The organism is Fimbriimonadia bacterium (assembly GCA_039961735.1).
Classification (GTDB): Bacteria; Armatimonadota; Fimbriimonadia; order Fimbriimonadales; family JABRVX01; genus JABRVX01.
The window spans coordinates 1-47,718 of the sequence record JABRVX010000001.1 but is presented as its reverse complement, the minus strand read 5'-3'; the positions used below and the strand labels follow the sequence as shown (position 1 = coordinate 47,718).

Annotated in this window: 40 protein-coding genes and 2 tRNA genes; 25 read left to right on the top strand and 17 right to left on the bottom strand. The window is 62.2% G+C overall.

Features of this window, described 5'->3' with window-relative positions; all coding sequences use genetic code 11:
- Positions 1-305: 305 nt before the first annotated feature.
- A complete protein-coding gene (locus HRF45_00210) occupies positions 306-1,043 on the bottom strand; it encodes a hypothetical protein (GenBank protein MEP0764952.1) in 738 nt (245 codons plus the stop codon).
- Positions 1,044-1,148: 105 nt separating this feature from the next.
- On the opposite strand from HRF45_00210, the gene HRF45_00205 reads away from it, so the two are divergent.
- Positions 1,149-3,257 carry a DPP IV N-terminal domain-containing protein gene (locus HRF45_00205; GenBank protein ID MEP0764951.1) on the top strand — a complete coding sequence of 703 codons (2,109 nt, stop codon included), beginning with the start codon at positions 1,149-1,151 and terminating at the stop codon, positions 3,255-3,257.
- Between the two features lie 228 nt (positions 3,258-3,485).
- Complete coding sequence (locus HRF45_00200) at positions 3,486-4,169, top strand: PEP-CTERM sorting domain-containing protein (protein ID MEP0764950.1); 684 nt, start codon at positions 3,486-3,488, stop codon at positions 4,167-4,169.
- Positions 4,170-4,641: 472 nt separating this feature from the next.
- Here the strand turns inward: HRF45_00200 and HRF45_00195 are convergent, their stop codons facing one another.
- Positions 4,642-5,319 carry a sulfite exporter TauE/SafE family protein gene (locus HRF45_00195; GenBank protein ID MEP0764949.1) on the bottom strand — a complete coding sequence of 226 codons (678 nt, stop codon included), beginning with the start codon at positions 5,317-5,319 and terminating at the stop codon, positions 4,642-4,644.
- 163 nt (positions 5,320-5,482) lie between these two features.
- Here HRF45_00195 and HRF45_00190 point away from each other — a divergent pair, with 163 nt between their 5' ends.
- On the top strand, positions 5,483-5,809 hold the full coding sequence (locus tag HRF45_00190; GenBank protein ID MEP0764948.1) for a hypothetical protein: 327 nt from the start codon (positions 5,483-5,485) through the stop codon (positions 5,807-5,809).
- 728 nt (positions 5,810-6,537) lie between these two features.
- Here the strand turns inward: HRF45_00190 and HRF45_00185 are convergent.
- The 5 genes from HRF45_00185 to rpsU form a co-directional block, all read right to left on the bottom strand.
- Positions 6,538-7,968, bottom strand: coding sequence for an HlyC/CorC family transporter (locus HRF45_00185; protein ID MEP0764947.1), 1,431 nt, complete (start codon positions 7,966-7,968; stop codon positions 6,538-6,540).
- Between the two features lie 87 nt (positions 7,969-8,055).
- On the bottom strand, positions 8,056-8,775 hold the full coding sequence (locus tag HRF45_00180; protein MEP0764946.1) for a diacylglycerol kinase: 720 nt from the start codon (positions 8,773-8,775) through the stop codon (positions 8,056-8,058).
- On the bottom strand, positions 8,772-9,224 hold the full coding sequence (ybeY, locus tag HRF45_00175) for an rRNA maturation RNase YbeY (GenBank protein MEP0764945.1): 453 nt from the start codon (positions 9,222-9,224) through the stop codon (positions 8,772-8,774). Before ybeY ends, HRF45_00180 begins: the two co-directional genes overlap by 4 nt.
- Entirely contained in the window at positions 9,181-10,686 is a 1,506-nt protein-coding gene (locus HRF45_00170; GenBank protein MEP0764944.1) for an HDIG domain-containing protein, read from the bottom strand. The genes ybeY and HRF45_00170 overlap by 44 nt, the downstream gene beginning before the upstream one ends.
- Before the next feature lie 85 nt (positions 10,687-10,771).
- Positions 10,772-10,936 (bottom strand): 30S ribosomal protein S21, encoded by a 165-nt coding sequence (rpsU, locus tag HRF45_00165; GenBank protein MEP0764943.1) that lies wholly within the window; start codon positions 10,934-10,936, stop codon positions 10,772-10,774.
- A gap of 235 nt (positions 10,937-11,171) precedes the next feature.
- Here rpsU and HRF45_00160 point away from each other — a divergent pair, with 235 nt between their 5' ends.
- Positions 11,172-14,597: a glycosyltransferase gene (locus HRF45_00160; GenBank protein ID MEP0764942.1), complete on the top strand. Its 3,426-nt coding sequence runs from the start codon at positions 11,172-11,174 to the stop codon at positions 14,595-14,597.
- 178 nt (positions 14,598-14,775) lie between these two features.
- Here the strand turns inward: HRF45_00160 and HRF45_00155 are convergent.
- A tRNA-Pro gene (locus tag HRF45_00155) sits at positions 14,776-14,852 on the bottom strand.
- A 654-nt stretch (positions 14,853-15,506) separates the two neighbouring features.
- Between HRF45_00155 and HRF45_00150 the strand changes: the two genes are divergently transcribed.
- Genes HRF45_00150 through hslV form a run of 4 tightly spaced genes read left to right on the top strand, consistent with a single transcriptional unit; the run spans position 15,507 to position 19,932 of the window.
- A complete protein-coding gene (locus tag HRF45_00150) occupies positions 15,507-17,156 on the top strand; it encodes a DUF885 domain-containing protein (protein ID MEP0764941.1) in 1,650 nt (549 codons plus the stop codon).
- A gap of 28 nt (positions 17,157-17,184) precedes the next feature.
- Positions 17,185-18,504, top strand: coding sequence for a methylenetetrahydrofolate--tRNA-(uracil(54)-C(5))-methyltransferase (FADH(2)-oxidizing) TrmFO (trmFO, locus tag HRF45_00145; GenBank protein MEP0764940.1), 1,320 nt, complete (start codon positions 17,185-17,187; stop codon positions 18,502-18,504).
- A 1-nt stretch (position 18,505) separates the two neighbouring features.
- Complete coding sequence (locus tag HRF45_00140; protein ID MEP0764939.1) at positions 18,506-19,390, top strand: tyrosine recombinase XerC; 885 nt, start codon at positions 18,506-18,508, stop codon at positions 19,388-19,390.
- Complete coding sequence (gene hslV / locus HRF45_00135) at positions 19,387-19,932, top strand: ATP-dependent protease subunit HslV (protein MEP0764938.1); 546 nt, start codon at positions 19,387-19,389, stop codon at positions 19,930-19,932. Before HRF45_00140 ends, hslV begins: the two co-directional genes overlap by 4 nt.
- Before the next feature lie 5 nt (positions 19,933-19,937).
- On the opposite strand, the gene HRF45_00130 is transcribed toward hslV, so the two are convergent.
- The 5 genes from HRF45_00130 to HRF45_00110 all read right to left on the bottom strand — a co-directional run bounded on the left by HRF45_00130 (position 19,938) and on the right by HRF45_00110 (position 25,768).
- Entirely contained in the window at positions 19,938-22,265 is a 2,328-nt protein-coding gene (locus HRF45_00130) for a hypothetical protein (GenBank protein ID MEP0764937.1), read from the bottom strand.
- A 77-nt stretch (positions 22,266-22,342) separates the two neighbouring features.
- Positions 22,343-22,915 (bottom strand): MarR family transcriptional regulator, encoded by a 573-nt coding sequence (locus tag HRF45_00125; protein MEP0764936.1) that lies wholly within the window; start codon positions 22,913-22,915, stop codon positions 22,343-22,345.
- Positions 22,916-23,015: 100 nt separating this feature from the next.
- Positions 23,016-24,278 carry a pre-peptidase C-terminal domain-containing protein gene (locus HRF45_00120; protein ID MEP0764935.1) on the bottom strand — a complete coding sequence of 421 codons (1,263 nt, stop codon included), beginning with the start codon at positions 24,276-24,278 and terminating at the stop codon, positions 23,016-23,018.
- A gap of 169 nt (positions 24,279-24,447) precedes the next feature.
- The gene (ndk, locus tag HRF45_00115) at positions 24,448-24,864 is read right to left on the bottom strand and encodes a nucleoside-diphosphate kinase (protein MEP0764934.1); all 417 of its coding nucleotides are present in this window, start codon (positions 24,862-24,864) and stop codon (positions 24,448-24,450) included.
- Positions 24,865-24,925: 61 nt separating this feature from the next.
- The gene (locus HRF45_00110) at positions 24,926-25,768 is read right to left on the bottom strand and encodes a deoxyribonuclease IV (GenBank protein ID MEP0764933.1); all 843 of its coding nucleotides are present in this window, start codon (positions 25,766-25,768) and stop codon (positions 24,926-24,928) included.
- 68 nt (positions 25,769-25,836) lie between these two features.
- Between HRF45_00110 and HRF45_00105 the strand changes: the two genes are divergently transcribed.
- The 10 genes from HRF45_00105 to HRF45_00060 all read left to right on the top strand — a co-directional run bounded on the left by HRF45_00105 (position 25,837) and on the right by HRF45_00060 (position 33,790).
- Positions 25,837-27,435 (top strand): hypothetical protein, encoded by a 1,599-nt coding sequence (locus HRF45_00105; GenBank protein MEP0764932.1) that lies wholly within the window; start codon positions 25,837-25,839, stop codon positions 27,433-27,435.
- Complete coding sequence (locus HRF45_00100; protein ID MEP0764931.1) at positions 27,432-28,454, top strand: hypothetical protein; 1,023 nt, start codon at positions 27,432-27,434, stop codon at positions 28,452-28,454. Before HRF45_00105 ends, HRF45_00100 begins: the two co-directional genes overlap by 4 nt.
- 107 nt (positions 28,455-28,561) lie before the next feature.
- Positions 28,562-28,636, top strand: a tRNA-Thr gene (locus HRF45_00095).
- 53 nt (positions 28,637-28,689) lie between these two features.
- The gene (locus HRF45_00090; GenBank protein ID MEP0764930.1) at positions 28,690-29,232 is read left to right on the top strand and encodes a GNAT family N-acetyltransferase; all 543 of its coding nucleotides are present in this window, start codon (positions 28,690-28,692) and stop codon (positions 29,230-29,232) included.
- Positions 29,222-29,401 carry a hypothetical protein gene (locus HRF45_00085; protein ID MEP0764929.1) on the top strand — a complete coding sequence of 60 codons (180 nt, stop codon included), beginning with the start codon at positions 29,222-29,224 and terminating at the stop codon, positions 29,399-29,401. The genes HRF45_00090 and HRF45_00085 overlap by 11 nt, the downstream gene beginning before the upstream one ends.
- 9 nt (positions 29,402-29,410) lie before the next feature.
- Positions 29,411-29,758 carry a hypothetical protein gene (locus HRF45_00080; protein MEP0764928.1) on the top strand — a complete coding sequence of 116 codons (348 nt, stop codon included), beginning with the start codon at positions 29,411-29,413 and terminating at the stop codon, positions 29,756-29,758.
- A 125-nt stretch (positions 29,759-29,883) separates the two neighbouring features.
- A complete protein-coding gene (locus tag HRF45_00075; GenBank protein ID MEP0764927.1) occupies positions 29,884-31,536 on the top strand; it encodes a hypothetical protein in 1,653 nt (550 codons plus the stop codon).
- 46 nt (positions 31,537-31,582) lie between these two features.
- A complete protein-coding gene (locus tag HRF45_00070; protein ID MEP0764926.1) occupies positions 31,583-31,906 on the top strand; it encodes a hypothetical protein in 324 nt (107 codons plus the stop codon).
- A gap of 35 nt (positions 31,907-31,941) precedes the next feature.
- On the top strand, positions 31,942-32,565 hold the full coding sequence (locus HRF45_00065) for a thymidine kinase (GenBank protein MEP0764925.1): 624 nt from the start codon (positions 31,942-31,944) through the stop codon (positions 32,563-32,565).
- Positions 32,546-33,790 carry a hypothetical protein gene (locus tag HRF45_00060; protein ID MEP0764924.1) on the top strand — a complete coding sequence of 415 codons (1,245 nt, stop codon included), beginning with the start codon at positions 32,546-32,548 and terminating at the stop codon, positions 33,788-33,790. Before HRF45_00065 ends, HRF45_00060 begins: the two co-directional genes overlap by 20 nt.
- Before the next feature lie 3 nt (positions 33,791-33,793).
- Here HRF45_00060 and HRF45_00055 read toward each other — a convergent pair whose 3' ends face one another.
- The 3 genes from HRF45_00055 to HRF45_00045 all read right to left on the bottom strand — a co-directional run bounded on the left by HRF45_00055 (position 33,794) and on the right by HRF45_00045 (position 38,496).
- Entirely contained in the window at positions 33,794-35,308 is a 1,515-nt protein-coding gene (locus HRF45_00055) for an L-serine ammonia-lyase, iron-sulfur-dependent, subunit alpha (protein ID MEP0764923.1), read from the bottom strand.
- A gap of 2 nt (positions 35,309-35,310) precedes the next feature.
- Positions 35,311-36,300: an ornithine cyclodeaminase family protein gene (locus HRF45_00050; GenBank protein ID MEP0764922.1), complete on the bottom strand. Its 990-nt coding sequence runs from the start codon at positions 36,298-36,300 to the stop codon at positions 35,311-35,313.
- Positions 36,301-36,414: 114 nt separating this feature from the next.
- Positions 36,415-38,496: a fibronectin type III domain-containing protein gene (locus tag HRF45_00045; GenBank protein MEP0764921.1), complete on the bottom strand. Its 2,082-nt coding sequence runs from the start codon at positions 38,494-38,496 to the stop codon at positions 36,415-36,417.
- Positions 38,497-38,626: 130 nt separating this feature from the next.
- Between HRF45_00045 and HRF45_00040 the strand changes: the two genes are divergently transcribed.
- On the top strand, positions 38,627-40,564 hold the full coding sequence (locus HRF45_00040; GenBank protein ID MEP0764920.1) for an NPCBM/NEW2 domain-containing protein: 1,938 nt from the start codon (positions 38,627-38,629) through the stop codon (positions 40,562-40,564).
- Between the two features lie 211 nt (positions 40,565-40,775).
- Here the strand turns inward: HRF45_00040 and HRF45_00035 are convergent, their stop codons facing one another.
- Positions 40,776-41,933: a 6-phosphofructokinase gene (locus tag HRF45_00035; protein ID MEP0764919.1), complete on the bottom strand. Its 1,158-nt coding sequence runs from the start codon at positions 41,931-41,933 to the stop codon at positions 40,776-40,778.
- Between the two features lie 95 nt (positions 41,934-42,028).
- Here HRF45_00035 and HRF45_00030 point away from each other — a divergent pair, with 95 nt between their 5' ends.
- From HRF45_00030 to fsa, 6 genes are all read left to right on the top strand, one after another.
- Positions 42,029-42,379 carry an MGMT family protein gene (locus HRF45_00030; GenBank protein ID MEP0764918.1) on the top strand — a complete coding sequence of 117 codons (351 nt, stop codon included), beginning with the start codon at positions 42,029-42,031 and terminating at the stop codon, positions 42,377-42,379.
- A gap of 14 nt (positions 42,380-42,393) precedes the next feature.
- Positions 42,394-44,562, top strand: a complete 2,169-nt coding sequence (locus tag HRF45_00025) for an ABC transporter ATP-binding protein (GenBank protein ID MEP0764917.1) — start codon at positions 42,394-42,396, stop codon at positions 44,560-44,562.
- Between the two features lie 34 nt (positions 44,563-44,596).
- The gene (locus tag HRF45_00020; GenBank protein ID MEP0764916.1) at positions 44,597-44,947 is read left to right on the top strand and encodes a DUF1844 domain-containing protein; all 351 of its coding nucleotides are present in this window, start codon (positions 44,597-44,599) and stop codon (positions 44,945-44,947) included.
- 459 nt (positions 44,948-45,406) lie between these two features.
- Positions 45,407-45,958 carry a hypothetical protein gene (locus tag HRF45_00015; GenBank protein ID MEP0764915.1) on the top strand — a complete coding sequence of 184 codons (552 nt, stop codon included), beginning with the start codon at positions 45,407-45,409 and terminating at the stop codon, positions 45,956-45,958.
- Positions 45,955-46,878 carry a GNAT family N-acetyltransferase gene (locus HRF45_00010; protein MEP0764914.1) on the top strand — a complete coding sequence of 308 codons (924 nt, stop codon included), beginning with the start codon at positions 45,955-45,957 and terminating at the stop codon, positions 46,876-46,878. Before HRF45_00015 ends, HRF45_00010 begins: the two co-directional genes overlap by 4 nt.
- Positions 46,879-46,928: 50 nt before the next feature.
- A complete protein-coding gene (gene fsa, locus HRF45_00005; protein MEP0764913.1) occupies positions 46,929-47,588 on the top strand; it encodes a fructose-6-phosphate aldolase in 660 nt (219 codons plus the stop codon).
- Positions 47,589-47,718: the final 130 nt, after the last annotated feature.

Genomic DNA, 47,718 nt, shown 5'->3' with positions numbered 1-47,718 from the left:
CCCCCCGAAAGCTCAGCCATGCTAACCCCCTTTGTGCCCTTCGGCTGATAGTGGGCACGCTACCAAGATAGCAAAACCCCCGGCCCTTGTCAAGCCTTGTGCCGAGGATTACGTCAGATCATTCGCGCGGTGCAGGAGTCGAACAGCATAACCGGTCACGGTGGATTTCATGCCTTTGCCGCCCGGGGCACCGACCCGTCCCTATCCTGTCATCCCTCGGTCACGGGCGGGAGGGTGTGCCGACAGGTCGGATTGGTGCCGACTCCCTCGGCATGACGGGGTGGTGACGCGTGCCTCTGTGCCGCCTACCGCCTCGGCGCATCACCCTGCGGCTTCATGTCCACCGCCGCGCCCATGCGCACCAGCTCGTCGTGCAACATTTTGGCCTTCCGCATCGGAATGCCGTGTAGCAGCGTGACGGGCAAGCTGACCAGCATGTCCTTTACCTGGTTTCTCGGCAGCGCAAGCACCTGCTGCAGCCTGCCGATAAGCGGCTCCACCTGCGGACCCGGCGCGACGAGGATGAGGTCATAGGGCCGCGGGTCCTCCTCCAGTGCGATGCCCTTGGCCAGATGTTTCATGTGACCGGTCTCGGACGAGGCCAGCGGGATTTCGTGATCGCACTCTTCGCACAGCGCAACCTCGGTGCGCTCCGAGAACCGCTGGAGCGAGCCGCAGAAGCCGCACTTGACCTCTATCACCCGCAACGGCTTCCCGTCCTCCACGGCGACCCGGCGATGGCAGTTATCACACGTGAAGTCGCCAGCCGGCGGGGCTAAGAAATAGGTCTTCGAGTGGCAATAGGGGCACAACACTGGGACCCCGGGCACGTTCTTCGCCGCATAGAACTTCGTGCCGGAGACGATGAGTCCGATCGGCGTGACAGCCAGGATGATCCAACCCACCGTCGACACGGGACCTCCGCCGCCGTACCGACCGAACAGGAATCCGAGGAGAGCGACCACCAGACTGCCGATCAGCCAGTAGATGCCGGCCTCGATGTCCTTCTCCGCCACGTCAGAGCGTCGAATCGGTTCTGCCATAGCACACCGCCTCGTGAAGGTACAGCACAGATTCGACGGGATGAGGATTCCTCCCTTCGGCCCAACGCGGAAGGAGCAGAGCGGATTTTGCGGAACACTCTCTCGATGACCGGCTCAACGAAACGCTTCACCCTCCACGACTGCTTCACCAAGGACCTGTTCAAGCACCCGCTCCCAACGCATCCGCACTGGATGAAGGATGGAAAAACCCTTTGCTATATCCACACGGCGCCTGGGCGGGACTGCACCACGCTGTGGCAGTTGGACACTGGGAACGGCAAGCGCGAGCCGCTGATTGACGTGCAGAAGGTGCGCGTGCGGCCGAAGCGGCAGATGGGCATTGACAACTTTGTGTGGTCGCCGGACGAAAGGCTGCTGCTCCTGTGTTCGCAGGGTCCCGCGCGCATCTCAATGCCCGGGGTGTACTACCTGTACGAGCCCTCGAGCCAGACGCTTCGACGCCTGTGCGCTATGGGCAAGCCACAGCGGAACGGTAAGTTCTCGCCGGACGGCAAGAGCGTGGGATTTGTGCGCGGCGACGATCTGTGGTCGGTGGACCTGGCAACCGGTGAAGAGACACGGCTGACCGAACTCGCCAAACCCTCAGTGTACGTGGGTCGCTTCGGATGGGTGTACGAGGAGGAGCTGGGGCAGGTGGATGGTTGGAGCTACTCGCCCGATGGGAAGTGGATCGCCTTCTTCTTGGTTGACGAACGGAAGGTGCCAGAGTTTCAGTTCACGGACTTCACCCCGAAGCACCCTAAGCACGAGCGCATGCGATATCCGAAGGCAGGCGACCCGAACCCGGTCGTTCGCATCGGAGTGATCCCGGCGAAGGGTGGGTCGGTGCGGTGGATGGACACCGAGCACGAAGAAGACGGCTATCTGATCCATATGCAGTGGACTGAGGATGGGAAGCTCGTCGTACAGCGCATGCCACGGCTGCAGAACCGAATCGACGTACTGGTCTGCAACCCGAAGACGGGACGGTGTCGCGTGGCCTTCAGCGCTGCCGATGACCGATGGGTCGACAGCCCCGGCAAGTTACGCTTCCTGCGCGATAACGAGCACTTTCTCTGGATCGGAGAGGAGACCGGCTGGAGGCAAGTTTCGCTCTGTAGCCTACGAGATGGTGGTCGGCAGCCCATCACGCAGGGCAAATTCGACGTAGCCAAAGTAGAGGCAGTGGATGAGGACGAGGGCCTGGTGTACTTCACCGCTCAGTCGCCCTCGCCAATGCACATGAACCTCTTCTCGGTTCCGCTGAGCGGCGGCAAGGCCAAGCGACTGACCAAGGAGGATGGGTGGAACACCGTCTCGTTCTCCGATGACTCGCGAACCTATCTGCTGATGCACAGCACCATCAACAGCCCGCACTCGGTTACGGTCCGGAGCGCGTGGGGTCGGGAACTCGCGAGGCTCGTGGAGCCGCGCATCGAAACGCTGAGAGGCTACCGGTTGCAGGAGTGGGAGTTCGTGTCCTTTCGGACCAGCGACGGGGTGAAGCTCAACGGTCGTATTCTGCTACCCAAGGGCTTTCGAGAGGACAGAACGTATCCTGCCCTCATCTCGACCTACGGCGGGCCGCGCTCGCAGGTGTGCACGGATCAGTGGACGGGCGACTGGTTGTGCCAGTACCTGGCGCAAAGGGGATACGTGTGCTTCCTGTGCGACGGGCGCGGCTCCGGTGGGCGAGGGTCCGAGTTCGCGAAGTGCACGTACATGGACCTGGGGCGCTGGGAGGCGCACGATCAGATCGAAGGGGCGAAGTACCTCGCCTCATTGGGCTTCGTAGACCCGAAGCGAATCGCCATCTGGGGCTGGAGCTATGGCGGCTACCTCTCGTCTTTGAGTGCGCTGTTGGGAGGAGACGTTTTCGCAGCGTGCATGTGCGTGGCTTCGGTGACGCACTGGGAGTTGTACGACAGCGTGTACACGGAGAAGTTCATGCGGACGCCTGCGCAGAACCCCGAAGGCTATGCACGTAGCGGGCCGGAGGCTCACGCGGATAAGCTGCAGGGCGCGATGCTTATAGTGCACGGGATGGCGGACGACAACGTGCACTTTCAGAACTCGGTCCGTCTGGTCGAGGCGCTGCAGAAGGCCGGCAAGCAGTTCGAGACGATGTTCTATCCGGGGAAGAAGCACGGCATCGAAGGCATGCGTGAGCACATCTTCACCATGCTGGAACGGTTCCTTGCGCGCTCGATGTAGGTCTCCGGCCGAACCGACGACCCTGCACACCTAGCGATCTATCCGGGAGTCCAGAGTTTCTTCGATCTTTTCGGCCCGTTGCCCTTGACATCGGGAGAAAAGTGTTGGAGAATAGAGGGCGACGGAGACGAGGCCGCCGCTCACGGGTGGTTGGCCCACGGATGTTGTTTCTTGGCTTTGATTGAACCTGACACCAGTTGAGGTGTCGGTGTTTGAAGGAGAACCTGGATGAGAAGGTACTTGATCGCCGCCTTGGCGGCGGTGGCCCTGTGTCTGCCTTTCGCCGCGCGGGCAGCCGACTTTACGGTCACTTGGAATTGCTATGTGCTGGATGGGTCCCTCAGCGAAGACGCCTACGATACGTTCTCTGGCGTTATTCAGATCGGCCCCGATCGCATCTTCGACACCACAGTCAACTTCGTGTTGCCGAATGCTTTCGTCGGGAATGGGACTGGTCGATCCATCGGGTCCATCGTGATGGTGTGCGACGTATTCGCAGATCCTCGCGGCCCAGCCATCCACGACATTCGAGTCGACCTGTTGGGGCAGCTCGTTCCGGGTGAGAAGGCACTCAACCCGTATATCGCATGGACCGAACTGATCAAGGATATCTCGGATGCGAACAATCCGACGATCCTTGTGTCCGACTCGGGCGTTGATTACGTACAGCCCACATCGCGCCACTACGTATTCGACCGACCCACTCACGCAATCAGGATCAAGGAAACCTTTGTTCTGAGCGGCGTGACGTACACAGACGAGAACGGCAGAACCCTAATCGACGAGACCGCGCTCGCTGCGCTGACCCTGGTGGAGAAGGAACTGTCCTTCGTGCCAGAGCCGAGCCAGATCGCGGGTCTCGGCATGGCGTTGGCCACGCTAACCGCCGTGCTGAGACGACGTCGCAAGTGACCTCCTAATGGCATAAGTGTCCGAAAAGAGTGGTTTCGTGTGCAGTTGGCCGGGCGCCTAGCCCGGCCTTCATTCTTTTCGTGGGTTTGCGGTCTCAGCGTGGTTGTCCGACAGCCCTCTGCCGCTGCCGGCCGAGCCCGCCCTGACAACCTCGGGACCAAACCGAGGAATCCCTTTCTGAACCCGCCGCCCACCGTGCACGCGTGCGACCCAACTACCCAGACTCCGGACCACAGGTCGGCAAGAAGGGGATCCCTCACTGCGGTCGGAATGACAATCGGGGAAGAGAACTCCTTAGGCGTCGGACGCGCGAAGTAGGATGCCTCGCCGCTCGACTGCTGGGATCGGCCGGAGGAACATGGCAACGTCACCCGGCAGCCGCTGCACCAGCGCGATGACCCTTTCCGCGAGGGCGGGGGCCGCAGCGGACGGCAGATTCTCGAGGGAGCGGGCGCGCGAGCGCCATAACCGCTCAGTGCGCCGGGCCGCCAAAAAGCATCTGTGCGATCACGTAGGCCAGGTTCCCCAGGCCGGCAAGCAGAATTGCCGCGCCGGAGACGTGTCCGGCGTAGCGGAACAGCCGGTCCATGCGTTCGCGCAAGACCTTTGCCAGAGCTTCGGACATCAGGGCTGCCACGAGCAGCGTTACTCCCAGTCCGAGAGCGAACGCGAGGACCAACGGAACGGCAGCACCGAAGTGCCCCGTACCTGCCGCTGCCATAACAAGGGCCAAAGACCCGTAACAAGGGATCAATCCACCGGCCACTCCTAGGCCCAACGCCTCATTCCCCTTTTCCGCGTGCATCGGGCAGTGGCAGTCGGCGCCCTCCTCACTGGCATGCTTCAGCATCCGGCCGCCCAAATAGATGGTCAGTAGGGAACCGAGCGCGCGGACGGCGTCGGCCGTGCTGCCGGGCTCCAAGGCCGACCCGAGCAGTGCGACCGCAACGGCGATCAGAAAGGTCGCGGCGGCATGAGCGACCGTCACCGTCAGCGCGTACCGGAGCACGGAAGCCCGACTTCCCGTTAGGCCTACGGCGACAGCCGTGATGATGCTCCGCCCGTGTGCCGGCTCCAGCACATGCAACGCTCCCAAGAGGAACGCAGCAACCAGAGACATGCCGAGACGCAATTCGTGATGTGCATCCATCGTAGAAGTCCTCGCGGGGGCCGGTTCCTGCGGTAAAGCACCAATATACTCGAAACCGTACTTGGCGACGGCCTTGCCCGGCATAGGGAAAAACCGGATGGCGATGGGGGAGACAAGTGGATTCGGGGGCCCTAGCGTGCGCCTGACGCCGCGAAGGGCCCGGATGGTTACGGAGTATCTCCGGCGGCAGCTTCGGCTATCTCACCAGGTACGGCTGGAGCGCATCAGTCGCTGGCAGGTGACGGGGGAGCATGGTCGGCCCGGTGCACCGTTGGTCGGCGTGGCGCACGAGGAGGACGGCCCCTGCATTTTTCACACGCGCGCGCTGACCGTGGAGGACTTAGTGCACGAGATGCTGCACGTGCGCCATCCCGAGCTGAGCGAGGACGAGGTGAACGCGCGGACTGCCGTGATGCTGGAGCACATGGCGCACTGCGCCGAGTTCCGCACGACGCTACGGCGCCGACGGCTCGCCGACAAGCATACTTAGCCTCTAACGTCCTGCACAGGCTCCTACGGGCCATCGGGGCCCCTGCACGCTGACACCCTGCTCGCCGTAGCAGCCTGTCCCCATCCGGTGATAATGAACCATCTGCCCGGGGTCCCGCGCACTACGTCGTGGGGACCGGGGGCGCCAGCCGCCGAAGCGACACACGCTAGAACTTCTCCGTACTGCTACCAGGTCGTGGGGGCTTGCGCTCGTCCCCCGTCATTCCGAGCGAAGCGAGGAATCGCTTTCTCTCCCCCCTGCATCTGTTTGTGCGCTACGGGCCGCGGGCGGGAGGGTTCAGAGATATTCCTCTCTTCGCTCGGAATGACAAAACGGCCGTGCGAGGAGCGCAATTCGCTCGGAATGACAGGAGAGTCAACGCCAGGAGGAGGGTCATGGATCATCATAGACCGAGTGGGGAGCGTACCGTACAGCTCGTTGTACGACTATTTCGAACAGCGTCTGAGTTCCGGTGCCTGACAGCCCATCGCCACTGAGACAGCATTGGACCGATTGGCTTCCCAACTCCCAGCCCCTCGCCGTCAACAACGCGGGGCAGGTGCTGTGGATGGTCAACCCCCTGGACGGCAGGTGGTCCATTTGCCTCTACACCTCCGTCCCAGAGCCGGGGGGTGTGCCCCTGGTGGCCCCTTGCGCTGCTGCTCATCTCCATCGGATGGCGCAAGCGATCGAAGGGAGGAGGCGGCCTAGCAGCGTGAGCCTCGGGCCTAGCTCTCGGCCCGCTCCAGTTCTTCTTCGTCCGTCAACACGGGCAGTCGCTTCACACGCACCTTCGTGATGCGGCGGCCGTCGGTCTCTTTCACCTCGAACTGCCAGCCGGCGTCCTCGACCACTTCTCCTTGTGCCGGCTGGTGGCCCAGCAAACCGAAAACGTAACCGCCGATCGAGTCGAACTCCTCGGACTGCAGTTCCGAGTCCAGGTGGTCATTCACGTCGTCCAGGTTCATCCGCCCGTCCACGATGAAGGTGCCGTCGTCCAGCTGCACCACCATCGGCTCTTCTTCGTCGTATTCGTCCACGATTTCGCCGACGATCTCCTCGACGATGTCCTCGATGGTTGCGAGGCCGGCGGTACCACCGTACTCGTCCTGTACGATAGCGATCTGCGTCCTGCCGGTCCGGAACTCGCTCAGCAACTCGCCGATCTTTTTGTTCTCCGGTATCAGATAGACGGGGCGCATGATGTCGCGCAGGTTAACGTTTTGCGCTGCCTGCATGTGTTTCAGCAGGTCTTTGGCGTGAATGGTGCCGATGATCCGATCCACGGTCTCTTCGTAGATGGGGATACGACTGTGGCCGGTCGAGGAAACCAGTTCGGCGACTTCTGCGAGCGAAGCGTCAACGGAGATGGCGTCCATATCCGTTCTGGGTGTCATCACTTCACGGACCACGGTGTCTGTGAAGTCGAACACCGAGTGGATCATGTGCTTTTCTTCTTCTTCGAGGCCGCCTTCCGGGGTAGCGTCTAGCATGTCCCGGAGCTGCTCCTCCGTGACGACCTGGATAGGTGTGTACAGTTTGACACGGTACAGCGAGCAGAGCTTTCCGGCTAGCCACGCGCTGAGGGCTACTGGCAGTCCGAGAAGGACTCGAACGGCACGCAGGAGCCACGCACGGCGAAGAGCGCATCGCTCTGGGTTGGCGGCTCCGAGGCTGCGGGGTAGCATTTCGCCGAACACCATCATGAGCCCTGCAACCACTACGAACACCGCTAGATGCGCGAGACCGAGTGCATCTTGCTGCTGCAGTGTCGGCACGGCTTTGCGCAGCGCTTCGGCAATCCCTCCTCCAACGTACAGCACTCCCACTACCAAGCCTAGTGCGAGGAGCAGTAGCGATCCGAGGCGGACCGTACGGATGGAATGGTCCAGATGGTCGGTCAGGTCCTGAAGCGCCTTGGCTCCTCTTTGCCGCCGTTCACGAAGCTGTGCCGCGCGTGCCGGGCTAATCGAAGCCAGCGCTGTCTCCCCTTGCTCCAGTGCGAAGCGAAGAACCACCGATAGGATGACGAAGACGACCGCCAGCCAGAATTGGCTGCTTCGGCTCTCCGGGGTGCTGCTCTGGATACCGACCGAAAGCGGCAGCCATTCGGGTCGCAGTACGAGATACAGCGCGACAAGAACGACGAGTGCACCCACCGAGGATCCGAGTAATGATGATGGAGGTCGGTCCCCATTACTTCCGGCGGGCGTTTCGTTACTATTTGTTTCGTTCATAGATAAGATTTATCGAGCGCTCAGCCCGTAAATGATTGCTGCAAGCACGCTGCCGACGGTCGCTCCCAAGCCTACTTCGAAGAGCGAGTGAATGCCGGCCTCCCACCGGCTCTGCGCCACCAACAAGCCCAGCATTACGGCCAAGAGCTGAACGAGAATGTTGCCTTGGGCCAGGATCACGATGCCAATCGCGAAGAAGAAGCCCAGGGCAGAGTGACCGCTGATTAGACCGCCATGCCACAGGGACCCTCGCCTACCGAGCGCCTTGCCTATCACCACGAGAGCAAACACGACGAACACGCCGACCAGTGATTTGAGCGTGATCGCTTGGGGAATCTCGTTCGGCCGGAACAGCCTGCTGAGATCCACGAGGCGTGTGTCTCCGATGAAGAGCAGGGACCCTACCACGATGGCATTCACGGTCGTTATCAAGACGGCTCCCGCGGCGATGTCCTTGGCAAACTTCGCCATGGGATGGTATGTCGGTTGGACCAAATCCACTACGGCTTCGATGGCAGAGTTGAACATCTCGGCCATCAGAACCATGGAAATCGTAAACAACAGGATCAGGATCTCGCGGTAGTGCAGGTTGTAGAACATGCCGAGAACCAGCACGACCACGACGGTGTAGAAGTGAAAGCGCATGTGGCGCTGCGTGCGGAAGGTGTGGATAACACCCTCCAACGCTACGCGGAACGGCTCGAATGGGTTGTGACGCCGTCCTTTCACTCTGCGTCTCCCCTTGCCTCGACGGCGAACGAGTGCCCGAGGCGCATGGCAATCCGTTCGGCACGTACGATCATGTCCGCCGCCTCTTCCTCCGTGTGATCGTCGTGCCCGAGCAGGTGCAGCGTTCCGTGTAGGCCGAGCAAGACGGATTCGGTGACCAGCGAATGGCCACGGCTTTCCGCCTGTCGCTTGGCAGTATCCAGCGATATGACCACGTCACCGAGGAGGCGCGTTCCATCGGGGAGCGTAGCATCACGATCCTGCGGGAATGCCAACACGTCGGTCGGCGCATCCACGCCTCGGAACTGCTTATTCAATCTGTGCATCTCATCGTCGTCACAGATGAGGACACTCACCTCCGATCCCTCGACCCCTTCTTCGTGAAGCAACTCCAGCAGGGCGTGCCTAATCGGCGCCGACGGCAGGCGCCTCGGGAACCGGGACGTCATGGTCACCTTGTTCGCCACTACCTTCTTCCTCGATGGCCTGTCCATAGTCTATCCGGTTATGCCTCACAGCGGTCAGCGATTGCACGAACGCCGCCACGATCCTGCGCACATCTTTGAACGTGAGTTCGCACTCGTCCAGTTGTCCGTCTTCCACTCTGTCGGTCACCAAACTGCTGACCAGGTGCTCCAGACGTGACGGGCTGGTCTTCTCTTGAGATCGCGTTGCGGCCTCCACGATGTCGGCAAGCATCAGGATGCCGATCTCTCTACGCTGCGGCTTCGGCCCTTCGTAGCGGAAGTGCTGTTTCAACACGGGGTCTTCCTGACCGGCTGCGGCGCGATGATAGAAGTAGCTAATGAGGGTCGTGCCGTGGTGCTGAGCGATAGCCTCTCGGATTGCCTGTGGCAGGCGATGCTCTTCGGCCATCTGGAGCCCATCTTTCACGTGCGCGGCAATCACCCTTGCCGAGAGGTTGGGGGAAAGCGTCTCGTGTATGTTCCCTCCCGCTTGGTTCTCGACGAAGAACTCCGGGCGGTTCATCTTGCCGATGTCGTGATAGTACGCGCAAGCGCGTGCGAGCAGGGCGTTCGCGCCGATCGCCTTGGCCGCGGCTTCGGCCAAGTTTCCGACCATCACGCTGTGCGCCCATGTTCCGGGGGCGCGAACCATTAGCTCGTGCAGCAAGGCGTTCTCGGGTGAGCACAGCTCGAGGAGTCCCCAATCACTCGTGATGTCGAAGGCGCGCTCGAACACGGCGACAGATAGCCAGAAGAGCGCCATCGCCCCCACTCCGCCGATCACACCCCACGGTCCGACCTGCAGGGCATCCACGACGCTCGTTGCACTGATTGCCGCCGCGCCGATGCCGAGTGCGGTAAACGTGAGTGCGACAACGACCCCGGAGCGCAAGAGGTCCGACCGCTGCTTGAGCGGGTTGACCGCATAGGCCCCGGCGATCCCGGAGAGCGCAGCGGCTGCGAGGAAAGTGCTTTCCGCGACGCCGCCGATCCACACCAGCACCGTGAGCAAGGCGAGGCAGACCGCGGCGGTGCCCGGGCTCATCAGCGCACCGAGCAGCATTCCCGTCGCGACGAGCGGCGCCGTAGTAAGAAGTTGAAGCCCGTCGTCCGGGCGACCGGCAATGGCATACCGCGCGAGTTGCAGGCCGATGAGCGACAGCACCGTGACCGCGAAGATGACCCCCAAGCGCTTGCGCAGGCGCCGCGAGCTGAGGCGCTGATGGAACAGGTGGCTGAGCACCGCTCCCATTCCTACGAGCGAGAAGAGCGCGACGGCGACGGCTCGACCCACGGTCAGCTCGTACGGGAATGGTGCGAGGATCAACCCGCCGATCAGGACCCACGCGCCGATGGCCAAGATGACGTGTCTGGAGCTTCCCCGCATTGCTACGGGGTTGGATCGGGGTCGGGCAGGCGAAGGAGTGGGCTTACGGCGAATCATGAGTAGCTCCGCCTAACCTGCGATAGGGCGATGCGCAAAGGCGCAGTCAGAGAGGGTGAATGTGGGAACCAGTGAGGGGCGCGCGCTATCGGCGACGGCGACGACGCAGCCGTCTCTTCTTCTCGCTCGGCTTCTCGTAATGAGCATGCTCTTTGAGTTCCTTTAGAATGCCGCTCTGCTGCAGCTTCTGGTTGAACCGCTTCAGAGCCGCGTCAATGGACTCGTTTTGCTGCACCTGAACTTGAATCAAACTGCGCACTCCCTCCTAAGACGCCAAAAAGGGTGACCGAGGCAGCCTTGCTCGGTCGCCGTTTTCCACCTCTTGTTATGGGCATTGTACCGATTCGAAGGCACCATGTCAAGCAACTCCCATTATGGCAATCCTTAGGCCAAAGCTGGACCGTGCCCGACAACCGAGGCTTCCTGCAACCGATGATTCCAGTTAGATCGTGCGGTCCTGTGCGCTTCGGTCGAGAGGGGGTCTCATGGCGGATTGGAACGGCAGCATGCGGGTGGAGATGTTCGGGCACTCGGACGAGGTGCCGCTCACGAACGCGTGGGGACGGAACTATCCGAGCTTCTTGGACGAGCCGATGGCGGGCCTACTCGGCATCGAGCCCGGCCATCGAGTGCTGGACGTTGGCGGCGGCCAATACCCGTTCGCACCGGCATCGCTAAACCTGGACGCATTCGTGGACGATGACATCCACCGTCAGGGCAAGGCCGCCGTACGCACCGTGCCGTTGGTTGCAGGCTACGCGGAGCGCATGCCGCTGCAGGATGGTTCGTTCGACTTCGTGATCAGCAGGCACACTCTCGAGCACGTCCTGGACCCCGAGGCGGTGGCACGAGAGATGAGTCGCGTGGCTAGGGCCGGGTTCGTGGACACCCCCGGACCCGTCTTCGAAAGCGTCCTCGGCTTCCCGCCTCACCTCTGGATCATCTCCGTGGAGGATGACACGCTGGTCTTTCGTAGGCGCAAGTGGCTACGGAATCCGCTGTTGAACGCGATGCGCCCCTTCTGGTGGTTCGACGCCGCCTCCCGGTTCGACTTCGAACTGAAGTACCGAAATGTGACGATGACCCAGCATCGGTGGGAGGGATCTCTGCGCGTCCGGGTCGAGGATGATGGCAGCGCACCAGACTACGGAGTGCCCGAGAACGCCGCTCTGGCGCACCTGGACTTCGCACTGAATGCGCTGATGATGTGCTCGCCGCCCGTTCACGAAGTGAAGCAAGACATCGCCATGGCTCTTCGCTTCCGACCCGATTGGGCCTTGGCGCACAACGCCCTCGGTGTCGTGCTTTGGGCGGAGAACCGGCGGGACGAGGCATTGGAGCGGTTCCGGCTGGCGGCCACGTTGGAGCCGGGACAGAGGGAGTTCGCGGAGAATGCACGGCTCACACCATCGTCGGACGGACGGCCCATGCTGGTGCCATTGCCCGACGAGGACCTTCCCCACTACCCCGACGTTGCTCGGCTGGCTCGCGACCTGAAGATCGGCTCGAAGACGAGCGTACTGGAGGTCACCTCCTCCGCACCTTGGTTCCCGCAGTCAGAGGTCCGACAGTTCCAGCCGGACGGCTCGCTAACAACAGAGAAGTCACGATACGACGTGTTGATTGTCCGCGAGGGGCTCGGAGAGGTTCAGGACCTGGCGGCCACCTTTGCACGACTGGAGTCTTTGGCGGTCCGGGGCTACGTGGAGTTACCAACCAAGACCGCGGCAGTCCTGGTCGCTCACCCGGCGATGCAGTGGTATGCCGAGCCATGGGGGTCGGGGCTCGCGGCGTTTCGGCGGCCCGACGGACAAAGCGCCTGCCACCACCTGCTCGCCGTGTTGGAGCGTGTGCATCAGGACGTCGCGAAGAGGCTGGCTGCGAACCCGTACGGCGTGATGCGGGCCGGCAAGACTTGGGAAGGGAGCATCGGCATCGAGATCCGTCGGACGCAAGGCTACGACGCCGCGGATCCAGCGCAGAGGGCGCAGGCAGAGGCCGCATACCGGGCATCGCTGAGCCGAGTTGGGGTGGTGGAGCCTACGCGTGTAACAGCCGACACGAGTCCAAAACCTCGAGGTCTGGGGGCACCAGAGCCGCCGAGTTGGCTGCTCCCGCTGGCGGAGATGCTCTCCGACCCCCGCAGCAAGCGACGCGGCCACTTCCTGGACTGCCCGCCGCTTTGCGAAGCGGCTCGGGCGCGGGGCTGGAACTTACCGACAGGCAAGAACGCGATGCGGAAGGCCGACACGCTGGTCGTGTGGCGGTGCGAAACAACCTCGCCCGGTATGCTCGTGAAGCTGGCCACCGAGGCGCGGCAGGGGGGGCTCGTGATTCTCGGTTTTCCGCCAACCGAGAGCTTCGAGGATTTGCGGGGCAAGCTGGAGACGCTGTTCCAGGCGACCGTGCATTTCGTGGACCCGGATTCCGACTGCTCGCGTCTGGTGGCGGTGCTGTGGAACCGCGAACGCATCTCGGTGGCTCGGAAGACCCTGGTCACCCTGCACCGGAACGCCTTCCGCATGATGGGCGGCGGCGAGGCCGTGGTGTTTCAGACGCTGTTGAAGGCCGAGAGGGAAGCCGGTGTACGGGCGGACGTGACCGCGGCTTTACGGCTGCGGCCCGACGCACACGATGTCGTTCACGTGGTATCGCTGTATCAGCCCGACCATGTGGAGACCATCCGGGGCTGGACCAAGCCCAAGGTAGTGATGCCCATTCACTGGGACGGCCCTCGGGTCCGTTGGGTCACCGCGGTTCTGCCCTATGTCCTCGCGCCCGACCGGCCCGAAGAGGAGCGGCGCCAACTGCTCCGACTTTACGCGGACCGCACGCTGGCGGCCAACGGCGTAACGCTGGAGCAGGCCCGCGAATCAGGCGACGTGATCCGCGCGTTGCGTTCCGTGCGAGACCTAGGAGACCGCGTGATCGCAACCGGGCCGCAAGAGTTGCTGGCAATGGACCAGATGCTAGGTCCGACTTCCGCGGGAACGGGCAGCGTGCATCTGGGTGTGGACACGGAGTTGTTCCGGAACGCCGATGCGGAGGACTTCGAGAAAGCGTTCGGCCTGCGCGGTTTCGTGCTATGTGTCGGACGCGTCGAGCCGATGAAGAACCAGCTCATGACCGCCTATGCGCTCCGTGAGACGGACCGGCAGATCGTCCTACTGGGGGGTTCGTCAGACCCCGAATACCTCGAGCTGTGCAAGCACTGGGGAGGCGAGCGTCTGGTGCATCTCTCCAATCAGCCGCCGTGGATGGTGGCCTCCGCATACAAAGCCGCCGCGTGCCATGTGTTGGCCAGTTGGTGGGAGGTGCCGGGCCTCGTAAGTGTGGAAGCTGCCGTCGCGGGCTGCCCTGTGGTCGCCACCGAGTGCGGGACCATTCGACACTACTTGGGCGACGATGCATGGTACTGCGATCCGGCGGACCCCGAGTCGATTCGCGCGGCGGTGGACCAGGCTTGCGAGGCGAAGGGCTCCGAGCGCGTGCGCCGACTGCAGGAGCGGTGCATCGCCGAGTTCTCGCATCAGCGATGCGCCCAGGCCTATCGCGCCATCTATGACGAGTTGGCCGGAGCGGGGCGTCGCCGCTTCCTGCTCACTCCGGACTGGCAGCGGCGAGAGACTTGGGAGCCATTCGTGCGGCAATACGTTCATACTTACTCCCAAACGGACAGTGTGACCCTGTGCCTTCTGGTCGAGGAGCCGACCGGCGCAGGAGCCGAGGAAGCGAGTAGCATGGTAGGGGATATGCTTGCCCGCGAGAAGGTGGAGACGCAGTCGTGCGCGGACATCGAGCTGGTGGACCTGGCCTCCATTGGCGAGATCGCGGGGTTTATCGAGTGCGGGTCGGAGGCGGAGGCGCGGCTACGAACGGCGCTAGGGCTGACTGCAGAAAAGGTAGCCTAGCCCGCCCTCCGAGGGCTGCTGTCACCCGATATTCTTCTGCACGGGGGGATTGGTCACTCGAAGAGCGCGAAGGACTGCAGAGAGCGCTGAGACGTACAAGAGGACGGCGTCCGGGGGCGACCCGAAATATGGTACGGAGACGAGGTAAACGAGCATCTGTGCCGAGGGAAGTTCGAACTGGTCGGGGCGGGCGGATTTGAACCGCCGACCTCACCCACCCGAAAGGTGCGCTCTACCAAGCTGAGCCACGCCCCGCCGACCGAACGAAGCATACCACATCGCCGAAGCGCACGCCGCCGGTAGATGGACGATGGACCGGCCCGGCTCGCGAAAGCCGGGCCGGCACGTGCCCCAAGGGTGCCTTTAGTTGCCCTAGGGGTTCTCTCTCTCCCTTCGCAGTGTTGATGCGTGAGGTCGTAATACGAAGCGCCCAGGCTTCGAAGCCCGGGCGCAACTTGGGCGAAGCGGGCGAATGGCGGACCGAGGTGGATGAGGTCTGGCGACGTGGACAAGTGAGATGCAAGGAAAACACGGCAGCAATGCGGCTCTCCGCGCGGGAAGCGGGAGCGGAACGAGAACTCGGAACCGGCACGGCCGGCCCGAACCGGGCAACATCGCACACGATCATCTCGTCGGTCCGCCTTACGCTGTGGAGACCGACCGGTTTCCGCAGCCACTCTCGATTAGCCGTCGGGAGCATGCACCCCGACAAGCAAAGAGATTATACAGCAATAGCGCGGATCGCGCCACTTTTCATGCCCGATAACCCACCAAGACTAGATGTTTCTGTTGATATCACAAAGGAATGCATTCTGCACACGGAAGCCCCTCGAAGGCAGGTTGCCACGCCTGGACCACGAACATTGGGAGAAATGGGCCGGCACTGAGCCCGGCCGTTCAAGGAGCCCTATGATGAACGACGCCACCGTCGTTGATAGATTGTGCGATGAAGTCGTTGACAGCGAGCTTCGCCGAAGCCCCGAGTTTGCAACCTATGCGGGCGTTCACGACTACGATGACGAAGTGACCGACCATTCCCCCGCCGCGGTGCAGGCCGCGATTCGCGAGCGTGCCGGGCAGGCGCGCCGACTGGAGGCGATAGAGCCCACGGGTCTGGACGAGCACGGTGCGCTCGACCGAGACCTAACACTGGCATTCCTTCGCGGACAACTCGTGTACGAAGAGGAAGTGCGCCTGAGCGCGCGCACGCCCGACGAGATCCTAGGTAGCTTCTGCTGGGGTCTGTTCACGCCTTCGAAGCGAACCTTCGCACCGGCCGAGGTGCGAATGGGAAACGTCACCTCTCGCCTCGAGAAGTTCCCCGCTGTGGCCGAGGCTGCGCGGGCGCGCCTAACCGACCCATCGCGCATTCCGATGGACATCGCTGTCAACTCGATTCGAGACACGATTCCCTTCTTGGAAAACTCACTCCCAGCGGCATTCGCGGGGGTGCAGGATGCTGCGATGCAAGTGCGGCTGCGAAGTGCGATCGAGGCCGCGGCCAGCGAGTATCGCCGGCTGGCAGCGTGGTGCGAAGAGAAGAAGGCTGTCGCCACACCCGAGTTCGCCATCGGGGAAAAGGCTTACGAGTCTTACATGCGGCAGGCCGAGCTGATTGACATGCCACTCGGTGACGTGTTCGAGATCGGACGGCGAGAGTTGGATCGGCTCAGCGAAGTCTTCGTCGCCACATGCAGCGAGATCGATGCTTCGGCAACACCTGCCGAGGTGTTCGAGACTCTCTCGAAAGACCATCCGTCCGCCGATGATCTGCTGACATACACGTCCAGTCTGCTGGAGGACCTTCGAGCTTTCTGCGTGGAGAGAGAGATACTAACATTCCCGAGCGAGGTGCGGTGTACGGTAGAACCCACACCGGAGTTCTTTCGCGAGCTGACCTTTGCCAGCATGGACACGCCGGGCCCGTTCGAGCAGAACTCGACGGAGGCATACTACAACGTTACGACCGCGCTGCCGGAGTGGGACGCCGACACCATCGAGCAGCATATGCGCTCGTATAATCGCTACACACTAACATCCACGAGCGTGCACGAAGCCTATCCCGGCCACTACACACAATTCCTACACCAACACCTATGGGGGTCGAGAGCACGCAAGTTATTCGGATCCTACTCCGCGGTAGAGGGGTGGGCGCACTATGTGGAGGAGATGGTGATCGAGCAGGGGCTGAACGGGGGTGATGCTAGGTTTCACCTCGGGCAGATTCAGGAGGCGCTGCTGCGAGCCTGTAGGCTGGTGGTAGGCATCGGCATGCACACAGGTGAAATGAGCTATGAGGAGGCAGTGAGCGTATTCCAGAAGAAAGGCTACCTGGAACCCGTGAACGCGGTGCGAGAGGCGCGACGCGGCACCGTGGACCCGTTCTACAGCAGCTACACGCTCGGCAAGCTGATGATGTTGAAGCTGCGAGAAGACTTCATGGCGCAGAATCGTGGCGCATCCCTGAAGGAGTTCCACGATAGGTTCCTGCGTATCGGCACTCCTCCCATCCCTCTGGTTCGCAAGAAGATGCTGGGCGAGGTAGGCCGGCCACTGTAACCTGTGCCGCGCCGGTAGAATCCAGCCGATGGAAGAAAGGATCACGATCCTAGGCGGCGGGTTCGCCGGAGTGGAGGCAGCATGGGCGGCTGCGCAGCGTGGCGTGTGCGTGCGCCTGATCGAAATGCGTCCCGAGACCATGACCCCGGCGCACAAGAGCGGGCTTCTGTGCGAACTCGTGTGCAGCAACTCGTTCAAGTCCGCGCTTCCGGACAGTCCTTCCGGCGAGCTGAAGGCCGAGATGGAGATGCTGGGCTCGCTGGTGATCCCGGTCGCCCGCCAGTTCGCTGTACCTGCCGGCGAGGCGCTCGCGGTGGATCGCGAGCAGTTTGCATCCGAGATCACGCGCCGCATCGAGGCCCATCCTCTGATCGAAGTTTTGCGAACGGAGGCCGCCGAGATCCCAGCCGATCGCCCATTGGTGATTGCGACGGGCCCACTCACCTCCGACCGGCTCTGCCAAGCCATCGGGCGACTCACGGGACGGCAGCACCTGTACTTCTATGATGCGGTGTCACCAACCGTGGAGGCATCCAGCCTCGACCACTCGGTCGTCTTCCCACAGTCGCGCTACGACAAGAGCGGTGGCGACTATCTGAACTGCCCAATGACCGAGGACCAATACGAGGCGTTCGTAGACGCCCTTCTGACAGCCGAGCAGGTTCCGCTGCACGATTTCGAGCAGCCGCAGTACTTCGAGGGCTGCCTACCCATCGAAGAGATAGCGCGCCGTGGTCGGCGTTCGCTGGCATTCGGCAACTTCAAGCCTGTTGGTCTGACCAACCCGGGGTCGAGCGACAGACTGTACGCCGTTGTGCAACTTAGACCAGAGAACTTAGACAAAACACTCTATAGCTTGGTCGGGTGTCAGACCCGGATGAAGTGGGGGGAGCAACGCCGCGTGTTCCGGATGATTCCTGGGCTGGAGCAGGCGGAGTTCGTGCGCTACGGCGTCATCCACCGCAACACATATCTGGACTCACCCAGGCTGCTGTTCCCGACGCTACAGTTTCGTAGGGACGACGGGCTATTCTTCGCCGGGCAGTTGGTGGGCGTAGAGGGCTACATCGAGTCTGCGGCTGCCGGCATCGTCGCAGGCATAAACGCAGCACGTATGGTTCGAGGATGCGGACCGGTTACGCCGCCTCGCGAGAGCATGATTGGCGCTCTGTTGGACTACGTGGCCTCCTGTCCGGCCAAGGAGTTTGCCCCGATGAACGCCAACTGGGGGCTGCTTCCCGATCCCGAGCCACCGATACGGGACAAGCAGCAGCGACGCATGGCTAAGCTGGGTGCCGCACGGGACGCCATACGGCAGTTCGTTCGTGAGGAGTTGGGCGAGATCTGAGATGGATGAAGCCATCGAGCGGTTCCTCGGGCACCTGGCGACGAGTCGCGCGGCGCATACTGTGAAGGCATATGCGACGGACCTCGCCCAGTTTGCCGAGGTGTGTGACCAAGCCGGAGTCCGTTCGCCGGAGGCGGTGCGCCCCGAACACGTGCGTAGGTTCCTGCGCGCCTTCTCTCACGCGAAAGCCTCGACCCCGGCGCGAAAGCTCTACGCCGTTCGCAGCTTCTACCGCTTTCTCCGCTCGCGGGGCATGGTCGAGAGAGACCCGACACTAGAGGTCGAGGCGCCCATCCGCCGCGAGCGGCTGCCGAAGGCGCTGACCGCGAGGCAAGCTGCTCAGTTGGTCGAGGGCGTGCAGGGAGGGGAACCAACGGCGCTGCGGGATCGCGCTGCGCTGGAACTGCTGTACGGCGCCGGCCTCCGAGTACAGGAATTGTGCAATTTGAACGTGTCGGACCTCGACATAACTGCCGGCACCTGTCGCGTGCTGGGCAAAGGGTCGAAGGAGCGGATTGCTGTATTTGGTCGAGCAGCAACAGAAGCACTGGTCGAGTATGTCGCGCACGGGAGACCGAAGCTACTATCGAAACGGGTAGAGCCGGCCTTGTTCCTGAACTCGAAGGGTGGCCGGCTGACGGTACGGTCCATACACCGGCTGGCTCAGAGGGCGGCGGCAAAAGTGGGACTTCGCGCCGGGCCTCACACGTTGCGCCACTCGTTTGCGACGCACCTGCTGGATGGCGGTGCGGACCTAAGGAGCGTGCAGGAACTTCTGGGGCATGCGCGGATCCAGACGACGCAGGTGTATACGCACCTGAGTATCGAGCGCCTACGCAAGGCATACGAACAGGCCCATCCGCGGGCCGAGGAGGCAGAGGAATGAACATCCACGCGACCACGATACTGGGGGTGAAGCGCGACGGCACGGTGGCAATCGGCGGGGACGGCCAGGTGACGTTGGCGGACCAAGCGGTGGTACTGAAACACACCGCGCGGAAGGTGCGAAAGTTAGCTGGCGGCTCGGTGATCGCCGGGTTCGCGGGAGCCGTGGCCGATGCGCAGGCGCTGGCAGACAAGATCGAAGGGAAGATCGAGGCCAGCCGTGGCAACTTGCGGAGGGCGGCGGTCGAGTTCGCCAAAGAGTGGCGGACAGACAAGATCCTGCGCCAGCTCAACGCGATTCTGGTGGTAGCGGACAAGGACGCCATGCTGGTGGTCACCGGCGACGGGAACGTGCTGGAACCAGACTCGGGGGTGGTTGGCGTCGGCAGCGGCGGGCCCTACGCGCAGGCTGCCGCCACTGCCCTGTTGGCGCACACCTCGATGGGGGCCGAACAGATCGTGTCCGAAGCGCTCTCGATTGCGGCAGACATTTGCGTCTATACCAACCGCAACCTGACCATTGAGACTATCCCGGCGGCCTGATGAATCTACCGGCCCACGGGAAGCCCAAAGCCAGTGCCGGGGGGTTGCCACGTGGCTGCCGGGTCCCACTCTGCGGGTGAGGGGTCGCCAGAGCGAAGACGGATCTCTCGCAGGAACGTGTATTCGTCCTTGTGCCCGAGGTTGTAGGCGATGTTGGGATCAGTCACCTCTTCGAACAGGAAGTAGTGCTTGCCCTGATAGGTGACTCTCACTAACGCTACCGAGGTGGCGATCCCGTACGTGTGGTGTACTTTCCCATCTTGCTCCCAGATCGTCCGGTTCAAGACGGCTCGTCCCTGGTCATCGGCTCTCGTCCGAAATGCAGGCTCGTCCTCGTACACCTTGGTATACCAATCACTACCAGTGCCGCGAGCACGATACGCTACTACCTCGGCACCGGCAAGCGGTCTTCCCTGCTCATCTCGGTACCGGTAGATCATCTTCGCAGGCATGTCCTGCAGAAATTCGCCGATGGTAGTGGGGGCGTTGCAGTTCCCGCCTCGGGCCCGCTTCCCACGCACGCGCTCCCAGCACATCGCTTCGAAGACGCTGAACTTCCAGTAGTCGCCACCCATCTGGCCTTCGTACTTCTGTCTGTGCTGGATATCCACGTCGAGAGGCATGTAGCGTCCAAGGATGGGGCCCACCTCATCGGTAACACGTATGTTCCGCTTGCCGATATCTTCGTCGCTACCGGAGTGCACGTTGAAGCCGTAGGAGTCCACCAGATAGCGTGCATGATTCATCTCGTGAATGTAGCCTAGCCCGCACCAGAAGGGCGGGTCCTCTTGCCTCCGCTGCACGCGGCCGGAATCGAGCGCCTCGATGGCACGCTCGGGAGACCACCAGTGATTTCGGTCAACGGTCGTTCCGGGACCGATATCTCCGGACTCGTACCCCCATGTAATATCCACTGTCTTGTCACGAAGGTCTGGATTGTTCGAGGGGAGGCCGCCAGCGAGTGGTAGTCCGAAGTCGGGAACGATGACAAGCCTATCCAGGCGCACCCTCTCCTGAATCCCGTTGGGGTACTCGCGGAATCGTGCCTGGACGAACATCTTGTTCCACTGTCGCATCATCCGCTGCATCCAACCCGCGAAGCTGTTAGCGTCCTTCGTCGGCAGCTTCATCTGGTGCTCGTGGTGGAACTCCCATAGCGACTGCTCCACCCACGCACCTACCAGAATGGCATCCGTATCAATGGTGAGCGAGTTGTTTTGCGTGATGGCCTCCGCAATGCGCTGGAGTGGTTGGATCGAGAAGGTTAGTTGGTGCCTCTTCGGGTCCCACTTCCACGGAAGGTCTACAGTGACAGCCTGAGTGGATGGAGGGCCTACCGGCAGGTTGATCCTTCCGCTCTTGACAACCTTTCCATCCAGTTTCCATTCGTACAGGCCGACCAGCGGAGCGGTTCCCCAGTTGTACACGTGTGCGCGCCAGGTCACGTTGGAGTCTGGCAGTGGCATTCCCTCGTTCGGGCCGTCGTAGGGGATGCGTGGCAGGCGCTCGATGTACCACACGTCTATGTCGGGCAAGCGGTTCTGGATGCGCCGCTCCGTGCCGAAGACGGTCACATTTCGCGCTAGGTCGCCGAACCTCGCCGTCAGTGTGCCTTCACCCACCTGTTCGATGACGAACATGCCGGGTGTGTCACCGAACGCCTTCAGCCCCTTGCCTCGCGCGCTCCATCGCACCTTGTCGGACACATCCATTCGCACTTCGCCCGCCTGCGCCTCGGCTTTCAACCATATCACGGTCTGCGTGGGCTTGCTGATCGCTCCAGTGACCTCTCTCCGGCCTGCGGGAGCAGCTGCCTGACGCCGGTCAGTCACCTGGCTGATTGTTAGGATCTCGATCCGACCCGGTGCGCAGAACTGCCACTCCGCGATGTGCACGTAGTCGTCCCCGGTGAGGCGGTGGACGTCCAGCTGGAACGCTCGGGCGGAGGTGCGTCCTGCGAGCTGCACTTCTTGCACCTCGCCCTTTCCCTTTCGCTCGGTCACCAGCATGCGATAGCTATCACGCTTACCCACGAGGTCGTCCCAACTATCGGCGGCAGCCAGCGACCATGTGTGCTCCTCGTCAATCAGATGCAGGCGGATGGCTTCGAAGGCAATCGGCTCGCGAAACTCCACGCGCACGAAGGCCGGATTGATGGCAGGTGTGCGGATCAGAGTCGTGCGGTCGTGGTCGAACAGCTTGCTCGGATCGCCGATGTCGAGTTTGGTGGACTCGGTTCGAACCACCTTATCCGCTACGGCGAGCGGCAGGAACAGAGTGTCGGTCGGCTTGGCCTGGACGGTGAGTAGAGCGAGGAGAGCTGCGAAGTACATGGATAGGGGCCTTTACGTGGTGTGATTTCCCGGGATTGTAGCCGCTAGGAACACCCCCGTGCCCCTCGATCGGGCCGCTAGTCCGAAGAACGTGGTGTGGTCACCCCGTGCAGGGCAGCGCCCTGCTCCACCGCGACACGAAGGGCGTCATCGTCCGTGATCACGGTCCGGAAGAGCGTGTCCAGAAGTGCGAACACGTCCAGCAAGTTTCGCACGCGCGTCTCGTAGGTTTGCGATGCGGTGCTCTTCGGCTCGTCACGCACTAGGGCGAGGCAATCTCGCAGCGCGGACACCGTCGGATCCACCTCACGCCGCTTCCGCTCGCGAACCACGCGCGAGAACATATGCCACACGTCGGACTCCGAGAAGTACACGTCTTTGCGGTCGCCCGGGCGCTTGTAGCGGTGCACCATGCCCCACGCCATCAGCTCGCGCAGGTTCATGCTGGCGTTGCCGCGGCTGATGCGCAGGCGTTCGATGATCTCGTCCATTGTCATCTGCTCGCCGGTGATGTAGAGCAGGGCGTGGATCTGCGCCATCGTGCGGTTGATGCCCCAGGAGGAGCTCATCCGGCCCCATTCGAGGATGAAGAGCTCCTGTGCTTCGGCAAGGCGTTGCGAGGTCGCCGGTTTTCCTGAACTTTCACTCATGCATTGCATTGTGCAGAGAAGGGCACGGTTGTGTCTACGGTGACGCAGCACTCGCTGCTGCCACCGGAATTGGAATGTCGTGCCGGGTCGGCTCGGGTCGCTAATCGGCCCCGCGGGTGTTCCAGCGGAGTAGGATGAGATTGAGGTCTTGCAAGTCCACCTGGGAGTTGCCGTCCACGTCTCCGGGTGTGTAGGGCCCTTCCTTCGTGAAGTTGATGAGCGCCATGTTGAGGTCCAGCAGGTCTACGAAGTTGTCACCGTTCGCATCGCCGCCGGGCAGCAGCCAGTCGAAGCCGGTGGTAGTACCTCGCAGGTCGAGTGGTTGAATGACACGCAGCCACTGGGCAGACTTGGCAGCAACGTCTACCAGCCCGCTCCGCTCCGTGGTGAATGAGTAGAAGCCATCAATATCCAGAGGTACTACGTGTGTTTCTAGCACGTTCGTAGTACCCGGCTCTCGCAGCTCGAAGGTGACGGGCCACATTCGCGGGTCGCCTATAAAGTGATCCATCAGCACCCGACCTGCTACCTGTTTGGTGGCGCTCTGGACCTCGACCTTATACCACGCCGCGGTGCCCCGCGCGATGCTGCCGGAGAACGGAATGCCTTTGATGGTCAGTGTGTAGGTACCCTCGTCGCCAGTGCCGAGCCCGAGGCCAGAGCGCAGGTGACCCTGCTGAGGAACCCAGCTCTCGAACGTGGAGACTGCTACGTAGTAGGTGCCCGCCGCCAGCGACCGCGTTAGCTTCGCCCGGAAGCCGGAGCCCGAGTCGTCGTCGTAGGCGATGAAGTTACCCTGCGAATCGAATAGGGATAGCACGGTATCCGCGATCGTCCCATCGCCCGATGTGTCGAAGACCACTTGCCCTGGGGTGATCGTCGGACCTTGTATCACATCGATCGGCTCGTAGGTGACACGTATGGCATATGGCCACACGTCGCCCGTGTCGAATCCTTCGATTAGCAAGCACCAAAGGATGTCTGTACCATCCCAATACATGTCGAAGCCGCACCGGCTAGTGAGGTCCACTCCGCTGACGAAGTCGTCGTTGAAACAGAGGGTGAACTCGTCGGTCACACCGTCGTAGAGTGTTAGCAATGAGTCCCCGCCCGAAGGAATTCCCTCCGTGCGGAAGACGAAACGGTACCAGCCAGGCTGGTCCGTGCCTGCCGTGTAGAAGAGAAGGTAATCCACGTCGAGCGCGGGCGAGATCGTGCCGACGACTCGATCGCCTGATTGGAGCGTGCCGATGGGAGGCCCCGACGGAAAGCTGTTGTTCGGCTCCCGCTCGGCGAAGTCGGCAGGAAAGGCAGTCGCGAGGGCCATCAGGCCGGCACACGATAGCAGTAAGCGAGCGATCATATCGGCAACCCCTTTCGAATGGCCGGACCAGCGTCCGCCCCAATCCATAGACGCGCTGCGGTTAGTTCAGTTTACTACGGGTTGCAGAAGGTTGGAGAGCAATGCCTGCTGGAGCGATGGCAAGAAGGCGCAGAAGTACCGGCCAGTTGCAATGCTGGGTCAGCAGTCCTTATACGAACAACTCCCCCGGTTGGAACCAGAGCTTGACCTCGCGCTCTGCTGCATCCAGGTCCGAGGAGCCGTGAACCACGTTCTCCTCCAGCTTCGTCGCCAGGTCCCCTCGAATCGTTCCGGGGGCACTCTCCAGCGGATTGGTCTTACCCATCATCGCCCGGACCGTGGCCACCGCATCCGGCCCCTCGAGGCACGCAGCCACCACGGGGCCCCCACTCAGGAACGAGACCAACTCTCCGAAGAATGGCTTCTCCCGATGCTCGCCGTAGTGCTGCTCGACCAACGCACGCGAGGGATGAACGAGCTTGAGCCCGACCATACGGAAGCCGCGACGCTCGAAGCGCCCGAGCACCTCCGCCACCAAGCCGCGCCGCACTCCGTCCGGTTTCACCAGCACCAGGGTCCGCTGTATGTCCGCCATTCCGCCTCCTCGTTCCAAACGGCACGGATTGTACCGCTCGGACCGCGCGGTTTCAGGCCAGCAGGGACTTCAGGCGCCGCACGTTTTCCTCGTGCATGGTCTCCATCTCGGGCGTCTCGATGTAAATGGGCACATGGGCCAGTCGCGGTTCGTTCACCAGGAACCGGAAGGCTTCCATGCCAATCTCGCCGTCACCGATGTGTGCGTGGCGGTCCACTCGCGAGCCGAGCGGCTTCTTGGCATCGTTCGCATGCAAGCAGGTGAGGCGATCCAGGCCGATCACGCGGTCGAAATCGTCCAGTACTTTCGAGAATGCTTCGGCAGTCCTTATGTCGTAGCCAGCGACGAAGATATGGCAGGTGTCCAAGCAGATGGTAAGCCTCTTGTGTCCCTTGTTTGCATCGAGCACGCTTGCGAGTTGCTCGAAGTGGTGGCCGATGCAGGTCCCCTGCCCAGCATCCGTCTCCATCGCGATCGCCACCTCCTTCGGCGACTCCGCCAGGACGGCGCGGATGCTTTCCGACAGTGTTTGCACACCGACGTCCTCGCCCGAATCCATGTGCTTACCCACATGGACGACGGCCTGCGGGATGCCGAGCAGCCGGCACCGTTCCAGCTCTTGCAGGTAGGCCGTACGGGACTTCTCCAGCAATTCGGGGTCGGGCGAGGCGAGATTGAGTAGGTAGATGGCATGGGAAGCGACGGCTCCGAGCCCGGCTTCTGGAACCGCAGCGCGAAATGCTGCAGCGTCCTCCTCCGAGATGCTTTTCCCCCGCCATTGCATAGGTGTAGTGGTGAAAACTTGTACACAATCGCAGCCGATGGCCTTGCCGTCGTGGAGGGCTTGCGCCATTCCTTTGGCCGTCGGCATGTGCGCGCCGATGAGTCTTTTCACGGTAGGACTCTACGAAGTCTCGTCCCGTGATCCTCTCAGGTCCTGCCGGCGGTACCCTTAGGATCAAGATGAATATCGCTTTAGCTCTCGTTCTGATCGGGTCGAGCCTAGGCTGCACCGCACATGGTCCATGGGCGGTACCGACGCTGACCGAACGCGCTCGGGAGTTCGGGCACGAGGCGCGCCAGCTCTGGGTGGATGCCTCAGCCAACTGGTCGCTGCTGGTGAACGAGGCGTCCATCCGGGACATCTGTGCTAAGGCGAAGCGGGCGGGCTTCAGTGAGATCATCCTCGACGTGAAGCCCATCGTGGGGCATGTGCTGTTCCCGAGCCGCGTGGCCACCGAACTGCGAGAGTGGAAGGGCATTCGAAAACCCGACGGCTTGGACATCCTCGGAACCATGGTCGGGGCGGCACGTGCGGAAGGACTGCGCATCTGCGCATCCATCAACGTCTTCAGCGAGGGACATGCGCACTTCGAGCATGCAGGCGACATCTGGCAGCACCCGGAGTGGGCCTCCACAGCGGTGGTTTGGGAGTGGGCTGCCGAGCGGGGCGGGGCACGAGTCCCATGCGGAAGGGTGAATTCACCTAAGCCGGGGGCCAGCACCGCGGTCTTCACACCGGATGGTTGGGCGACTCTGCAGAAGCTGCCGGAGCCGAAAGACTGGCTGACAGTCTCGGAGGATGGCATCGTAGCGGCCTCGGGAAACGGCCGGCCACCCAGAGAAGGATGGCAATGGGTGCTGGTCGGCTGGTCGGACGGTGTGTTTCGAGAGCTGACCGAGCAGAGCGGCAGGGTCACCTTTCGGGTGTTGGCGGTGATGGAGCCAGTCATCGGGCACGCCTCTAGCTACACCGCCTTGTTCGTCTCGCCACTCCACCCGGAAGCGCGAGCAAGACAGATCGCGCTGGCCAAGGAGATCGCCGAGCGGTACGGCGTGGACGGTTTGGTGATGGATCGCATGCGGTTCGAGGGATGGTCCAACGACTTCGGCACCGCCATGCGCGACGCCTTCGTACAGCGCTTCGGGGAGCCCGTCTCATGGCCTGAGGACATTCTCGCACCACCCAAGTCACCCGGCGAGGCACCCGAGAAGGGACCTAGGTGGTCCGAGTACCAGCAGCTTAGGGCGGATGTCATCCGCGACTTCTTGCGTGACATGCGCTCGGCACTGCCCGCTAGCGTATCTCTAGGTGCCTACGTCGGCGCATGGTATGACCGATACGAGGGCGTAGGTGTCAACTGGGCTGACGATGCACTCCCTGTGCAGTATGCCGACGCCGAGCGAGAATTCCGCTTTAGCGGTTATGCTAACATGCTCGATTTCTTGTGCGTTGGTGCCTACTACCGTCCTGCCGAGGTGCAGGATTTGCCTGACGAACCATTACTAACAGTAGCAGGATCGACTGCGCGCGCGGTAGAAGTGGCAGGGGATGCTACCTTCGTGTACAGCACACTGTACCTGCTAGAGTACGAGGATGCCGAGGAACTGCGTGCTGCCATTCGTGCGGCGAGGCGCAACTCGTTGGGGGTGTGCGTATTCGACCTGGTATATGTGGTGCAGAACGACTGGTGGCACGTGTTCGAAGAGGAGTTCGCGCTTGCACCGGGTCCTCCCCACGCCAACCCGTCGCTATTGCGCTCGCTTCGGAATGCCAGGTGAGCCTTCACCCTGATGGCATGATCCGCTACGCGATGCAGCAGTGGGACATACCACTGTGTGTTAGTCGTGGCCAGGCCTTTCGGTGGCGCGAGTGGGGGGGCGGGTGGCTGGGTGTGGATGCTGAGCGCGTCATGTGGTTTCGGCCTCTGGCCGATGGCGTGGAGTATGCCACCCTGCCCGAGCCGGGCCGCGAAGACTGGATCCGATGCTACTTCCAACTCGATGTGGACCTCGCCGAGGTGCATCGTGCCGTCCTGCAAGCCGAGCCGGACCTAGCACCGCTCGTCGCACGCTTCCCGGGGCTCCGAGTGCTGCGTTGGGGCAGTGCCGAGGAGTGTCTGCTCAGCTTTCTTTGCTCGGTGAACAACAATATCCCCCGCATCTCCGGGATGATCGAGAGACTCTGCACGCACCTCGGCTCGTCACTCAGCCTCGGAGCGTGGTCGGCACCCTACCGGGACGACGGCGATCGCCGGACACCCCTTCCCCCAAGAGGCTCTTCTGGTGAGAGAGGTCTGAGGATGCGGTCGGACCTGCCTTCGCCTGGGCCGACGACGATGCCAGATCTGCACGCATTCCCGTCGGCGGCGACCATTGCGGACTTACCAGAGGAGGCGCTGCGCGGGCTCGGTTTCGGCTACCGGGCACGGACACTTCGCTCCGCGGCACGCGCGCTTTGCGAAAAGCCCGTCGGCTGGCTCGAATCGCTGTCGCACCGATGCTACGAAGAAGCGAGCCGCGAGCTGCAGTCGCTGCCGGGCGTGGGCCGCAAGGTGGCCGACTGCGTATGTCTCTTCGGCCTCGGCTTCCAGCGGGCCGCGCCAGTTGACACGCACCTGTGGCAAGCGATGTGCGAGCGGTACTTCCCCGAGTGGCGCGGCCTGGCGCTGACCGAGCGGCGATACGAGGCAGTGACGGCACTGCTGGCCGAGCGGTTCGGCGACCTGGCGGGTTGGGCACACCAGTACCTCTTCTACGACCGACTGCTTCGTCGGCAAGCAGTCCCCTCGGCCCCATAGCCCCGAAGCATCTGTATCCGATATAATGAACAGCGTCTCCTCGGCACCGAGGGGCGGCCGGCGCCTACCGGACCTCTCGGCGGCGCTCGATCAGGTTCCCGCCAGGGGCCGATGTAGCTCAGTGGCAGAGCAGCTGTTTCGTAAACAGCAGGTCGTCGGTTCGAATCCGACCATCGGCTCCATTCCAGCTTCCGGAGGGACACATCCCCCTCATCCCCGGTACACTCCTTTCGTCATGCTCGATGAGCTCGCCGACGGCGAAATACGCATTCGCAGGCATCGGGAAGGCGATGTGGATGCCTTATTCGAGGCTGCGCGAGAGTCCATAGCCGAAGTCGGGCGCTGGTTGCCTTGGTGTCACCCCGACTACCGTCGGGAGGAGACCGCAGAGTGGATTGCGGGCCGCATCGAGGCGTGGGACCGCGGCGACGCCTACGAGTTCGTCATTGAGGACGCGGAGACGGGGCGCGTGCTGGGTGGAGTGGGCATCAACAGTATCAACCGCGGCCTTCGGTCGGCCAACCTGGGCTACTGGGTGCGGACCACGGCGGCCGGTCGCGGGGTGGCCACTGCGGCCGCACGGCTGGCGGCGCGATTCGCTCTGGAGGTGATGGGCCTGGTCCGCGTGTACATCCTGGCGGACGTCGAGAACCTGCCCAGTCAGCGGGTCGCGGAGAAGGCGGGCGCCGTACGCGAAGGTGTGTTGCGCAATGCACTCGTCCTACGCGGCGAGCCGAGGGACGCAGTGGGCTACTCCCTGATACCAGGTGACCTGTGACAATCTGCCGACGGTACTGTTTGGGCTGGAGGCTTCCGCTTTCTGGGCTTGCATCGGCGATTGGTGGGAGACGAGGAGCAACGGCGGGTTGTTCCGTGACATGCTAGAGATTGCGGTGCGTGATCTGCAGCGAATCGAGACGTTCGCCTACATGGTACCAACGGAATAGGAGGCGCAGATGTGTCATGCCGCCGAGCGCCATACATCCTGCACTCGTGTGGTGAGCGCCATCATGCCCGACCTGCTGGATGACGTACGGATAGACGGCAAACACTCCTATGAGAACACGATCCTGCCACCCGAGTGTGCCAAGCGGTCGTACGGTGATCGGGTCGCGATCCTCGGGGGGATTGACGTGGGGTTCCTGTGCAGCGCGGAGGAGCTGTTCGTGCGGGCAACACTGGATGCTTGCATGCCTGGCGGCGACTTCCTGCTGGGCACGGGCAACAGCGTCGCCAACTACGTACCACTGACCATCTACCTCGCGCTGTTGGACGAGGGCCGTCAGTGGAGAGCCCCGACGTGATCTCCATACCGGCTCGGATGCATCGGCCCGCCGGTTGGCGGGATACCGGCATTGCTCGATCAGCCGCATGCAAGCCTGGACGAAGCCCCTGAAGTGCGGTACAGTGTAGGGTGAGGAGAGTGAAGATGAGGACTCTAAGCATTCTGGTTCTCTGGCTGTTCAGTGTGGCGGTCTTAGCGCAGGTGTCGGTCGCCCCGTCGCCGCTGAGGCTCGCGGACCGCACCGGACCCGAGTGGGGCACCCCGCTGGCCTTCGACCCGGTCGCTTACCGAGCACTCAAGGGCGCCGAAGGACTCGTGCTTCTGCGTGGGTTCCCGCTCGACGCCGGGCGCAAGGTCAACCTGGAGTTGCAGCGGTTCGAGGTGTTCTCCGCGCACACGCAGATCGTGGCCGTGTACCCGGACGGCGAGCGCAGACTTCCCTTCCCGGACGTCGTGCTGCTGCGCGGAAAGGTTCAGGGAGAACCGGATTCGGAAGTCTATCTGGGCCTGTCACCACACCTAAGCAACGGATGGATCAACCGCGGCGATGAGCGGCACATGATCTCTACTCAGGACGGGGTTACCACGATTACCGATCTGCGCAGTTTGCCCACGCAGCCTTCCAGCAACTGGACGTGTGAAGCACTTATACCACCACAAACCACTTTACATGCCGACCATGGGGTACGGGTCGAGAGCGTCGGCCCCAGGATCGCATCTATTGCGTTGGAGACGGACCGCGAGTTCACTCTGCTCCGTTTTGCCAACAACCCTACCCGCGCGGCTGCCTATGTTGCAGAGCTGTACGGGGCCATGACGTTCATCTACGAGCGCGACGTGCAAACGAGGCTGGTCGTCACATACTTGCGACTATGGCTGACGAACGACCCGTGGGACAAGGCTAACACGGGAGACCAGCTATCTCAGTACCGCGACTACTGGGTCAATAATATGGCGCACATCCCCCGCGCTCTGGGCCACTTTCTGTCCGCGCGCAGTTTAGGTGGTGGGGTGGCATGGGTCGGCGTAGTATGTAACCCCTGGTGGGGGTTTGCATTGAGCGCAAACCTCAATGGCTACTTCAATCCGTCTCTGGAGCCCCATTGGAGCAATTGGGACCCGTTCGTGGTCGCACATGAGACCGGTCACAACTTCGGCACCCTGCACACGCACGATGGGTACAATCCGCCGATCGATACCTGTGGTCTCGGGTGCAACGACCCGCCTTTCGTCGGCACCATCATGAGCTACTGCCACATTTGCTCCGGCGGTATGTGGAACATTCTGCTGCAGTTCCATCCGCGTGTCATCGAGCGCATCCTGTACTACATCCAGTACGAGGCCGGATGCAACCTAACACGAGCGCGAGTGACCGGAACCGTCGACATGCAGTACTACCTGGGCAATCCGGTCGGATTCATGGGAGGATTGGAGCTACGCAACCCCGGGACCAAGACGATCCGGTATCTGGACTATCCGGTGTTGAACGCAGACAGGCGCTTCACCAGTGCGTGGCTTGCCGACTGCGGGGACTACGACGCATGGCTCTATTGGGAGACATTCTTAGGCAAGACCGTTCCCAACATCGTGGTAGCTGCACCGTCTATCGACCTGAGCGTGCTGCTTACTGCCGGCGATGCGAACTACACCAATACCGTGGACATCGAGGATCTGACATTGGTGTTGACAAGTCTCGGGCTTGGCCCGGACCAAGGCGACCTGAACTGGGATGGCACCGTGGACCTATCCGACCTGAACATCGTGCTGATCAACTTCGGCAAGCAGGGCGATCCGTAGACGGGGGAGGAAGGCGGCGACGCGCGTGGTAGTCTGAGGCACGACTATGCCACTCATCGAGTTCTTGTGCCGACGCTGCGGACACCGCTTCTCGCAGTTGCTAGGCGTGACCGCCGATTCACAGGTCGAGCCTTGCCCGAAGTGCGGCTCGACCGACCTCGTCCGTGCCGTGTCCCGGTTCCGACCCGCTCGCTCCGAGGAGGACCGCTTGGACGAGCTAGCGGACCGGATCGAGACGATGGGCGAGCCAGAGAGCCCTCGCGAGATGCGTGAGCTGGCACGCGAGATGGGAAAGGCCTTGGATGACGACATGTCCGACGAGATGGAGGAGATGCTCGAGACCGACGCAGGCGAGGATGAAAACCTGTGAAACGGCGAGGTAGTCTCACCGTTATCTGCGGTGGGATGTTTGCGGGCAAATCGGAGGAGTTGATACGTCTCATCCGCCGATCGCTGTACGCGAAAAAGAAGGTACAGGTGTTCAAGCACGCCTATGACACGCGGTACTCCGAGACGGAGATTGCCACCCACGAAGGGGTTAAGCTGAACGCAATAGCCGTCCGCAGCTCCGCCGATCTCGAGAAGCTACTGATACCCGACACCGAAGTGGTAGCAATAGAAGAGGCACAGTTCTTCGACATGCTCTTGCCAGACCTGTGCAACAGGCTTGCAGACAAGGGCAAGACGGTGTTAGTGGCAGGACTGGATCAGGATTTTCGGCGAGAACCTTTCGGCCCGATGCCGAAGCTGCTTGCCCTAGCCGACGAAGTGGTCAAGCTGCGCGCCATCTGTGTGCGGTGCGGTAACACTGCAAGCCACACTCAGCGGCTGGTAGACGGGCGACCTGCATCCTACCACGACCCCATCGTGCTCATAGGCGCGAGCGAGCGATACGAGGCTCGCTGCAGACACTGCCATGAACTACCCGATGCGCCCAAGCCGCGCAGGCGCACCTACTCGCGTTCCTCGGGCAACCAGACCTTCGTGCACGAGGAGCGAGGGCTATTCGATGACAGCAATCGAACCTAGCATCTCTGCTCGGGACCGCGCTACCCTGCGCGATCTCGCGAAGCGCGTGGCAGAGATCGCCGCGCTGCCGATTATGCAGGAGCGGCGGGATATGTGGACGCGCCACAACAGCCTCGAGCGCGTGCGCCCCATGATCCTCGTGTTCCCAGAGGGCTCGTGGGAAGAGCTGCTACCGCAGTCCTCGCTGACATGTGAGGATGAAACCACGCGCGCTATGGAGTGGAATCTGCGCGCACGGATCTACACCTATGAGCACTTCGACGACGACACCGTGTGTGAGGGACGCTGGATCGTTCGAAAACGTATCACCGACACCGGGTGGGGACTCGAGGCGAGTCAGACCGACAGCCCGATGGAGCGCGGTTCCTGGGCGTTCGACCCGGTCATACGTAGCTGGGACGACCTGGAGAAGTTGCGAATGCCGAGGGTCACCGTGGACGAAGAGGGCAGCGCACGAGACTTGGACATCGCACACGATCTCTTCGGTGACATTCTGGACATCGTGCAGAAGGGCATCGCACACGTCTCGTTCCACATGATGAACCTCTACACTAAGCTGCGCGGGCTCGAGCAGGTGATGGTGGACATGGTGGAACAACCCGAGATGGTACACGCAGCCATGTCACTACTAACCCGAGGAAACCGAGAACTTATCGAGCAGTATCAGGCAATGAACCTGCTGAGCCTGAACAACGATGAGACCTATTGCTCGACCGGAGGAAATGGTTACACGTGGGACCTACCGGCCCCCGATTACGATCCGGAGCAAGTTCGGCCCTGCGACATGTGGGCATCGGCGGAGACCCAGGAGTTCGCAGTCGTTTCACCACGTATGCACGAGGAGTTCGCATGGCAGTACGAGCGCACGCTGCTAGAGCCATTCGGACTGACCGGATACGGATGCTGCGATCCCTTGCATGATAAGTTGCACCTCGTGTTGAGCCTGCCCAGCATGCGACGAATCTCGGTGGCGCCATCGGCCGACGTGGTCAAGTGTGCAGAGGGTATCGGGAAACGGGCCATATTTTCTTGGAAGCCGCAGCCGTCTCACTTGGTCGGCGAGTTCGACCTATCCTTCATCGAGAAGTACATCCGTCACACACTGGATGTGACGAGGGACTGCCTGATCGAGATGGTGCTGAAGGACACACACACATGCGAGCACAAGCCAGAGCGCTTCACAGAGTGGACGCGAGTGGCAAAGCGCCTAGCAGAGCAATACTGAACTTCACAGCACACGCAACCGTCGCAGGTTTTTTGCGGAGGGTGTGACGGCCAGCCCTCCCTTCGATGTGCAGCGTAGCTCCGGCGGCAGCATCTTCCCGACCGCGTAGACGGCATCCACCGTTTCGTCGAGAGACACCGGGTTCTGGTAGCCTGCCATCACGAGATCCGCGCAGACGAAGGCGCTGGATGCAGCGACGGCATTGCGTGTGTGGCAGGGTATCTCCACGATGCCCTGCACCAAGTCGCATACCATCCCCATCGTGTTCTGAAGCGAGATCGCGGCTGCATCACACGCTTGGCGTGCGGAGCCACCGAAGATGTCCACCACCGCCGCGGCTGCCATGGCGCCCGAAGCACCGATCTCGACCTGACAACCGGCCACCTCTGCGGCGAAAGTGGCACGTTCCGCGATCACCACTCCGACCGCTCCTGCAGCAAGCAGTCCGAGTGCGATACGTTCCCGATCCACGCCACACTCCTCTTCGAGCGTCACTAACACGCCGGGAAGAACCCCTGCCGAGCCTGCGGTGGGAGCAGCACAGAGTCGCCCCATGGCACCGTTGACATGCATCACCGCCATCGCCCTGGCAGCCGCGCGCGCGTGCAGGCCGCCTACCGGCAGCGCTCCGGCGTGCTCGTGCTTCATCATCGCCCCAGCCACGGGGCGAAGGAGTTGCATGCTTAGGTCTTCATCGCACAGACCCGTGTGTACCGACTCGCGCATGACATCGTAGCGGCGCAACACTTCCGCCAGCACGCGTTGCTCGTCCAGGCCCAGCACCGCGCATTCGTAGAACAGGCCCGATTCGCCCAGCCTTTCGCCTCCACGCGCTAGCAGCTCGGCTGACGACCGCCACGGCGGCGAACCGAGGCGAGGGTAGAAGATGGCTCGTACGGTCCACACATCCTCGAGGACCTCATCCGGAATCTTAGGTTGCTCCCTTCCCTCCATCGCCGCTATCAGGAGCGGCTCGCTGGATGCTACATGCTCGACTCCCTGCGCCCGCAGCATCTCGATTACGTTCTGCACGGTACCTGCCTTTGGCAGTAGTATGCAGGCGTTCGCATCGCCACGCAGTAGTATCGGCATCCCGTTCAGTCGTACGATCTCGATTGCGCCACCACCTATGGAACGAGCTACCACGTGGAGCGTCGTGCCACGAACACCAGTTAGCGACAATTCCACCGTATTCGGGTGGTCCGCCTCCGCCAACGGCTCGACCACGAATTCCACGGAGACTCCCGAGCGCTCGGCTTCTGCCAGAGCAGAGTGAAACCGGTCGTCGGTGATATCCCACCCCAGCAGTCCCGCCACGAACGCGCGGTCGCTCCCCTGTTCGCGATACAGCTGTGCGTAAGAGCCGGCCGGATCGAACGCGATTCGTGCGGTTCGAAGAGGCTCGCCTAGCAGGTCGCGGGCCAGCCGGCCGATGTGGTAGCTGCCCGCCGTGTGCGAGCTCGACGGGCCGAACATGATAGGTCCGAGTACTTCGTTCAGGATGCTTACTGCGTTCATACCTACTCCAACGGGACCTCCGTTCCGAGCCCCAACTCTATGGCCCGCTGATACACCGAGTTGGCCACCATCGCATCCTGCACGGCCAGCCCCACTGACTTGAAGACAGTGATCTCGTCCGCCTGTGTTCTTCCGGGTACGAGGCCCAGTAGAACCTCGCCGACTTCCCCCACGATGTGATCCGGAGCGATCGCACCTTCGCCCAACGGTATCAGAACATCTCCAGCCTCGAGCAGCGCCGCAGCGCGATGGTCCACATACAGCTTGGAACGGCGCACCGTTTCTGAGTCCAACTCACGAGTGCTGCGCGTGAACGCGCCGACCGCCGTAACGTGCGTGCCTGGACGCAGCCATTCTCCCCTAAACACCGGCTCGGTGGCGTTGGTGGCAGTGATGATGACATCCGACCGGCGTACAGCCTCCTCGGGGTCCGTGGCTGCCAGCACGTTGCAACCCAGGAGTGTCGCCATCTCGTGGCAGAACGAGTCTGTCCGCGGGTCATGCTTGGACAGCACGAAAACACTCCGCAATGGTCGAACGACGGATAGAGCAATCAACTGAGTCCGCGCTTGCGCCCCCACACCGAAAACGGTGGCAACCGTGGCATCTGCACATGCCAGGACTTTCGCAGCAACTCCGCCGGCTGCCCCGGTGCGCACAGCAGTCAGGTATTCGGCCTCGATGATGGCAATCAACCTTCCGGTCTCCGGGCGGTGCAACAGAACGACTCCTTGCACTGGCGCCTCGGAGTGCCTGGCGATGTTCTGCCCGTACGCCGTGACCACCTTGACGCATAACACCTCCGGCTGAGACTCTACGTAGGCAGGCATGCACAGGAGTGTCCCATCGTGTGCTACCACGGGCGTTACGGTGCGTTGCGGCATGACCACTTCGCCTGCCGAGAGACGGCGAAAGCCCATCTCGACGGCCTCGATTGCGGCTCCCATGGAGAGGCACCGCTCCACGTCGGCTCTAGTTAGCAGTAATGGCATGCGGATCCACCCTATAGACGGTACCACGCACGGCAAGGCACGTGCAACGCAGACGGGGCGAAATGCATCGGCGGATGTCCAGAAAAGAGCGTCCGCCGACCTAGAGAATGCACGCTACTGCTGTGGTAACAGCACCTCGACTAACTCGCTCTCCATGCTCAGGTCTCCCACCGCAGTGACCGCAAAGCGGTTGACGCGCGAGAACCAGTACACGTCCTCGGGATACTCCCTCAGGTCAACCACCGCCTCGAAGGTGTTCGGCCCTACCGTCGCGACCGGGAACCAAGGGCGATCATTCAGACCATCGTAGCCGATGCGGCGATACACTCGGTAGCCGATGGCACGATCGAAGTAGTGCTGCTCCCGCACATCCGGCGATGGCTGCCATGTAACTTTGACATGGTGCTCGTCGAGTCTATCCACACTCACTTGGACCGGTGGTAGTGGGGATGTGACCGAGCGGTAGGGGGTCTTAAGAACCGTGACGTAGCGGTCTTTCTGGCCACGAAACCACGCACGAACGAATTCGGCAGATTCCAGCCAGAAGTACACCGGTCGCTCGTACTTCGTGACTTTCACTAGCATCAAGCCGCGGCCACCCACCACGTTGATATTGCCCCAAGGGTTGGGCTTGCGATGGAAGCCGTTCAGCGTCCGTACCTCCATCACAGGGCGGTTCGGCAGGCGCAGATAGCCCTCACGGTCGGTGGTACCCACGATCACGGGGTCTTTCGAGACGGGCTTGCCGAAGTCTCCGTCCTCGATCACCGGGAAGTACTTGACGCCACGGTCCTCGCCAGGAACCCCCTCTGGGTCCACCGTGCAGCCACGTTGATAGATCTCTACCTTGGCATCTGGGACGCCCAATCCGTTCACGTCTGTAATGCGAAGGAAGTTCTCGTCCGGTATAGCAAAGTAGTAGTCGCCGAAGTGACCGCGTGGCTTATCCCAGGTCATGTTCAGATAACCTGCATCTACCTCGTTGAACAAGTGTGGTCCGTGCCAGTGCATCATCGTCTGCGGGTGATTTTGGAAGTGAGTCACCTTTTCGCCGTTGTCCGGCGCGACGTGATCCTCGTGGCCGCCATAGTCGAGAGCGTAATAGTCCACCAGGCCGAGCTGATGGCCTAACTCGTGTGGCAGCGACCACTCGGTCTGGTTTCTCCACTCCTTGCTTGCGGGTTCCCACTTCTTGTTGCGGTCCTGGTCGTCAATCCATATCCAGCCGCCCTGATCATAGGCGATGCCGTCGGGCGAGGTGCGGTCCTTGATCGCCTGGTCCACGTCGTCCGTATAGTAGATCTTGTCCAGTCGCACGCGAGCGACGATCCCGTTGGGCGAGGCCGGCCACACGCTGTGCGCGAAGAGCAGGTTCATGATGTCCAGGTGCCACCGGTAGAAGTCCTCGAACGAGAACGTGCCGTAGGCGGTTCTCTTCTCGTGCCATGCTTTCACCCTTCCGTTGCTAACGATGTAGAAGTAGGTGAAGGCCCACAGCGGATCGGTGGCCTCGTTATTGATGGTAGCGATTTCCTTCTGATCGGTGACAATGCGCAAAGTTGCTTCATGAAAGCCGTCGCGCCAATGCCATTTGAGCTGCGTGGTGAACTCCTCCATCTCCTTAAGCTCACGCCGGCACCGCTCGCGCTTCATCTCTTGCCCGTCGATAAGCCAAACGATCTCGAACGGCTTCGCGGTGGCAAAGCCGAGATTGCGGACGTGGCCGGTAAGCGTGATCTCCTCTCCCGGCTTGTACTTGAGCTTCAGGTTCTTGGCAGCCTCTTCGGGCTGCATGAAGATGCGGTCTCCCAGGTCGGGGATCAGCGGGGAGTTGCCTAGGCTGGGCCGTCCGTACACGTCGTAGTTCACCTTGCCGTGCAGGCCAGCGAGTTTTGGGTTCATCTCGATGTAGGTCACGGTCAGGTCGGGCAGGTTCGGCTTGAGGTCCCACTCATCGGGACGCTCGATTTTGACCGACTTGACTGCGCTGCGGGGGATCGCCTTGGGCGGGCTGCCGACCTGCTCCAGGTTTTCCCAAACCGTGTAGCGGATGCCTTCGTCTCGGACATAACACCCTTGCAGTATCGTGCCGTCCTTCAGCTCCAGCGTGTCCGCCGGGACGGCGATCGGAAGGAAGACGGCGGCGACCAGAAGCGCCGCCGTCCGCACCGCTGTACAACCGATAGTTCCTTTCATGGGAGCATCCTTCGCTTCCTACGCAACTTCTCCTAGGAACTCGGGACCCGTTGCCTTACGGGGACAGGAGGGTGGGGCGCCCAAGGCGAATGCCTCCTGGGGCTGCCCCCAGATAGGAGCGTGGTCGCCAGTGTTCGTCATAGCCCTTTTTCTCAGCACACTGCTTGCCCCGCAGCAGACGTCCAGAGAGGCCATCGTCTGGCTGGAGGACCTCGACATCGCCCGCATGACCCAAGAGTGGGGAAGCCCGCGAGCAGGGAGCTCTGTGGAGCGGAATCCGATTCGGATCGGCGGTCGGGAGTTCGCGCACGGCGTGGGCACTCATGCAGTAAGCGAGTTCAGTTTGAATCTCGGTGGCGAGGCAGTAACTTTCAAAGCCATGGTCGGTGTGGACGACGAGACTCAGGGTAGAGGCAGCGTCGAGTTCCAGGTTATCGTGGACGACCGGCTCGCCTTTACGTCTGGCGTGCTGAGAGGCGGGCAGGCCGCCGTGCCTGTTTCCATTGACCTCACAGGGGCCTCTACACTGACACTGATGGTGCTGGACGCCGACGACGGTATTGACCACGATCACGCCGACTGGGCGAACGCGATGATCGTGCTGCGCTCCGCATCGAGCCGCAGACCCGTGGCGCTCCAGCGACCACCCGAACCCACGCCCGAGATCGCCTCCGGAGACCCGCCGCAACCTCGGATCCATGGCCCGCGAATCGTCGGAGCAACCCCTGGGCACGATTTTCTGTTCCGCATCCCCGCGACCGGTGAGGCACCACTGACGTTCTCGGCCGACAACTTGCCAGCCGGACTGAACCTGGACCCGCGCACTGGCATCATCGCCGGACGGGCCCCGGCGCAGGGGAAGGCGGTTGTCACCCTACACGTCCGCAACCGCTTGGGAGAAGCCACGCGCAAGCTGGCCATTGTCACGGGCGAGCACAAGCTCGCACTCACGCCACCGCTCGGGTGGAATTCATGGAACGTGTGGGCCGGAGCCGTGGACGATGCGAAGGTGCGAGCTGCAGCCGAGTGGATGGTGAAGAGTGGGTTGGCCGCCAAGGGCTTCCAGTACATCAACGTGGACGACTGTTGGGAGGGGAAGCGCGGACCGGACGGAGTGCTCGGCACGAACGAGAAGTTCCCCGACATGAAGGCGCTGGCCGACTACGTGCATTCCCTCGGCCTGAAGTTTGGTGTTTACTCCTCGCCCGGCCCGAAGACGTGCGCAGGCTTCGAGGGCAGCTACGGCTACGAAGAACTGGACGCGCGGACGTGGGCTGCGTGGGGAGTGGACTATATCAAGTACGACTGGTGTTCGTACGGGTCCATCGCGAAGGACAACAGCCTGGCGGAGCTGCAGAAACCATACTACGTAATGCGAGACGCACTCGACAAGTGTGGTCGGGACATCGTGTACAGCCTGTGCCAGTATGGGATGGGTGAGGTGTGGAAGTGGGGTGCCGAAGTGGGTGGCAATTGCTGGCGGACCACGGGTGACATCACCGACACCTGGGCAAGCATGTCATCCATCGGATTCGGACACGACGGCCGCGAGAAGTATGCCGGCCCCGGCGGATGGAACGACCCCGATATGTTAGTGGTAGGAGTGTTAGGTTGGGGGCCGAACGTCCGGCCGACCAGACTAACACCGAACGAGCAGATCACTCATATCACGTTGTGGTGTCTGCTCGCTTCTCCACTGCTGTTAGGTTGTGATCTTTCGCAACTCGATAAGTTCACGATCGACTTGCTTACGAACAGCGAGGTGCTGGACGTCAACCAGGATCCTCTGGGGAAGGCCGCCGGGCGGAAGGCCAAGGAAGGCATGACCGAGGTGTGGGCGCGGCCGCTCTGGGATGGTACGGTAGCTGTCGGGCTGTTCAACCGCGGCTCGTTCCGCACCGAGGTCACAGCGAGGTGGTCGGATCTCGGGCTGCGTGGCAGGCAGCCGGTGCGCGATCTCTGGCGACAGAGGGACCTCGGCATCTTCGATCGCGAGTTCTCAGTGGCGGTCCCAAGCCACGGGGCGGTGTTCGTCAAGATCGGCACTCCTCGCGAGGGGGATCTGTAGGGGCGTGCAGACAGGATAGTCCGTCCGGCGACGATGGGATCGCTCTTTACCCGTCATGCTGAGCTTGTCGAAGCATGCCATCGCTTGCAGCTATCAACTTGCCAACTCGGCGGCTTCCGGCGTCATGCTTCGACAAGCTCAGCATGACGGGCAGGTGAGTTCAGCATGACGGACACGGGGGCTCAGCGTGATGCGTAGGTGGTCGCTGCAGCTAGTACAGGAACATCGGCTTGTCCAGGACGTGGCGGATCACGGGTTTGTACTGGTCCGGGTCGTAGAACTCGGACACGTCTACCCGCTTCGTTCCCGTCCCGACATCTGCCAGCGGTGTCGAGCCGTAGATACCTCGATGAATGGCTACCATGACACCGGTCTCGCCGCGCAGCAGCATCTGCGCCGCTAGGTGCCCGAAGCTGAGTGCGACCATGCGGTCCAAGCTGTCCGGCGCCCCACCACGCATCAGGTAGGCGAGCTGTTGCACGATCACGTCCTGGCCGGTGATCTCCTTGATCATTTCGCCTACGATCGTGCCGATACCGCCCAGCTTGCGATGCCCATACGCGTCGGCTTCGCCACGCTCCACCACGTCGCCGCCGATGATCTGAGCCCCTTCGGATATCGTCATGATAGAGTAGCCCGAGGGGTTGGCAGCCTTGTCTTTCACCAGGAAGTCCGCCAGCCTTTTGATGTCGAACGGTACCTCGGAGATTATCGCCCGGTCCACGTTCGCCAGGTACGCGGTGATCAGCGAAGTCTCGCCGGAGTTGCGTCCGAACAGCTCCGCCACCGCGATGCGCTCGTGAGACCCTGCGGGGGTTCTAAGGTTCGTGATGAAGTCCACGCTACGGGTGATGGCGGTGGAGAACCCGATGCAATAGTCGGTGCCGAAGACGTCGTTATCCATCGTCTTCGGGATGGCCACTACGGGAACACCTTCTTTGTGCATCCGCACTGCGTAGCTAAGGGTGTCGTCCCCGCCGATGACAACCAGGCTGTCGAGCCGGAGTCTGTCAATCACCTTCAGCACATGGGCCGTAAAGTCCCGCGGCTCATCAGGACCGGCTTCCGGGTTCGGGTCGGAGAGGAACGCTGGAGCCTTCTTAAGCTTCACCGATGCTGGATTGGTGCGCGAGGTGTGCAGGAACGTGCCACCAGTGCGGTCGATGGTTCGGACGTCCAGTCTCGAGAGCGAACGGACCCACTCAGGCTGCTCCGGGAACGAATCCGGGTTGTAGTGCAGCAAGCCTGCCCAACCTCGACGAATGCCGACCATCTCGTGGCCGCAGTCGATCAGGTCGTCCACGACCGCTTTGATGCATGGGTTGAGACCGGGAACGTCTCCCCCACCTGTCAAGATACCGACGCGCACCTTGGGTAACCTCCGGGGTAAGGTTATCGCTGTCCAATCGGACTGCGAGGAGTCTACCTAAAGGGGGCTCCAGCGAACCGGGAGAGTGCATCTGAATGCCCACTTCCGACAGTGCCGCTCAGCTTTATGCGGTGGTCCGCCGCATCCCGCGTGGATGCGTCGTGAGCTATGGAGCGATTGGAGAACTGGTCACACCGCCGCTCCCGGGCAGAATGGTCGGACGCCTGATGTTCCGCTGCCCCGAAGATGCTCCCTGGTGGCGGGTCGTCAACCGGATTGGCGCGCTACCCATTGGCAAACGCTCGCCGCAATACGCAGTAGAGCAACGCCGCAGGCTGGAGGAGGAAGGCGTCGTGTTCCACGGGGACTGTGTGGACATGGCGCAGTTCTGCCTGTCCGTGGAGCAAATGGAGGTCCTGCTCGGTGTGCCGGCGCAGCAAGAATGATGTAGAATGCGATCGTGACGTTGGCCGAGATCTCCGGCGAAGCGGAGCCCGCAGAAGCTGAGCCAACCCTGCAAATATCCACCGACCTCCGCTCAGACGGAACGTTCGGAAGCACGTGCCTGCAAGTATCCAACGGCACACTTCGGGTAACCGAAGGCGGCACCCCTAGGCTCGAACTCCCCATTACGGACGTGAGCGCGCCAAGGATCGAACCGCTGGTAGACAGCAGCGCGCTGGTCGTAAGCGTCAACGGTGCGAAGATCGAACTAGTAAGGGGCACCAACCGCTGCTCTAGCCTCCTGCTCTCCACACAGAAGAAGCTGGAAGGCATGCTCAGCGGCGAAGCCTCGGCTGTCAAGATCGAGACGCCCAGGCTCTGTCCGAAGTGCAACCGGCCGCTTCCCGAGGACAGCGACCGATGCGACGCGTGCATCCACAAGGGGAGGACTCTACTTCGCATCTTCGGCTACCTGCGTCCGTACCGGCGATACGTCGTGCTGTCGGCTTGCCTCATATTGGCGGAGGCGGGGCTCGAGGCCGTACCGCCTTACCTCACCAAGATACTTATTGACGACGTGCTTCTCTCCAACAAGCACGTCGGGCTGTTCTCACTGCTCGTGCTCGCCCTCGTGTTCTCCCGAGTCCTGCACGGCGTGCTGCAGGCCGCTCGGGGTCGCATCGGCGCGAAGGTGGGCCACTCCGCCATCTTCGACTTGCGTGCCGACCTATACCGCAAGCTCCAGTCTCTCTCTGTCGGTTACTTCGAGAAGCGCCAAGTGGGCAGCATCATCAGCCGCATCACCCAAGACACCAGCGCGCTGCTCGACATGTTGGTGGACGCTGTTCCCGCGCTGATCGGCAACTCGGCGCTTCTGATCGCTATCGCTATCGCCCTCTTCCTGCTTCGATGGGACATCGCGCTGCTCACGCTGCTACCCGCACCACTGATTGCCGTGTTGGTTCGGATGTCCCGCAGGAAGATCTTCCGCGCGTGGCGGCATTACTGGCACCGCTGGTCCAAGCTCGGCGGCGCCCTGACCGGGACGCTGAGCGGTATGAAGGTGGTCAAGGCGTTTGCCGGTGAGGCTGTGGAGCAACGGCGTTTCGAGCGGAGGGTCGGAGAGCTGCGGAATGCCGGCATGCGCGCCGAGAGTATGTGGGTGACGCTCGTCCCGCTCATCACTTTCCTCATCAACGCCAGCTCCTTCATCGTGTGGTATGCCGGAGGCATCAAGGTCATCCACGACGCCATGACCGTCGGCGAGCTCGTCGCCTTCATCGGGTATCTGGCGCTCTTCTACATGCCGTTGCAGCAACTCACGCGCTGGATTGACTGGACATCGCGCTCGCTTTCTGCCGCCGAGCGCGTGTTCGAGATCATGGACACTCCGCCGGACATCCGTGACAGCTCGGACGCCATTCCCATGCCGCGCATCGAGGGGCGCGTGACGTTCGAGGGGGTCAACTTCGGCTACGACAAGCTCCGCACCGTACTGAAGAACATCAACCTGGACGTACAGCCAGGCGAGATGATCGGGCTGGTCGGCCACTCCGGTGCCGGCAAGACCACCATTACCAACTTGCTGTGTCGCTTCTTCGACCCCACCGAAGGCCGCATCCTGATCGACGGTGTGGACATGCGGCGCATCCGCCTGGACGATCTGCGCAGCCAGATCGCGCTCGTCCTGCAAGACTCCTTCCTCTTCCCCACTTCGCTCAAGGAGAACATCGAGTACGGCCGCCCCGGCGCAAGCGATATCGAGATCATGAACGCAGCGAAGGCCGCGAACGCACACGACTTCATCATGAAGTTTCCGGATGCCTACGACAGCTACGTTGGTGAGCGCGGGCAGAGGCTTTCGGGCGGGGAGCGTCAGCGCATCGCTATCGCCCGCGCCATCCTAAGGGACCCGCGCATCCTGATCTTGGACGAGGCTACCTCGAGCGTTGACAGCGAGACAGAAGCAGCAATCCAAGAGGCGCTCAACCGGCTAGTGCAGGGCCGCACCACCTTCGTCATCGCGCACAGGCTCTCGACGCTTCGGCACGCAGACCGAATCGTCGTCCTGGAAGAGGGCGAAATCGCAGAGATCGGCACGCACGACGAACTGATGGCGAGCGACGGCGTGTACAAGCGGTTGGTGGAGATGCAGCAGCGACTCAACGAAGCTAGGCTCATCTAGTCGCCCGCCTCTCCGTGATATACTCGCACGCAGAATGGACGAGAGCGACACCACTCAAACCCCTGAGGAGCAGCCGGCCGAAACGTCCGATACGTCGCCGCCGCACGAACCGGTTTCGGTATTCGTGTTCGCGTATCAGATGCTGCACGCATTCAACGACCTTGCCTACCAGCGCATGGGACTTCAGACGGATCTGATCGCCGGAAAGGTGGTCAAGAACATGGAGGAAGCGAAGGCGGCGGTGGATATCGCCTCGAGCATGGCCGATACGCTGCTTCCCCATCTGGACGGCGCGGACCAGCGCGCCGTCCGTAACCTGATCACCAACCTGCGAATCAACTTCGCACGCCAGTCCCAACCTAGCGCACAGGTGGAGTCGGACTGAGACCACGCCTAGCTCACTCACGGCATCTGGCTTGACCATTTCACCCACGCGCAACGCATGTCCGTGGATTCCCGCCTTCGCGGGAAGGACAAGTACTGAACTGAGGCTGTATTGCGGGGTCATTCCCGCGAAGGCGGGAATCCAGTGAGGCCGCGGCCTTCTGGATCACTAGCTTCCACGTCATTCCCGCGAAGGCGGGAATCCAGTAGGCCCATCATTGTATGCCTGCGGAGGCGAGTCCAAGGGGCAGTGCCTCGTCAGAGCATCCGCCGGCCCGCCCCCCGTGAACGCACAGAGTGGCCCCAAAAACCGTGCCGTGGCTCGAGTCATCCCGTGCGAACTCGAGCGCACCACAGCCACAATATACGCCGCCTCCTCTGATTGACACCACAACCCGTGGCACTCTGTGATATACTCAGGTTGGCACGTATACGGACGGCCACGGGGAGGCGTAAACGCGTGACCATCGTCCAAGGGGTTGCTCGTACACTTGCGTATCGCAGGCAACGTTGGAGCTTGGCAGTTGCCACTCGGGCGTCGGCACTTGCTCGACAAGGTGCGCGAGCAGTAATCGCAATCCCGCTCGCCATGCGCGCGGCGTACTATCGTGCCATCGGGCGCGAGGACCCGGCCCGCTTGGCAGCCTTGCGCGCACATCTCCTGCGGTTCTACGACGACTTCGAGAGCCTGGTGGACCTGATCTGCGCCTCGGCACGCTGCGGCGTGGTGGGCGGGATGGCAGCCGAGTACCGCCAGCTCACCGATGCGATGAAGCGCAACTATCCCGTCATCCGCACCTACGTTCTCGCATTCCTGAGCGTGGACGTCGCCGATGCCGAGTACGGCCTGTCGCTCTGCGGACTGCCGCTGGACGCACTACAGTGCCTTTTCTACCCGCCAGACCTAGACGCGGTGCACAAGGCCGACGACGGCAAGTTGATAGATCGCATCGAGCGCTCACGCGATGCCTTGTACCGCTTGGGGGACTACCTCCGAGAACAGTCGCGTTGATTCGTGCCCTCACCCAAGACGACTGTACCGCCGCGCTCGAAGCGTGGGACGCCTGCTACTCGCCCAAGCACCGTATTTGCCCACGCTTGTTCGCGCAGCACGCCTTTCAGGACCCGCACGCGCTTCCCGAGGGTTGCCTGTTCCATCCGCCTTCCGGCACGTGGGTGACTGCGAAGGTCCCGCTCGACCCGCCGCTCTGGGAGGGGATGCCACCGGATGTCGGCTGGATCGGTGCCCTTGCGGCGCCGGACCCCGCCATAGCAGACGCGCTCCTGGACCACGCGGAGAAGGCGCTGCGCAGCGCCGGGATGAGTGAGGTGTGCTTCGGCTCGGACCCCAACCACATCTACCCTGGCCCGCCCGAGGAGGAGCCCTGGCTAACTGACCTACTCGCGGCCCGAGGCTATCAGCTCGGCGAGCCGGTGTACGACCTGTTCGCTCCGATGGAGGTGCTGCCGGTCCGGCCGAGTCACCCCGAGGCCGGGCCCGTTACGGCAAGGGAGGTCGAGGGGCTGCTGGCATTCGTTGGCCGTGAGTTCCCGGGTCGTTGGCTTGCCGAGACCGAGCACCGACTGCGCGTGGAGGACGCCCCGTCCTTCGCAGTAGCTGTGCGCGATGCCGGCAAGATCGTCGCGTTCGTACACGCGAGCACCCTCCAACACCGGCACCTAGCCGGCAACCTCAGCTTTCACCTCGCCCTAGGGGGCAACCCAGGGGGCATTGGCAACGTGGGGGTGGCAGCGTCTTACCGTGGTAGAGGCTTGGGTAGGGCGGTGATGGAAGCGGCCATCGAGGTGCTGCGCGCAAAGGGAGTGACGGGCATCTCGGTGGATTGGACGGGACTACTCGGCTTCTATGGCAAGATGGGCTTTGCTGTTCGCACGTCCTACCGGCTCTGCCGAAAGCGATTGGCGGAGTAGAATCGGCGCCGGGCACGACCGCCCTCATTCTGCGCTGTTGGAGGAAACCGATGAAGCTCTTCGTGGATACCGGTCTGGTGGACGAGGTCCGCACGGCACACGAGTGGGGAATTCTGGACGGGGTGACGACGAACCCGACCCTGATTGCCAAGTCCGGCCGAGGGTTCAAAGAGACCGTCGTCGAGATGTGCGAGATCGTCCGCGAGGGGTGCGTGAGCGCAGAAGTGGTAGCTACGGACTACGAGGGCATGATGCGCGAGGCGCACGAGATCGCTTCGTGGCACCCCAACGTCGTGATCAAAGTGCCCATGACGCGCGACGGCATCCGGACTGTTCGCACTCTCTCGTCACAGGGCATCCGCACGAACTGCACGCTCGTGTTCAGCGTCTCGCAGGCGCTGCTGGCGGCAAAGGCCGGAGCGACATTCATCAGCAACTTCGTCGGTCGTGTGGACGACATCAGCGGCGGGGGCATGGAGGCGGTGGCTGCCACAGTGCAGGCCATGGAGAACTACGGCTTTCCTAGCGAGGTGTTAGTCGCCAGTGTGCGACACCCGATGCATGTCGTCGAGGCGATGGAGTGCGGCGCGCACATTGCTACCATGCCGTTCAAGGTGCTGGAGCAGATGTTCCTGCACCCTCTGACCGACATCGGCCTGCAGCGCTTCCTAGACGACTTCCATAATGCGGGTCTGAAAATCTTCTCGTAGCGGTGGTTCCGTAGTTCCGGCGCCCCGCCGGTCCCGAACCCATCGCCGAGACGGCGATGCCACGGCCCAAAACACATCGCTGGGACGGCGATGCCACAGTCCCGAACCCATCGCCGAGACGGCGATGCCA

Excerpts from the sequence above, each read along its gene's own strand:
- HRF45_00210 (MEP0764952.1), bottom strand. The coding sequence starts at position 1,043 with ATGGCAGAACCGATTCGACGCTCTGACGTGGCGGAGAAGGACATCGAG.
- HRF45_00205 (MEP0764951.1), top strand. The coding sequence starts at position 1,149 with ATGACCGGCTCAACGAAACGCTTCACCCTCCACGACTGCTTCACCAAG.
- HRF45_00200 (MEP0764950.1), top strand. The coding sequence starts at position 3,486 with ATGAGAAGGTACTTGATCGCCGCCTTGGCGGCGGTGGCCCTGTGTCTG.
- HRF45_00195 (MEP0764949.1), bottom strand. The coding sequence starts at position 5,319 with ATGGATGCACATCACGAATTGCGTCTCGGCATGTCTCTGGTTGCTGCG.
- HRF45_00190 (MEP0764948.1), top strand. The coding sequence starts at position 5,483 with ATGGTTACGGAGTATCTCCGGCGGCAGCTTCGGCTATCTCACCAGGTA.
- ybeY (MEP0764945.1), bottom strand. The coding sequence starts at position 9,224 with ATGACGTCCCGGTTCCCGAGGCGCCTGCCGTCGGCGCCGATTAGGCAC.
- HRF45_00170 (MEP0764944.1), bottom strand. The coding sequence starts at position 10,686 with ATGATTCGCCGTAAGCCCACTCCTTCGCCTGCCCGACCCCGATCCAAC.
- HRF45_00160 (MEP0764942.1), top strand. The coding sequence starts at position 11,172 with ATGGCGGATTGGAACGGCAGCATGCGGGTGGAGATGTTCGGGCACTCG.
- HRF45_00150 (MEP0764941.1), top strand. The coding sequence starts at position 15,507 with ATGATGAACGACGCCACCGTCGTTGATAGATTGTGCGATGAAGTCGTT.
- trmFO (MEP0764940.1), top strand. The coding sequence starts at position 17,185 with ATGGAAGAAAGGATCACGATCCTAGGCGGCGGGTTCGCCGGAGTGGAG.
- HRF45_00140 (MEP0764939.1), top strand. The coding sequence starts at position 18,506 with ATGGATGAAGCCATCGAGCGGTTCCTCGGGCACCTGGCGACGAGTCGC.
- hslV (MEP0764938.1), top strand. The coding sequence starts at position 19,387 with ATGAACATCCACGCGACCACGATACTGGGGGTGAAGCGCGACGGCACG.
- HRF45_00130 (MEP0764937.1), bottom strand. The coding sequence starts at position 22,265 with ATGTACTTCGCAGCTCTCCTCGCTCTACTCACCGTCCAGGCCAAGCCG.
- HRF45_00125 (MEP0764936.1), bottom strand. The coding sequence starts at position 22,915 with ATGAGTGAAAGTTCAGGAAAACCGGCGACCTCGCAACGCCTTGCCGAA.
- HRF45_00120 (MEP0764935.1), bottom strand. The coding sequence starts at position 24,278 with ATGATCGCTCGCTTACTGCTATCGTGTGCCGGCCTGATGGCCCTCGCG.
- HRF45_00105 (MEP0764932.1), top strand. The coding sequence starts at position 25,837 with ATGAATATCGCTTTAGCTCTCGTTCTGATCGGGTCGAGCCTAGGCTGC.
- HRF45_00090 (MEP0764930.1), top strand. The coding sequence starts at position 28,690 with ATGCTCGATGAGCTCGCCGACGGCGAAATACGCATTCGCAGGCATCGG.
- HRF45_00080 (MEP0764928.1), top strand. The coding sequence starts at position 29,411 with ATGTGTCATGCCGCCGAGCGCCATACATCCTGCACTCGTGTGGTGAGC.
- HRF45_00075 (MEP0764927.1), top strand. The coding sequence starts at position 29,884 with ATGAGGACTCTAAGCATTCTGGTTCTCTGGCTGTTCAGTGTGGCGGTC.
- HRF45_00070 (MEP0764926.1), top strand. The coding sequence starts at position 31,583 with ATGCCACTCATCGAGTTCTTGTGCCGACGCTGCGGACACCGCTTCTCG.
- HRF45_00065 (MEP0764925.1), top strand. The coding sequence starts at position 31,942 with ATGTTTGCGGGCAAATCGGAGGAGTTGATACGTCTCATCCGCCGATCG.
- HRF45_00060 (MEP0764924.1), top strand. The coding sequence starts at position 32,546 with ATGACAGCAATCGAACCTAGCATCTCTGCTCGGGACCGCGCTACCCTG.
- HRF45_00055 (MEP0764923.1), bottom strand. The coding sequence starts at position 35,308 with ATGAACGCAGTAAGCATCCTGAACGAAGTACTCGGACCTATCATGTTC.
- HRF45_00050 (MEP0764922.1), bottom strand. The coding sequence starts at position 36,300 with ATGCCATTACTGCTAACTAGAGCCGACGTGGAGCGGTGCCTCTCCATG.
- HRF45_00045 (MEP0764921.1), bottom strand. The coding sequence starts at position 38,496 with ATGAAAGGAACTATCGGTTGTACAGCGGTGCGGACGGCGGCGCTTCTG.
- HRF45_00030 (MEP0764918.1), top strand. The coding sequence starts at position 42,029 with ATGCCCACTTCCGACAGTGCCGCTCAGCTTTATGCGGTGGTCCGCCGC.
- HRF45_00020 (MEP0764916.1), top strand. The coding sequence starts at position 44,597 with ATGGACGAGAGCGACACCACTCAAACCCCTGAGGAGCAGCCGGCCGAA.
- fsa (MEP0764913.1), top strand. The coding sequence starts at position 46,929 with ATGAAGCTCTTCGTGGATACCGGTCTGGTGGACGAGGTCCGCACGGCA.